This window comes from Actinoplanes sp. NPDC023801 (genome assembly GCF_040639655.1).
Lineage (GTDB): Bacteria > Actinomycetota > Actinomycetes > Mycobacteriales > Micromonosporaceae > Actinoplanes.
Map to the genome: position 1 here is coordinate 329,129 of NZ_JBFAAI010000004.1, position 56,651 is coordinate 385,779.

Genomic DNA, 56,651 nt, shown 5'->3' on the forward strand with positions numbered 1-56,651 from the left:
CGGCAGGCGGGCCAGGTCGTTGCGTTCCAGGTCGACGATCATGACGTGCTCGGCGCGTTCCTTGGCCGAGGCGAGCAGTTCGCGCCGCCCCTCGGCGGTGGCCGGCCGGGTGCCCTTGATCGGCCGGGTGACGACCCGCCCGTCACGGACCTCGACGAGGGTCTCGGGTGAGGCGGTGGCGACGGCCCAGCCCTCGCCGGTGAGAACGCCGCCGTAACGGGCACCGGACAGGGCGGCGATCCGCCGCAGAGCCGGGGCCGGGTCGCCGGTGTAGCCGGCCGACGCGTGCCCGACCATATTGACCTGGTACACGTCGCCGCGGCCGATGGCGGCGCGGACCTGTTCGACCGCGTGGGCGTGCTCGGCGCGGGTCCAGCTGTCGCGCCACGGGCCGAGGCTCCACGGCTGCACCGCACCACCGGAAATATCCTTGATGGGCATGACATCGGAGGCATGTCCGTAAAGGACAGCGTATACGTCGGGAATGCCGGGCACCGGAGAGCGCGCTCCAATGACACCGCCTGCCATCACGGAACCGGCATCGGCGGATACGTACAGTGCTGCTCCGCAAATGGTGCCATCGCCGATCGTCTGCTTTTTGTCACCCGTTCGGCCAAGGTTGCGCACCGGTAGTCCGTTGTCGTCCAGGAACCCGGACAGAAGCTCGGCAGGGTCACCGGGATCACCCCGATGCCATCGAAAGACGCTCAACACGAGGTGGCGGGCTTGACAGTCGGCCGGGGCGCCCGGCGGACGACCGATCGGAGGTAGCGGAGAGTGGTCGACGACCGCTCCGGCGTGGAGCATGGGAGCCGCGGATCCGCGGGCCGACGCCGTCACCGGGTTGAACCAGTGTCGTTCGATGTGAGGTAACGTTCGTCACCGCAAATGTGAACCTTCACACAGCCCCCAACCGGAGTACACCTGATGTGCCAGCACCTGATCACCTGCCCACCAGCCGACGCGACCGACCGTGAGGCTGCCCGCATCATCGCCACCTTCCAGGAGCAGGGCTGGAGCCTGCTCTGCAACGGTGTCATCGTCTTCGAGGACACCGGTGAGCTGCTCCCCGACGGCACCACAATCGAGCCGCACCGCGGCCCGGCCGTGCACGCCCTCGCTGCCTGAGCCAACACAGAACACGCGACGCAGCGTAATCAATCGAGGACCGGGAAAGCGGCGCAGGCCGCGATCAGAGACGACCGCGACCTGCGCGAGGAACCCCGAACGACTCAGTCCTCGAACGCCTCCGGCGACGGGCAGGAACACACCAGGTTCCGGTCCCCGAAGGCCCCGTCGATGCGGCGCACCGGCGGCCAGTACTTCGCCGTCCGGTCCACGCCCTCCGGGAATCCGGCAACCGAGCGTGAGTACGGGTGGTTCCACTCGTCCGCCGTCACCGCCGACGCCGTGTGCGGCGCGTTCGCGAGCGGGTTGTCCCCGGCCGGCCACTCCCCTGCCGCCACCTTGTCGATCTCGCCCTTGATGGCGATCATCGCGGCGATGAAACGGTCCAGCTCGGCCAGGTCCTCGCTCTCGGTCGGCTCCACCATGAGGGTGCCCGCGACCGGGAACGACATGGTCGGCGCGTGGAAGCCGTAGTCGATCAGCCGCTTCGCGACGTCGTCGACGCTCACGCCGGTGGCCTTGGTGATCGGCCGCAGGTCGAGGATGCACTCGTGGGCGACCAGGCCGTGCTCGCCCGCGTACAGCACCGGGTAGTGCTCGCGCAGCCGCGCAGCCACGTAGTTGGCCGTCAGCACCGCCGAGGCGGTCGCCGCCGCGAGACCGTCCGGGCCCATCATCCGGATGTACGCCCACGAGATCGGCAGGATGCCGGCCGACCCGTGCGCCGCCGCCGACACCGCGTGGTGGTCGCCCGGCTCCAGGGGGTTGCCGGGCAGGAACTCGGCCAGGTGCGCACCGACCGCGACCGGGCCCACACCGGGGCCACCACCGCCGTGCGGGATGCAGAACGTCTTGTGCAGGTTGAGGTGGGACACGTCCGCACCGAACTTGCCCGGCCGCGCGAAACCGACGAGCGCGTTCAGGTTCGCGCCGTCGACGTACACCTGGCCGCCGGCCTCGTGCACCCGGGCGCACAGGTCGGCGATCGCGGTCTCGTAGACGCCGTGCGTCGACGGGTAGGTCACCATGATCGCCGCCAGGGCGTCGCGGTGCTTCTCGACCTTCGCGTCCAGGTCGGCCATGTCGACGTTGCCGTCGGCGTCACAGGCCACCACCACGACCCGCATGCCGGCCATCACGGCGCTCGCCGCGTTGGTGCCGTGCGCGCTGGACGGGATCAGGCAGACATCGCGGTGGGCCTCACCGCGCGAGCGGTGGTAGCCGCGGATCGCCAGCAGGCCCGCCAGCTCACCCTGGGAGCCCGCGTTCGGCTGGACACTGACCGCGTCGTACCCGGTGATCTCGGCCAGCCACGCCTCCAGCTGGGCGACCAGGTCCTCGTACCCCCGGGTCTGCGACGCCGGGGCGAACGGGTGGATGTTCGCGAACTCCGGCCAGGTGACCGGTTCCATCTCGGTGGTGGCGTTCAGCTTCATCGTGCACGAGCCCAGCGGAATCATGCCGCGGTCCAGCGCGTAGTCGCGGTCCGACAGCTTGCGCAGGTAACGCAGCATGCTGGTCTCGGAGTGGTGGGTGTTGAACACCGGGTGCGTCAGGTAGTCCGAGGTCCGCTCGAGCCCGTCCGGGATCACCCGCGGGCCGGCCGTCTGCTCCGGCGCACCGAAGGCCCGCAGCACCGTCGCCACGTGCGCGTCGGTGGTGGTCTCGTCGGTCGACACCGAGACGTGGCCGGCGTCGACCAGGCGCAGGTCCACGCCGGCGGCGGCGGCCGCGTCGACGATCTCGGCGGCCCGGCCCGGGACGCGGGCGGTCACGGTGTCGAAGAACGCGTCCGCGGTGAGCTCCACCCCGGCCGCGGTGAGTCCGGCGGCGATGGCACGGGCCCTGTGGTGGGTCCGCACGGCGATGTCGCGCAGGCCGGCCGGGCCGTGGTAGACCGCGTACATGCTGGCCATCACGGCCAGCAGCACCTGCGCGGTGCAGATGTTGCTGGTCGCCTTCTCCCGGCGGATGTGCTGCTCCCGGGTCTGCAGGGCGAGCCGGTAGGCCTGGTCGCCGTCGGCGTCCTTGGACACGCCCACCAGGCGCCCGGGCAGCGAGCGCTCCAGACCGGCGCGGACCGCGAGGTAGCCGGCGTGCGGGCCGCCGAAGCCGAGCGGCACCCCGAAACGCTGGGTGGTGCCGGCCGCGATGTCGGCGCCGATCTCGCCCGGGGCGCGCAGCAGGGTCAGCGCGAGCAGGTCGGCGGCGACCGTGACCAGGGCACCCTTGCCGTGTGCGGCCTCGACCAGGGCAGCGTGGTCGCGGATCGCCCCGGACGCGCCCGGGTACTGCAGGTGCAGGCCGAAGTACTCCTCGGGCAGTTCGCCGCCGTCGAGGTCGACGACGCGGACGTCGATGCCGAGCGGTTCGGCACGGGTCCGCAGCACGGCGAGGGTCTGCGGGAACGTGTCGGCGTCGACCGCGTACACGTTGCTCTTGACCTTGGAGGAGCGGCGGGCCAGCGTCATCGCCTCGGCGACCGCCGTGGCCTCGTCGAGCATCGACGCGTTCGCCGTGGTCAGGCCGGTCAGGTCGGTGACCATGGTCTGGAAGTTGAGCAGCGCCTCGAGGCGCCCCTGGCTGATCTCCGGCTGGTACGGCGTGTAGGCCGTGTACCACGCCGGGTTCTCCAGCACGTTCCGCTTGATCACCGCGGGCGTGTGGGTGCCGTAGTAGCCGAGCCCGATCATCGGGGTGGCGAGCACGTTACGGCCGGCGATCGCGCGCAGCTCGGCGATCGTCTCCTCCTCGGAGATACCGGCCGGCAGATCGAGGGTCCCGCGCCAGCGGATCGACGACGGGATCGCGGCGTCCATCAGCTCGTCGACCGAGTGGTACCCGATGGCCTTGAGCATGTGCGACTGCTCGCCGGAATCCGGGCCGATGTGGCGGGAGACGAACGGCGACGACGTCATGGGCAACTCCAAGGCGTGAGAAGGTCGAGAAGCAACCTCCCCCTCTGTCATACCCAGCCGGGCACTTCAGAGTCGCCTGCCTGTGCGGTCCTTTTGCCTGAGAGGTTCCGGGGAGGATTTGCCCCTTCGGCGCCGTGGTGGTCTCTCCCGCACAGGAGTTGCCGGCCCCGCTAACCTACCAGCGCACACCCTTGATCCAGCGAGTCCTAGGGTGTGCGATGTGACGTACTTCCCTGCCGCCGACCGCTACGCCTCGATGATCTACCGGCGTGCCGGTCGCAGTGGCCTCAAGCTTCCCGCCATCAGCCTCGGCCTGTGGCACAACTTCGGTGACGCCCGCCCCGCCGACCGTCAGCGCGCCATCGTCCGCCGCGCCTTCGACCTCGGGGTGACCCACTTCGACCTGGCGAACAACTACGGTCCGCCGCCGGGCAGCGCCGAGACCAACTTCGGCACCATCCTGGCCGCCGACTTCCGGCAGCACCGCGACGAGATGATCATCTCGACGAAAGCCGGCTACACCATGTGGGACGGCCCGTACGGCGACTGGGGCTCCCGCAAGTACCTGGTGTCGTCGCTGGACCAGTCGCTGAAGCGGATGGGCCTGGACTACGTCGACGTCTTCTACCACCACCGGCCCGACCCGGAAACCCCGCTCGAGGAGACGATGACCGCGCTCGACGCGATCGTGCGCTCCGGCAAGGCCCTCTATGTCGGTATCAGCAACTACCGCAGCGAGGAGGCCGCCCGTGCGGCCGGCATCCTGCGCGACCTCGGCACGCCGCTGCTGATCCACCAGCCGTCGTACTCGATCCTGAACCGGTGGATCGAGCACGACCGGCTGCTGGACACCCTGGAGGCGGCCGGAGCCGGGTGCATCGCGTTCAGCCCGCTGCAGCAGGGCCTGCTCACCGACCGCTACCTCGGTGGCATCCCGGACGACTCCCGGATCCGCACCAGCGTGTTCCTCAACGAGAGCGCCCTGGACAACAAGACCCTGGGCCGGTTGCATGCGCTCAACGACATCGCCAAGCGGCGGGGGCAGTCGCTGGCCCAGATGGCCCTGGCCTGGGCACTGCGCGACGAGCGGATGACCAGCCTGATCATCGGCGCCTCAAGCGTCGAGCAGCTGGAGAACAACGTCGCCGCACTCGCCAATCCGGCACTGGACCGCAGCGAACTCGACGAAATCGACGCGACGGTGCTGGACCTGTAGCCGTAGCCTCAGGCGTCATGATCGAGTACGTCGAACGGCACACGGCCCTCGCGGTCGTGGTCGGTTCCCGCGCCTACGGCCTGGCCGGGCCGGGCTCCGACCACGACCGCCGGGGCGTGTTCGTGGCGCCGACCCGCGACTTCTGGAGTCTCGACAAGCCGCCCACCCACCTCGACGGGCCGGCCGAGGAACAGTTCTCCTGGGAGATCGAACGGTTCTGCACGCTCGCCCTGCAGGCCAACCCGACGGTCCTCGAGGTGCTGTGGTCGCCGATCGTCGAGTCGATCACACCGGACGGTTCGTCCCTGGTCGCGGTGCGGCGCGCGTTCCTGTCGCAGCGGGTCGCCGAGACCTACGGCAACTATGCCCGTGACCAGCTCACCAGGGTCGCGTCCCGGCGGGAGCGGACCGGCGAGGTCAACTTCAAGCAGGCGATGCACATGATCCGGCTGCTGATGGCCGGCGCGCACGTGCTGCGTACCGGCGAGGTGCTTGTCGACGTGTCGCACCTGCGTGACGAGCTGCTCGCCGTCAAGCGCGGCGAGACGCCCTGGGACGAGGTGTCCGCGTGGGCCGCCCGGCTCCAGGACGAACTCGCCGGGGCGGCCGCCTCGACCGCACTGCCCCCGCGCCCGGACCGGACCGCCGTGGACCGGGTGCTCGTAGCCGTACGGGAAAGGAATCTCGAGTGACCCTCGACGTGCCGGAGTGGGCCGCGGACGCCGCGACCGCACTGCCGTATCCCCTGATCTTCGCCACCGTGAGCGGCGCGCACCTGTACGGCTTCGCCTCCGTCGACTCGGACCTGGACCTGCGCGCCGCGCACATCCTGCCCGCGCACGAGGTGGTCGGCCTGCGCACCGGCCCGGAGACCATCGAGCGGTCCGGCGACCGCGACGGCGTCGAGCTGGACATCGTGAGCCACGACCTGCGCAAGTTCGCGAAGCTCTTCAACAGCCGCAACGGTTATGTCCTGGAGCAGCTGCTGTCACCGCTGGTGGTGGCGACGTCGCCGCTGCACGAGCGGCTCAAGGCGCTGGCCCCGCGAATGATCACTAGCGGTCACGCCCATCACTACCTCGGGTTCTCGCACGGCCAGGAGCGCCTCTACCAGAGCACCGGACGGATCAAGCCGGCTCTGTACACGCTGCGGGTGCTGCTCACCGGCATCCACCTGATGCGCACCGGTGCGCTGGAGTGCGACCTGAACGTTCTCGGCGAGCGGATCGCCTACGTGCCGGAGCTGATCGCCGCGAAACGCGAGGCCGAGAAGGGCCCGATGCCGGCGCGGGCGGCCGCCTGTCTGGCAGCCGACATCCCGGCGCTGCGCGCCGAACTCGAAGAGGCGAGGGACAACAGCCACCTTCCGGGGTACGCGGACGCGAGCGCCGTGGACGAGCTGCACGACCTGATCGTCCGCACCCGGCTCGGTCTCTCCCCGACGTGATGTCGCCGATCGCCCACAGCTCCCGTGTCACGGTGGCCAATGCCCGGACGGCCTGAAAGGATCGACGGATGGAGTACCGGTACGTCGGGGGCAGCGGACTTCGAGTCAGCGAACTGTGCCTCGGCACGATGACATTCGGCAACGAGGCGGACGAGACGGCGTCGCACGCCATCCTCGACCATTACGTGTCGGCGGGCGGTGATTTCATCGACACCGCCGACGTGTACGCCGGCGGCGTCTCCGAGGAGATCATCGGCCGGTGGCTGGCCGGGCAGCAGCGCGACGCCCTGGTCATCGCGACCAAGGGGTTCTGGGCCACCGGTGACGCCGGCAACGACCACGGCGCCGGCCGGAAGCACCTCATCTCGGCGGTGCACGCCAGCCTGCGGCGCCTCGGCACCGACTACATCGACCTCTATCAGCTGCACTGCTTCGACGAGACGACGCCGATCGAGGAGACCCTGTCGACGCTCGACAACCTGGTCCGCGCCGGCCTGGTCCGACACCTGGGAGTCAGCAACTACGCGGCCTGGCAGCTGCAGAAGTCCGTCGACATCGCCCGGTTCCGCGGCTGGGAGCCGTTCGTGGCCGCCCAGCCGCTCTACAACCTCATCGACCGGGAGATCGAGACCGAACTCGTGCCGGTCTGCCGCAACGAGGGTGTCGGCATCATCCCGTGGTCGCCGATGCGGGGTGGCTGGCTCACCGGCAAGTACCGGCGTGGCATGACCTCGGCGCCGGCCGGCAGCCGCTGGGACGGCGACAAGCAGCCGTGGCTCGGCAACTGGCAGGACAGCGTCGACGAGCGCGTCTGGAACGTCACGGACGCCCTGATCGACGTCGCCGCCACGATCGGGCGCAGCCCGGCCCAAGTGGCGTTGCGCTGGCTGGCGCAGCGGCCCGGGGTGACCGCCCCGATCGTCGGCGCCCGCACCGTCGAGCAGCTGGCCGACAACCTGGGCGCCACCGGCTGGAGCCTCGACGAGAAGCACATGGAGCAGCTGACCGCCGCCGGGGAGCAGCCGCTGCCGTACCCGCACGCCTACATCGCCAGGTCGCCCCGGCGGCGTACTCCGTGAAGACCCTCACCACCAGCGACTGGGACGCCGGAGCCGGCAAGGAACGCCGTCACGAGGGTGTCCAGTTCTCCGCGCTGGACCTGTGCGAGACCGACCTGGAGGGCGTCGAGTTCTCCGGGTGCGTCTTCCGCGACGCCCGGTTCAACTGCTCGCAGCAGGCCGACGTCGCCTACCTGAACTGCCGCTTCGTCAACTGCAACTTCTTCGACGCGACGCTGACCAACTGCAAGGCCGTCGGCAGCACGTTCGAGGGCTGCACCTTCGACCTGACCACGGTCGACGGCGGCGACTGGTCGTTCATCGGGCTGCAACGCGCCGACCTGGGCACCGCCACGTTCACCGGGGTCCGCATGCGCGAGGCCGACCTGACCGGGGTCCGCGCCCGCAACGGCACCCTGCGCGGACTGGACCTGTCGGCGGCGCAGCTGACCGGCGCCGACTTCACCGGCTGCGACCTGCGCGGCACCGACCTGCACGCCTTCGATCCGCGCACGCTCGAGCTGCGGGACACGGTCATCACCGCCGACCAGGCGGTGGTGCTGGCGATGGCGCTCGGCCTGCAGATCCGCGACGCATGAGCCGCACCACGCCCCCGCGACCGTTCGACGTCGCCGCCGTCTTCCCCGAACTGCGCGAGCACGCGGCGACGGTCACCCGCCTGCATCCGCGGCCCGGGGATCCGACCGCCGCGGACAGCTCGGTGGGCGGCCCGCTGCTGTGGCCCGCCGCCGAGCCGTGGCCGCACTGCTCCGACGGCGAGGAGCATCACGCCGACACTCTGCTGACACCCGGGGCGATCCGGCACAAACGGGGCAACCTGACGGCCGCGAGAGGACGCGACCTCACCGATGAGGAGCGCGCCGGGATCCCGGCGTGGGACTACTCCGAACCGGAGCGTCTCCTGCGGCAGCCCGTCCCGATGGTCCCGGTGCTGCAGCTGCACCGGCGGGACGTGCCGGGCTTCCCCGGCCCGGACGACTGCGACCTGCTGCAGGTGGTCTGGTGCCCGCTCGACCATCCGGAGGACGACTTCAACCCCCGGCCGCGGGTGTACTGGCGACGCGGTGCCGACATCACCGACCGGCTCCCCGCGCCGCCCGAACCGGCGGTGGTCGCCGACCGTTATCTGCCCCTGCCCTGCGTGCTGCACCCCGAGCAGGTCGTCGAATACCAGGACAAGGACCTGCTGCCCGAGGACCTGGCGGCCCGGATCAGCGACTGGGAGGAGGAGACCGGGGCCGACTACTTCTTCGATCTGGCGCTGGCACCCGGCTGGAAGGTCGGCGGGTTCCCCGACTGGTCGGTGTCCGGTCCGCAGGACGTCCGGTGCGGGGAGTGCGGCTCGGCGATGGTCCTGCTGCTCAGTGTCGCCAGTGGCGAGTGGGCGGCGGAGGGCGTGAGCTGGCGCCCGGTCGAGGACCCGCCCGATGCGCCGTGCGACCCGACCGAGGTGGTGGTCGGCCGGGCCTCGGATCTGCACATCTTCCGCTGCCCGGTCTCCTTCGGTCACCCGGTCGCCACCGCCTCGCAGTAACGCCGCGGCAGCAATCGGGAGGGCTCACGACAGTGGGGTGGCCTCCCCCGTGGGATGTGAGCGGAGCATGCCGTCGGTGGCGCACTCGTGGGCGAACACGGCCGCCGCGACACTCGCCGGGTCCAGAGTGACCACCACGTGCCCGCCGTCCTTGCCGGCACCGGTCCGCTGGATCTCCGCGCCGATCAGGGCCAGCGTGGCGGCGAACGACCGCACGTACTCCTGTTCGCCCGACTCGTCCCCCGGCGAGTCGGTCTCGTCGCGTTCCCAGGTGCGGACGGCGGCTTCGGCGGCCTCACGGGGCAGGCGGACGGTCAGCGGCGGAAGTTGCCCGGCCAGGTGAGCGCCGATGACGGCAAGAAGGCGGGCGTCGTCCCGGTATCGACGCTGTGCGGAGGTCTCGGCCATGATCGGCAGGATAGTCACTATCCGGCCACGAAGTCCCATACCGGCAGTCCCCTAACACCCGCTAGAGCATCCTAGGAATCTAGGTGTTTGCCTTCGGTACGGTGTGCCGGTTTACGCTGATGGCATGTCTGTGAGTGCCGCTCCCGTTACCCACCTCGCCCGGCCGCACCGGCCGGTGGTCGTGGCCGGCACCCTCAGCGAGTTGCGCGGCCCCACGACCGGCTTCGCCGAACTGCCGCTGCGCCTGTGGTGGCACCCGCAGCGGGCCTTCGACCTGAGCCAGCACACCATGCTCCTGTGGATGTATGAGAACGTCCTTCGCGAGGCCATCCGCATAGACGAGCTGCGCGACCACCTCGACGGCGCCACCCTGGTGCGCCTCTGGCCGGAACTCAACCTTCCCCGCGGCGTCCGTGCCGCCTGGGAGGCTCGCCATCCCCGGCTACGCACCCGCGCCGCCGCCTGACCTCGCAGCGCGTCGCTCGTGTGCGACGTGCGGGGAGTGTGCCAACCTGGGCGCGTGAGTGTCGACGACTTCTACCGGGACGTGGCCCGCATCGCCCTGGCCGTCGCCGACAAGCACGGCTTCGTGCTCGGGGGCGGTGTGGCGTGGCTGGTCAACGGGCTGGTCGCGCGGCCCACCGAGGACATCGACCTGTTCACCGACACGGCCGGTGGGGTGGCCGCCGCCGCCGGGGAGGTCACGTCGGCCCTGTCCGCGGCCGGCTACCGGGTGGTACGGGAGGACGCCGACGAACTGTTCGCCGGCATGGACGCCGACATCCAGGAGTTCCTGGTCGCGGGCGAGCACCGGGCGCTGCGCCTCACGCTGTGCCGCCTGGACCGGCATCGCACTCCGGTCGTCATGGACGTGGGACCTGTCATGCATCTCGACGACCTGGTCGCCACGAAGGTGGCCGCCCTGGTCAACCGCCGGGAGGTTCGCGACTACATCGACGTGGCGGCGGCTCTGGAACGCTATCCCCTCGACCGGATCCTCGATCTGGCACACGCGGCCGACCCGGCGCTCGACCCGGAGGACATCGCCGACGCGGGCCGCTACCTGGATCGGCTCGACGACGCACGGTTCGCGCTCTACGGTCTGGACCGGGAGGCGATCGCCACCCTTCGCGCGCGGCTGCGGGACTGGCCGCGCTCCTGAGCACCGGTCCCGTCGTCCGCGAGCCGGGACGGCGGCTGGCGCGGGGCCGCCGGCGCGGTCTGGTGAACCGGTTAATCGAGCCGTTCGCCGATCCGGCAGGATGATGGTCATGGCGACGATTCTGATAACCGGCTCGAGCGACGGCATCGGGCGGCACACCGCGGAGATCCTGGCGGCTGACGGGCATCGGGTGACGTTGCACGCCCGCACCGAGCGCCGTGCCGAGGACGCGCGCACGGCTGTGCCACAGGCGCACGACGTGATCGTCGGAGACCTGGCCTCCCTGGCCCACACCCGTGAGCTGGCCGCCCAGGCGATCGAGGCCGGCCCGTTCGACGTGGTGATCCACAACGCCGGCATCGGTGGCGGGCAATCCGCTCCGGAGATCACCGAGGACGGACTGGAGCGGATCTTCCAGGTCAACACGCTCGCCCCGTACCTGTTGACCGCGCTGATGCCGACGCCGGCCCGCCTGATCTACCTGACCTCCGGGCTGGAGGCGAACGGGCGGGCACGCCTCGACGACGCGCAATGGCGGACCCGGCAGTGGGACGGCATGCAGGCCTACAGCGACTCCAAGCTGTACGACGTGATGCTGGCCTTCGCGGTGGCCCGGCTCCGGCCCGGCACCCTGAGCAACGCGGTCGACCCGGGCTGGATCCGCACCCGGCTGGGAGGCCCGGACGCCACCGACGACCTGCCGGAGGGTGCGGAGACCCAGGTCTGGCTCGCCACCTCGGACGAGCCGGCGGCCACGGTGACCGGCCACTACTTCAAGCGCCGCACGTCCCTGCCGGCGAACCCGCAGGCGTACGACGAGAGCCTGCAGGAGCAGCTGCTCACCCTCTGCGCGGACCTCACCGGCGTCAAGCTCCCGGCCTGATCACCGGCCGGCGGCTCAGCGCTCCCCTGCCTCGGCTGGTACGTACGGCTTGCACCCGGTTTGTAGATTGCCCGCCATGATCATGGAGGTGCGCCGCCGATGCCGCCCATGCAGATTCGCGCCCGGCGCCGACCGGTTGACAGCACGCGAGCCGGCGGTTCTCTCGTCGCAAGGCCGAGGGCTGTGACGCGAACGTGGCCGACGGTCAGCCGGCGGGCGGTGCTCGGGGCTGCGGCATTCCTACTGGCCGGGTGCACCCAGGAGGGCGAGAAGGCGACCACCTCGGCGCGCCCGTCCGTCAGCCCTCCGGACGCCGCCCCCAGGCCTCCCTCGGCCACCGTGTCCGGGGCGACGGAACGTCACGGCCGGCTCGTTGAACTGGAGCGCAGGTTCGGCGCACGGCTGGGGGTGTATGCGGTGGACACCGGTACCGGTGTCACCGTTGCGCACCGGGCGGACGAGCGATTTCCGTTCTGCTCGGCCTTCAAGGGGCTGGCGGCCGCCGCGGTCTTGAACAGCACCCCCATGGCGAGGTTGAACCAGCGGATCCGGTTCACCCGGGCTGACGTGGAGCCGAACTTGCGGAACTCCGTCAAGACCCGGGAAAGGGTGGCCACCGGGATGACGCTGGGCGAGTTGTGTGACGCCGCGATTCGTTTCAGCGACGGCACGGCCGGCAATCTCCTCGTCCGTCAGCTCGGTGGTCCGGCTGCGCTGACGGCCTACCTGCGGACGCTCGACGACACCGTGACTCTTGCCGAGCGGACGGAGCCGGCGCTCTGGCGCGACTGGACGCCCGGAGACCAGCGCGACACGACTTCCGCGCGTGCCATCGGTACGGACTATCACCGGATCGTCGCCGGCGACGCTCTTCCCGGCGACGCCCGGGCCTACCTTCGTGACCTGCTGGAACGTGCCGACGAGACGCCCAGCAGCCGGAATCGGATCCGGGCCGCCGTGCCGCCGGGATGGATCGTGGCCAACAAGACCGGCACCGGAGGCAATTACGGTCCCGCCAACGACATCGCCGTCGTGTGGCGGCCGAAGCCGGCCGAACCCCTGATCATCTCCGTCATGTCGCACCGGACCGGCCGCGACGCGGAGCCCGACAACACTCTCGTCACCGAAGCCGCGAAGTACGCACTGGACAGGATCACCTGAGTATGGCCGCGGGCCGTACATCGATCGCCGCTCTCGGTGTCCTCATGGTCGTCGAGGTCATTCACCTGTTCCTGGCCATCGGCTATTACGAGGACCGGATAACCGTCGTCACCCATGGCCTGCCGGATGTGTGGCCGGCCGCGTTCGCGTATGCGTTGTCCGACCATGTCGTGGACGAGCTCGGGCACGTGTCCGGGCTTGCCGTCGAGGCGAACACGGTCAGCGGACTCATCTGGCTGACCTCGATGACCGTTGCCGTGACCGCCGTGGCGATGTGGCTGCGCCGGGTCCCGGTGAGACCGCGATGGGACAAGGCGACCCTCGGCTGGCTCACCGGTGCGGTGGTGTTGAAGGTGGTGTCGGCCGTCTACAACACCGTCGCGGCACCTCCCGGGCCATCCGTCGGCGGAGTGCTGGCCACCCGGCCGGTCGCGTACTCACTGTGGATGGTGTCCACCGTCGTCCTCGTGGTCGCCGCCTGGCGCCTGATGCGTACGATCCAGCGCACCACGCGTTGAGTGGGTCGCACCTTCCGTAGCGGCATGTGGTCAAGTGGACCTGCTCCCTTGAGGGAAGGTCCCTGCTGGTGCATTCGTCTGTCATGCCGCCCCGCCGAGTCAGGATCGGTGACGCGGCGGCCTTCGCCGGCAGCACGCCGCGGGCGATCCGCCATTATCACGAGATCGGCCTGCTCCCCGAGCCTGAGCGGGGCGGTGACGACCGTCGCCGCTACGGGTACGAGGACATGATCCGCCTGCTGTGGATTCGCAGGATGGCCGACGCCGGGATCGCTCTGGACGACATCCGTGACGCCTTCAGCAGCGGCACGGCGTCCGCCGGTGCGGACAGCGGAGACGTCATCGAGGGCATCCTCGAGCGGTTGGAGGAGACCCTCGCCGACCAGGAGGCCGAATTGCGGCGGCAACGGCGATTTCTCCCCCGCCCGCCGGCGCTGCATGGAACTGGCCGAGGAGGTGTCGGCCCGGGCCCGGCTCCGGGAGGTCAGTCCCAGAAACATTCCAGGTGGCCGGACGTCTCGATGATGTCCGCGTCGGCGCAGAACTCGAGGTCGGCGCGCAACGAGTCGTCCATCCGCGGCGCCCAGACGGTCTCCAGCGACACCCGGTAGTCGTCCCGGTCGGGGGTGACCGCGTAACCCTGCGCGTAGGTGCCCGGGTGGTCGCAGACGAACTGGAAGATGTCCCAGGCGGACGGGGCAGCGTTCTGCCGGTCGTCCGGATCGAGCCACTTCCCGTCGAGCAGCGCGGCCAGCCCGGCGGCGTCCAGCGGGCCGAAGAATCCGGCGCTACCGGTGAAGGTCTCGCCATTGCTCCAGTCCGCAGGCGACCGCGACGGCGGCGGAGACGGCGAGACTCATCGATCGGCGCACCGGGAGAGTATGCCGGGTTTCGACCTGCCCGCTCGGGAGGCCTTCACGCGGCCCACCGGCCGGTCAGACCGGGACGGCAGACCGGGACGGCAGGAAAGGGAACGCCGGTACGTCACTCAATACCGGTAGTGGATATCGGCGTGTCCACTTGCGCCCAGGAAGTTGCTCACCGGCACGCCGATGCTCTCCTGTTGCCCTGGCGTCCACACGACGTTCTCGTCGGAGCCACCGGCGCTGGAATTGGCACCATCGTTGCCGGAGGTGCCGTCAGCGCACTGGAACAGCACGGTGTTGTAATCGAGTCGAACCGTGAAGAAGAGCGGATAGGAACCATTGCCGTCTCTGGTTCCGAGACTGACGGTGCCCGTAGCGTTTGCAAACGGCGGGGCGGAAGCTGTGCCCTTGCAGCCGAAGGTGTCGCTGTATTCCATGGAGACCGTTGCGTCCTGCGGGACGTGGTAGCCACAAGGGCCGTCGGGGGAACATGGCCCCTGCTTGGTCGCAGCGAAGCTCACCCTGTCGATACGAGTCTCGTCCTTGTGGAGCTCAAGCGTGAAGCTGATTCTCATCTGCTGAGGAAAAGGGTCTTCGTCGTGCGGTGCGACAGCTGAATGAATGCCCCTGCCGGGATGCGAGTCAGATGTTCCGGCGGGCTGAGCCGCGGCCCGGTTCGGCTCCATCGTCATCACCGGCGAAAGCGAGCTCAGGAGAAGGAACATCGCCGTTGCTCCAGCACTGCGGCCTGAACGATTGTTCGCCAGCATGCCGCCGAGTGTAAGGGAGATGAGAAACCTAATATGTCCAAAACAGGAGAAACCGCTCGCGGGGCCTGCTCTGATGGCGCCGCCACCGTACTCGCCGGGCGGTGTTGCGACGACCGCCTGGATCGGTCCCCGGTGCGATACGGCTCCGGCCCGGCACTGACGTAGGGTCCGATCATGGACGTGGTCGTGGTGGGTGCCGGGATCGCCGGCCTGTCGTGTGCGCGGGCACTGGCCGAGGGCGGCGCCCGGGTCCGGGTCGTGGAGCGTGGCCGGGTGGTCGGCGGCCGGCTCGCCAGCAAGCGTTACGACGGCCGGTACGCCGACATCGGCGCCGCCTACCTGGTCGCCGACGACCCCGATTTCACGGCTCAGGTCGCGTCGTGGCAATCGCGAGGGCTGGCCCGCCCGTGGACGGACACGTTCCGGGTGCATCCCGGGACCACGACGACCGGGCCGGTACGCTGGGCGGCTCCCGGCGGACTGCGAACGCTCGCCGCCGATCTCGCCGAGGGCCTCGACGTGCGGCTGTCGGCGCCGGTGGACGAGGTGCCCCGCGACGCGGACGCCGTGGTTCTCGCGATGCCGGGCCCGCAGGCGCTGCGACTGGCACCGCCGCCGGGGATCGTCGCGGCGGCGTCCGCGCAGGTGTGGCGGCCGGTGATCGCCGCGGTCCTGACCTACCCGTCCCGGGAGTGGGAGGCGTTCCCCGGCGCATTCGTCAACGACCACCCCGTGCTGGCGACCGTCTGCGACGACGGCGACCGCCGCGGCGACGGCGCCCCGGTCCTGGTCGCCCACTCCACCGCGGAGCTGGCCGCCCGGCACCTGGACGATCCGGAGGCGGCCGGACCGCTCCTGGCGGAGGCGGCCGGTGAGCTGCTCGGCATCTCCGCGGTGCCGCGGGTGGACGTACATCGGTGGAGTTTCGCCCAACCCGAGGCGACGGACGGCACCTTCGCCGTGGACGGCCGGGTGTGGCTCTGCGGCGACGCGTTCGGCCGTCCCCGTGTACAGACCGCGTGGATGTCCGGCCGGGCCGTCGCCCATGCCCTGCTCAGCTGATCAGGCCGCGGACGGCGCGTCCGGGACGTCGGCCTGGTAACCGGCCGCCTGCATGGTGAACAGCTGGGCGTACAGGCCGCCGGCCGCCAACAGTTCGCGGTGCGTTCCGGACTCGGTGAGCGCGCCCTGGTCGAGCACGAAGATCTGGTCGGCGTGGGTGATGTTGGCGAGCCGGTGGGTGATCAGGATGGTGGTGTGCTTGCCCTGGCGGCCGCGCAGGGCTCGGAACAGCGCGTCCTCGGCTCGGGGGTCGAGGGCCGACGACGGCTCGTCCATGATCAGCAGCGGGGCGTCGCGGAGGAACGCGCGCGCCGCGGTGATCCGCTGCCACTGACCGCCGGAGAGGTCCTGGCCGTCCTTGAACGTACGGTCGAGCAGGGTGTCGTAGCCGTGCGGCAGTTCCTCGATCATGTCGTGAGCGGCGGCCAGGGCGGCGGCGGCCTCGATGCGCCCGGCGTCGGCCGGTGCGTCGACGTCACCCATGGCGATGTTCGTGGCGGCGCTGAACGGCCACTTGTTGTGTTCCTGGAGGGCGACCGCGATGTGGGCCAGCAGACCGGCGGTGTCCCATGCGGCGTACGGCCGGTCGTTCCAGGAGACCGTGCCGGCGGTCGGGGTGCGCAGCCCGGCGATGATCGCGGCGAGGGTGGACTTGCCGGAGCCGTTCTCGCCGACGAACGCGACCGTCTCGCCGGCGCGGACGGTGAGGCTCACATCGTCGACGGCGGGCCGGTCACGGTCCGGGAACCGTAACGTCACGCCGGAGACCGCCAGCACGCGCAGCGTCTCCGGGGCCGGACCGGTCGCATCGGGTTCCGGCGGCAGGTGGCGGCCGGCGGCGGTGAGGAACCGCACGTACTCGTTGAAGAACTGTCCGCTGGCGTAGACCCGGTCGATCTGGAAGGTCACCTGCGCCAGCGACCGCTGGGCGGCCTGGACGGCGATCACGCAGGTCGCGGCCGCGGCGAGCGGGATCCGGCCGTTCAGCAGCAGCACCCCGAGCAGCACGTACACGCCGGTCAGGGCCATCCCGCCGACGGCCGCGCCGATGCTGGTGGTCGTGGTGACCCGCTGGGCGACCCGCAGTTCGACGGCGATCTGCGCACCCATCACCCGGTCGTAGAGACCGAGCAGAAAACCACGGAGGCCGTACGTCCGGAGTTCGGCGGCCGAGTCGCGTTCGGCCATCAGGCGCTGCAGCACCCACTGGCGGCGCCGCCGGGTGGAGCTGGCCAGATAGCTCTGGAAACGGACGTGCCCGGCGCGCAGGGCCGCGTAGCCGGTGGGGACCGTGGCCACCAGCAGGGCGAGCAGCAGCGGGTGGACGGTGAGCACGGCGACCGTGACGGCGATCAGGCTGACCAGGCCGGCGAACAGGTTCATGGTGTCCTGCACCAGCTCGATCGCCGCCTCGGTGCCGCGGGTGCCCCGTTCCATGCCCTCGGCGAACGCGTCGTCGTCGAAGGCCTTCAGCTCCACGGCGGTGGTGTGCTCGAACAGTTCCCGTTCGACCAGGACGTGCACGCGCGGGGTCAGCCCGTTCAGCGCGTACCCGACGGCCATGCCGAGCGTGCCGCGGATCGCCGTCGCGGCAGCCAGCATGACCAGCGCGGGCATCGCGGCCCGCACCCGGTCGGGGGTCGGGCCGCCGGCGAACAGTTCGATCAGGACTCGCTGGGTGGCGATCAGGCCGAAGGCCGCCATCGACCCGGCGCCGATCGTCGCGACGGTGACCAGCAGGGTTCGGGTCCGGTCGGCGCGCCACGCGATGCGGACGGCTTTGCGGATCAGGCCGGGGAGTTCGGCGAACAGGCCCAGCATGCCGGCGTCGGCGCGGGCCCGGACGCCGGTCTCCCACCAGCTGGGCCGTAGTTCGGGGAGGACTGCGGGGCTCGCGTCGGCACGGAGGCCGGGGATCCGGGTCACCCCTCAAGCGGTACCCGACCGGGGCGTCGCGTTCTGTCGGGCGCACGACCCCGGGCCCGGATCCGGGCCCGGCACGGACCGGTTGTCCGGCGCCGGCCGGATCGATGCCCGGGACATCAGTCAGCGACGCCGGTGAAGCCGTGCACCTTCTCCAGCCGCAGCCGGACCAGCAGCTCGCCCTCGACGGCGTTGCGGGCGCCGTAGCCGGGGGCCAGTTCGCCGCCCATGTAACGCTCGGCGATCCGGGTGGCCCAGACCAGCATCTCGTCGAGGTCGGTACTGATGGTGACCGGGCCGCGGACGGTGACGTAGGCGTAGGGCGCAGACTCCTCGTCGACGCAGACGGCGGCCCGGCCGGTACGGATCAGCGCGCGACCCTTGACGGTGTCGGCGCCGGTGTTGAACACCAGGTCGTCACCGTCGAGGACGAACCAGATCGGCACGACGTGCGGGGTGCCGTCGGCCCGTACCGTCGCCAGTTTCCCGGTCCGCGTGCCGGCCGTGAGGAAGTCGCGGAGCTCGGCCGTCGTCATCGCTTTCGCCATGGTGGCATTCTGCCGCCGTCAGGGCCCGCGCTGGATCTTTTGTCGTACCCGGCAGGTAGGTTCCGCCGCGTGAACAACACGGGGGTGCGGGACCTGATGGCGTCGGAGGACGTGTTCGTCATGCCGGAGGAGTGGCTGGATCGGCTGCATCCCCGGCGCGGTGGTGCCGGCGTGCGGCCGTACACGGCCGATCCGTGGTCGCGCGACCAGGTGGAGCAGCTCACCACCGGGGCACGCGACGAGCTGGACCGCATCCTCGCCGCTCCCTCCACGTCGCCGGCCGTCCGGGAGGCTGCGGTGCGGTGGCTGGCCGGTACCGCCGACCCGGCCGGGGCCGCCGCCGTCGCCGCGATGGCGACCCGCCACCGGGAGGGCATGACGGCGTTCGCGGACGTGTGGATCGCCGACCACGGGCTCCTGTTCTCCGCCCTCGCCGCCATCGGGAGGGCATCGCTGCTGATCATCGATGACGCTCGGCCCCGGCCACGACACGACCCGTCAGCGAATCCGGGCATCAGGCATCGGCTGACGTCCGACCCGGGCTACCGCTCACCGGCGGCGCTGGCGGCGCTGCTGAGAGTGCGGGCTGCGCTCGCATCCGCACCACCGGACGAGTTCGACCGGGTGGCCGAAGCGGTGACGGCCCACCGCTCAGGTGTGCCGTACGTGCGGGCCGCCTGTTCGGTGCTGATCCCGAGCCCGGAGCTGGTGGCGCAGGATGTCGCCGACGCGCTGGCCGCCGGCGACGTCCCCCGGTGCCTGATGCTGCTTCATGCCGCGGGCACACCGTCGCAGGCGCTCGCGCTGGCCCAGGCGGTCGAGCCCGATGTGCTCGGCGACAGCGACGAGCTGCCGATCACGCTCGTGGACGGTGCCGGCCCCGGGGCCGCGACGGCGCTGTTCCACTGGCTCGACCGGCGCTTGCGGTACTACCCCGGGCAGGTCACCGCCGAAGGCCTCCTGCCGGTGCTCGCCGCACTGCCCGGCGACGACGTCATGCGCGGCCTGCTGGCCCGGTCCGGGCAGCGCAGTGTCCGGATGGCACTGCTGAGGGCGGCCGAGCGTTACCCGGCACGCGCCTTACGGATCCTCGCCGAGGAGGATGACGACCTGCTGCGGGTGCATGTGGCCAGGCACCCCGGCCTTGTCGAGCAGGTCATGCCGCTGCTGAGCCCGGTGGCCGGCGGGCGGGTGCGGGCCATGGTGGGCGCCCGGGACGAGGTGGCGGCCGCTCCCCGGTCCGCGGTGCCGCCGGTCCTGACCGACCCACCGTGGCAAACCCGGGGCAAGGGTGCCAGGCCGCCGGTGGTCACCGGCCTGACCTGCCCCGATCCGGCAACGGCGAACTGGTCCACCGGCGAGCGGCAGGAGTGGGCACAGAGCGCGACCCTGCCTCCGGACGAGCACGCCACGGACTGGGCCGCCCTGGCGGAGAAGATCCTCAGCGGCAAGGGCCGGTGGAACGACCCGAGCAGGCTCTTCACCGCGGGGCCGGAGGAGGTGGCCCGGCCGGCGCTGGCGCGATGGCAGCCGCGCACCGACTGGGACTCCCCCTACTGGCTGCGGGTCACGGCCGGCCGGTTCGAGACGGATGCCCTGCCCGCACTGCTGACGCTCGCCCGCTCGGCACCGGCCGACTACGGACCGCTGCTGATGCCGTTCGTGTCGACCGAGTTGGCGACCCTGATGGCCGACTGGTCGGCGCGCCTCAAGTCGGTGCGCCGCCTGGCCCGGCAGTGGCTGCTGCGGCATCCCGCGGCCGCCGCCCGCGCCCTGATCCCGGCGGCGCTGGGCAGGGCCGGCACGGCCCGGCGGCAGGCCGGACGCGCCCTGCAGTTGCTGCACGAGCACGGCCACAGCGGGGACATCCGGACAGCCGCCGCGGGGTACGGCCCGGCCGCGGCCACCGGTGTGCAGGCGCTGCTGGCCGCCGATCCGCTGGCCGCTCTGCCGGCCCGGATGCCGGTGCCACCGGAGTGGGCGGCACCCGCCGTGCTGCCGCCGGTACTACTGCGTGACGGATCCGGAGCGCTACCGGCCGAGGCCGTCACCAACCTGGTCCGGATGCTGATGATCTCGCGGTTCGACGAGCCGTACGCCGGCCTGGAACCCGTGCGGCGGGCCGTCGATCCGGCCGGGCTCGCCGCGTTCGGCTGGGCCCTGTTCGAGATGTGGCAGGCCACCGGTGGCCTCGCCCGCGACGGCTGGGTGCTGGACGCGGTCGCGCTGACCGGTGACGACGCAACCGCCCGGCGGATCACTCCGCTGATCATGTCGTGGCCCACCGAGGGCTGGACGGCCAAGGCGGTCACCGCCCTGTCCGTGCTGGTCGGCATCGGCACCGACGAGGCATTCCTGCACCTGCACCGGATCTCGCAGCGCGCCAAGTCCGGGCCGCTGCGCAAGGCTGCCGCCGCGCGGCTGACCGAGGTCGCGGAGGGACTCGGGCTCACCGCCGACCAACTCGCCGACCGGCTGGTTCCCGACTTCGGCCTCGACACCGACGGCCGTCTGCAGCTCGACTTCGGGACACGGCAGTTCGTGGTGGCCTTCGACGAGCAGTTGCGGCCGTACGTCACCGACGGCGACGGGCGGCGGCTCAAGGCGCTGCCCCAGCCGGGCGCCCGAGACGACGCCGAACGGGGTGAGGCGGCCCATCAGCGGTTCTCCGCGCTGAAGCGCGGTGTCCGCAAGGTCTCGGCCGAACAGATCCGGCGGCTCGAGCAGGCCATGGTCGCGGGCCGGCGGTGGTCGGGGGCGGAGTTCCGGCGCCTGTTCGCCGACCATCCGCTGATGTGGCAGCTCGGGCGGCGGCTCGTCTGGGCGCGCTTCGACGACGGCGGAGCGGTGGTGGGAACGCTGCGGATCGCCGAGGACCGCACCTTCGCGAACGTCGACGACGAGCCGGTCGTGGTCGGTTCCGGCGATGTGCTCGGTGTGGCGCACCCGCTGCACCTCGGTGCGGATCTGGCCGGGTGGTCCCGGTTGTTCGCCGACTACGAACTCCTGCAGCCGTTCCCGCAGCTCGGACGGCCGGTGTTCGCCCTCTCCGACGCGGAGCGGACAGCCGGGCGGATCGAGCGGTTCGAAGGCACCACCGTCGCCACGACCCGGGTCCTCACGCTGGACCGGCGCGGCTGGCGCAGGCAGGACGCGGTGAACGCCGGGATCCAGCCGGGCTTCGACCGGGTGATCGGCCCGGAGCAGGTCCTCACCGTCCACCTCGATCCGGGCATCGTCGGACAGGTGGGTTTCGAGCCCGAGCAGAAGCTGGCCGCTGTCTACCTGCACGACGGCACCGTGGACCCGTGGAGCGTCACCGGTGGGAACGTCCTTGCGCTCGGCGGCCTCGACCCGATCGTGGCGTCGGAGATCCTGCGCGACCTGACCGACGTCACGGGCTGACGGCCCCGGTCAGCCGGTCAGGCTTTCGGACAGCTCCCACAGCCGGCGGCCGATCGCCGGGTCGGTGGCGGCCGCCGACAGCCGGACCGGGACCGGATGGCCACGCAGTTCGCCGGGTCCGTCCGGGCCGTAGAGGACGCCCGCCTCGGCGGCCGGGGCGGCGGCGGCGAACAGCTGCGGCCAGGCGCCCCGGTCGGCGGGCTGGGCGATCAGCGGATTGCCGAGGCGGTCGAGCAGGAACCGCCACATCGGGGTGGTGGCCGCGGACTGGAGTCCGGTGCGGGTGTACCCCGGGTGGGCCAGGATGCTGCGCACCGGGCTGCCGGCCGCGGTGAGCCGCCGGTGCAGTTCCACGCCGAAGACCGCGTTGGCCAGTTTGGACCGGTTGTAGGCACCCATCGGCGAATACCGGCCACCGCCGTCGAGTGGGGTGCGCGCCTGCCGGTGGTTGACCGAGGTGACCGTGACGACCCGCGGGTCCCGGCCCGCGGCCAGCAGGTCCAGCAGGCGGTGGGTGAGCGCGAAGTGCCCGAGGTGGTTGGTGGCGAACTGCAGCTCGTGACCGTCCGGGGTGAGCGTGTGCGGCGGGGCCATCACCGCGGCGTTGTTGATCAGGACGTCGAGGTGCCGGTACCGGTGGTGGAGAGCGTCGCTGAAGGCCTGTACCGACGTGCGGTCGGCCAGGTCGAGGTGGTGGGCCTCCGCGCCGGCGGGAGCCCGGCCGGGGTCGCGGACGCCCGCGATCACGTGGGCTCCCCGGGCCAGCAGGGCCGTCGTGGTGGCCCGGCCGAGTCCGCCGGCGGCGCCGGTGACGACGAAGGTGCGGCCGGTCAGATCGGGGAGGTGTTCCGCTGTCCAGCGAGAAGTCATGAGACCCAAGGTGCCATTCGTGACACTGAGTGTCAAGCCAGGCATGGCGTAGCATCAACGGATGGCATCCCGTTCCGACGGCACCCTCGCCGAACGCAAACGCCAGCTCGTCGCCGACGAACTTCGCGACGCTGCCCTCATGCTGCTGGCCACCAAGGGCTTCGACACGGTCACCGTCGATGACATCGCGGCCGCCGCCGGCGTCTCCCGGCGGACCTTCTTCCGGTACTTCGCCTCCAAGGAGGACGTGGTCGTACGCTGGCTCGCCGACATGAGCCAGGTCATCGTCGGCGTACTGGCCACCCGACCGCCCGCCGAGCCACCGTCACGGGCACTTCGGCACGCCGTCTGGGCGCCGCTCGCCCTCTGCACCGACCACCCCGACCACACCGAACGATCCCGGGTGGTCGCCCGGCTGATCCTGGACACACCCGCCCTCGAGGCCCGGTGGATGGAGTACCAGGTGCGGGTGCGCGCCGACCTGGCCGCCGAACTGGCCGCGCGGCACGGTCTCGACCCGCAGGCCGACGCCTGGCCGCGGCTGGCCGCCGGGATGGCGCTGCTCGCCCTCGACCAGGTGCTCCAGCAGTGGCGGCCGGACGACGACGAACACCGCCTCGCCCTGCTCACCGACGCGGCGTTCGCCGTACTTGCCCCGGCCTTCGACGCGCCGCTCCGGAGCGGGTGAGCACTCGCCCTCCAGGCGCCGCTCCGGAGCGGGTGAGCACCCGCCTTCGACGCACCACTCATGGGGGGGTGGACATCCGTCGCGCATTGACATATGTCGATTGCAGCGCTTACCGTCACGTCAGGAAAGCGCTTACCTGCAGCGTGCGGCCGGACCCACCGTTCCGGGCGCGCGCCGGACCGCCATTCCCCAGGGCCAGGTTCGCGGCGTCCCGCCCCATGCCGCCAACCCGGGCGGCACCCGTCCCCCACGGAGGATCCCCATGTCCACACGGAGAACCGTCCTCTCCGCCCTCTCCGCCGGCGTCATCGCCGCCAGCGGCCTCGTCGTCGCCACCCCGGCGCCGGTATGGGCCGCCGAGACCAGCCCGGTCGGCTTCGCCAGCTTGAACGGCGGCACCCCGGGCGGTTCGGCGTCGACAGTCGTCACCGTCACCACCGCGGCGGCGCTCAAGTCGGCGCTGAGCTCCGGCACGTCGCAGACCGTCCGGGTGTCCGGCCTGATCAGCATCTCGGGCATGTACAGCGTCGCCTCCAACAAGACGGTCATCGGCGTCGGCTCGGGCAGCGGCATCACCGGCGGCGGGCTCAACCTGTCCGGCGTCCGGAACGTGCGGATCCGCAACCTGGTGTTCCGCAACGCCGCGGACGACTCGATCAACGTCCAGAGCGGCAGCACCAACATCTGGATCGACCACAACGACCTGTCCAGCGGCTACGACGGGCTGATCGACATCAAACGCGGCTCGGACTACATCACGGTCTCGTGGAACCGGCTGCACAACCACGACAAGTCGATGCTGCTCGGACACAGCGACGACAACGGGTCGCAGGACATCGGCAAGTTGCGGGTGACGTACAAGCACAACTGGTTCGAAGGCACCGGGCAGCGCCACCCGCGGGTCCGCTTCGCCAACCCGGTCCACGTGCTCAACAACTACTACAGCAACATCGGCTCGTACGGGGTGGCGAGCACCGAGAACGCCGGTGTCCTCGTCGAGCGCAACTACTTCGAGAACGTCGGCAGCCCGACGATCACCCAGACCGGCGACTCGGCCCAGGGCAACCTGAGGGTGCTCAACAACTACCGGGTCAACTCGGGCACCGAGCAGGTCCGCAACGGCGCCAGTGTCGCGGCGATCCCCTACTCGTACACCCCGCAGGCCAACAACACGGTCAAGGCCACGGTGGTCGCCGGAGCCGGTACCGGCAAGATCTGATCCGTTCCCCGTCCGGCGGCGTCCGCTCCCTGAGTGGGCGCCGCCGCACGTCCAGCAGCGTCCACTTCCCGAGCGGCGCCCCTGCCCGTCCACCAGCGTCCACTTCCCCGAGCCGACGCCGCCGCCCGTCCAGATGACCCCCGCGAACCGGTCGCCGGCTGTCTTTTTTCACGGACCGCGCCTGCTCGGGTGACGCTCCGCAGCTCGAACCTGTGAATTCCCTAAGGACCAGGCGAAAGACCCGTACGACGTCTCGACGGCCACCTCCGCAGGACCTAGCGTTAACGACCCGGGAACAGCCGGGTGACTGGAGGTTTCCGTCATGGCCGCCAGCACGCTCGAGGTCATCACCGTCCCCGACGGCACGCTCGTCCTCCAGCCGCACGCCCTCCTCGCGGACGACGACGCCTCCCAGTTGCGCCGCGTTCTGATCCACGCCGTCCGGCACGTCCGGCCCCAGCGCCTGGTCCTCGACCTCGGTGCGGTGCTCGAACTCGGCCCGCTCAGCCTCGGAGCCCTGGCCGCCGCCTGTCACGTCGGCGACGCCCGCCACGTGACGGTCCTGTTCGACAACTGCGCCCCCGAGGTGGCGGCCCTCCTAACCGCCGCCGGCGTACCCACCCACCGCATCCGCCTCAAGTAACAACCCCCCGGCTGTGCACCACCGCCGTCTCAGCCCGCTCGAGACAGCGCGACACGCCAGCCGCCTCCGCACCACCGCCGTCTCAGCCCGGTCAATCCAGCAGCGAGCGCCAGCCAGGTCAACAGCTGGACGCCACCGCTGACTCAGCACGGCCAAGACAACGGTGATGCCCAGCCGACTTCGGACGGCTGGACGCCACCCCCGGCCTCGGGGCGGCCGAGACAGCTGGGCTAAGACGGCTGGACGCCACCGATGGCTCGGGGCGGCACGCCGGGCTTGGGCGGGTGGGCGTCGCTGCTGGCTCGGGTGGTTGAGGCGGCGGCGCGGCTGCGCCGGGGAGGGCGGGGAGGTATGGCGCCGGCCCGCATCGGGCGACTCGATGCGGGCCGGCGCGGTGCCGTACGGTCAGGGGTTGGTGTAGCCGAGGGCGTAGCCGCCGGAACCGCTGTAGGCGTGCACCCGCCAGCGGTAGTAGCCGCTCGTCCCGGAGTAGGTCACGGACTCGTCGGCGGTGGGCGTGGTGCCGCTCGCGACCGCGGTCCAGGCGCCGCCGCTCCACTTCTGCAGGTACAGGTCGAAGTCGGTGCCGGCCGGGCCGTCCAGGCAGGCACGGTGGCTGCCGGCGGCCGACGAGTAGTAGTAGCTGTTGTTCGGCTGGTAGGCGTTGCCGCCGCTGGCAAGCGAGCCGTTCACCGAGAACTCGTATCCGGTGCAGCCGGTCGGCGGGGTGGTCGGCGGGGTCGTGCCGCCGCCGCCGCTGGTGGTCAGCGTCCGGCCGTACGCGCTGAGGATCTCGTTGACCGGCTGGAAGTAGGTCGTGCCGCCGGAGGTGCAGTTGCCGGATCCGCCGGAGGTGACGCCCTGCGCCTGCTGGCCGCTGAGCCAGGATCCACCGGAGTCGCCGGGTTCGGCGCAGGCGTTGGTACGGGTCAGCCCCGAGACCGAGCCCTCGGCGTAGTTGACGGTCTGGTTGTAGGCCTGGACGGTGCCGCAGCGCCAGCCGGTGGTGGAGCCGGACCGGCAGATGGCCGCGCCGACGGCGGCGACCGTGGAACCGGCGACGATCACGTTGCCGCCGGAGTAGTTGTTGACCCAGGGCTGCGGGGTCCAGTTGGCGTTGACCGACACCCAGGCGTAGTCGTTGCCGGGGAACGAGGAGCCCTGGAAGGTGCCCTGCGCGACCCGGTTGAAGCCGGTCGTGCTGCTGCCGGTGCTGCCGCAGTGCCCGGCGGTGACGAACCCGCCGTTGACCGAGAAGCCCACGGAGCAGCGTCCGCCGCCGATGTAGTAGGCGTCGCCACCGCGTACGTCGTACAGCAGCCGGGGTTGTTCGTTCGTCGTTTCGATCCGGACCTGTTTCGCGTCGACGCCGCCGGCCTTGATGAAGGCTTTCGCGGCGGTGGTGCCGCCGCGCGCCTGGACGGTGACGGTGTTGTTCTTGACGTCGACGTACCAGCCGGGCACCGAGGTTGCGGGCGCTTTCGCGGCGGCGGCGTCGAGGCGTGCCTTGATCGTGTCGAGCTGACCGGCGCTGCGGCTGACCAGGACGGGCGTGGCACCGGCGGCGGCGACCTCGGCGGATCTGCCGCTGTCGGTGACGGCCACGATCAGCGACTTGGCGTCGGCGGTGAGCCATGCGCCGCCGAAGGCCGAGCCGAGCTGTTTGCGCAGCGCCAGTTCGGTGCGGCTGGCGTGCGCGTCGGACGCGATGCGGGTGCGGGCGGCGGAGGCGGTGAGGCCGAGGTCGCGCTGCATGGCGGCGAGCATCTCGGCGGAGGCGGCCTCGCCGGCGGGGGCGACGGGTGTCGGCCCGGAGGGTGCGGCACCTGCGGGCATGGCTATCAGGGCGGTGGTCAGTCCGGCCGGCAGCAGGATCGCTGCCGCCGCACCGGCGAGGACTCGGTTCATGATCCGGGACTCCCTCGGGTGGGCGGAGCTTTGTCACATCAGGTGGCCGTACCGTAGACCTGCATGAATTCAAGCCGGTAGATAGCTTCTGGCTCATATCGCGGCAACAATCGACACACGAGGCCCGTTGACAGGCGCGAATCTGTTAAGTCAACTTACTAAATGTCGTTCCTTCGCCCGCTGTTGTGCGGCGCCGCGGCCGCCTGACAGCGTCCGGCGACCACTATCGGTCCACGAACCTGAACTGGAACGGCACGATCGCGCCCGGCGCGACCACCGGCTTCGGCTTCAACGTCGTGAACGGCGGACTGCCACTGAACGGAGGTCCGCGACATCGGCGACGAGGGTGTGCACTTCCGCCGCTCGTCGTCCGGCGGCGTGCTGCGCAACTCCCGGATCGTCAACACCGGCCTGACCCAAACCGGCGTACGGCGAGGGCGTCTACCTGGGCTCGGCCAACTCGAACTGGCCCTGTTACGGCATCTCCGGCGGCGTCGATGCCTCGGACCGGATCGGCGTGCTCGACAACCGGATCGGGCCGGGTGTCGCGGCGGAGCACGTCGACATCAAAGAGGGCACGACCGGTGGCCTGCTGCGCGGCAACACCTTCGACGCCCGTAACCCTTTACTAATTGGAAAGTTTACTTAATATTAGGCGGCAGTTACGAACATCACTCCTCCGACCTAGGAGAAGTTCCTTGCTGGTTCGTCGAACCCTGACCAGATCCTCGGTGATCGCCGCCGCGCTCGTCGCGACCGCGGCGGCGATCGTCGGCCTTCCTTTGACCTCCGACGCCGCCGCCACCGACCACAGCGCCTGCCGGCCCGACGGCATGACACCGACCGCCGGTGTCGACACGCCCTACTGCCTGGCGTACGACACCGAAGGCCGGGAGACACTCGGCGCCGACCACGGCCGCCGCATCATCGGCTACTTCACCGGCTGGCGCACCGGCGCCGGCGGCCAGCCGTCGTACCTGGCCAAGGACATCCCGTGGCAGAAGGTCACGCACATCAACTACGCGTTCGCGCACATCGACGCCCAGAACCGGATCTCCGTCGGGGACGCGGGCGCCAAGAACGCCGCCACCGGCATGACCTGGCCCGGCGTGGCCGGTGCCGAGATGGACTCGGCAGTGCCCTACCAGGGGCACTTCAACCAGCTCACCAAGTTCAAGAAGCAGCACCCGGACGTCCGGACGCTGATCTCGGTCGGCGGCTGGGCCGAGACCGGCGGCTACTTCGACGCCTCCGGCGCCCGCGTCGGCAGCGGCGGCTTCTACACGATGACCACCAACGCGGACGGCTCGGTCAACCAGGCCGGCATCAACACGTTCGCCGATTCCGCGGTGTCCTTCATCCGCACGTACGGCTTCAACGGCGTCGACATCGACTACGAGTACCCCAGCTCGATGAAGGACGCCGGGCACCCCGACGACTTCGCGATCAGCAACGCCCGCCGGGCCGGCCTGAACCGCAGCTACCACGCGCTCATGAAGACACTGCGCGAGAAGCTCGACGCCGCCTCGGCCAAGGACAGCAAGTACTACCTGCTGACCATCGCGTCGCCGTCCTCCGGTTACCTGCTGCGCGGCATGGAGAACTTCAGCTCGCTGCAGTATCTGGACTACGTCAACGTCATGTCGTACGACCTGCACGGCGCCTGGAACGAGTACGTCGGACCCAACGCCGCGCTGTTCGACGACGGCAAGGACGCCGAACTTGCCGGGGCGAGCGTCTACTCGGCACAGCAGTACGGCGGCATCGGTTACCTCAACACCGACTGGGCGGCCAAGTACATGCGCGGCGCGATGGCGTCCGGGCGGATCAACATCGGTGTGCCGTACTACACCCGCGGCCACAAGAACGTGACCGGCGGCACCAACGGCCTGTGGGGCCGGGCCCGCGCCACCGGCACCTGCCCACGGGGTACGACGGCGTGTGGAGACGGCGCCCGCGGCATCGACAACCTGTGGCACGACCAGGAGGACGGCAAAGAGGTCGGCGCCGGCTCCAACCCGATGTGGCACGCCAAGAACCTGCAGAACGGGATCACCGGCAGCTACCTCGGCGCGTACGGGCTGACCCCGGCCACCGACGCCGAGGACAAACTGACCGGCACCTACACCCGGCACTACGACTCCACGCTGGTCGCGCCGTGGCTGTGGAACGCCGAGAAAAAGGTCTTCCTCTCCACCGAGGACGAACAGTCCCTGGCGGCCAAGGCGGACTACGTGATCGACCGTGGCCTCGGCGGTGTGATGATCTGGGAACTGGCCGGCGACTACCGCCTGGACAGCGCCAAGGGCGAGTACGTCATGGGCGACACCCTCACCACCACGCTGTACGACAAGTTCCGCAACGCGGCGAAGTCCGACGTCGTCAAGGCCACCCGGGCCATGCCGGCCCAGCGCCTCGACGTCCGGATCGAGCTGGTCGAGTACGCCCTGGGTGACAACAACTACCCGATCAACCCGAAGATGCGGATCCGGAACAACTCGGCGGTCACCATCCCGGGCGGGGCCGAGTTCCAGTTCGACTACCCGGTCGCCGCGCCGGCCAACCTGAGCGACCAGTCCGGCGGCAACACCCGGATCGTCAGCAGCGACCACACCGGGCCGAACATCGGCGGGCTCAAGGGCACCTTCCACCGGGCGTCGTTCACCCTGCCGGGGTACCAGAGCATCCCGGCCGGCGGCAGCATCGACATGGCGATCGTCTACCAGCTGCCGATCTCCGGGCCGTCGAACTACACCGTGACGTTCGGCGGCACGTCGTACTCCCTGACCACCGACAACCCGCGCGGCGCCGGGGCGACGCCCACCGGCTCACCGTCGGTCCCGGTCTCCCCCAGCGTCCCGGCCTGCGCCGTGGCCGCCTGGAACCGGGCCTCGGTGTACACCGGCAACCAGCAGGCCGCACACAACGGCCGCAAGTGGACCGCCAAGTGGTGGACCCAGGGCGACGAGCCGGGCGTGGCCGCCGTCTGGGCCGACGCGGGCGCCTGCGGCGGGGGCTCACCGAGCGCCTCACCGTCGGCGTCGGCGAGCACCTCACCGAGCGCGAGCACGTCCCCGAGCGTCGGAGTCTCGCCGAGTCTTCCCGGGACCTGCTCGGCCGCCGCCTGGAACCGGGCCTCGGTGTACACCGGCAACCAGCAGGCCGCACACAACGGCCGCAAGTGGACCGCCAAGTGGTGGACCCAGGGCGAGGAACCCGGCGTGGCCGCCGTCTGGGCCGACGCCGGAGCCTGCTGACCGTCACGCCGCACAATCGGCTGGGCGCGGGACACCGCGCCCAGCCTGCCCTTCTACGAACAGAGACCCGGAGCCCCTGCCGGTTGCACCTGGACCAGCTCGCGTTGCTGAGCAACTGGATCGACGACCAGCACCGGGTCTGGACCGATCGCCTCGACGCTCTGGAGAGCCACCTGACCGATGGCACGGACCGATGATCGGGGTGGAGCTCGACGGCGACGAACTCATCGCGCGCCGCCGCCTCCCGGCCACGCCGGAGAGGGTCTGGACCGCGTTCACCACGCCGTCGGGCATCGCGGCGTTCTGGGGCGGATCACACGCCACGGTGCCACCGGAGTCGGTGGCCGTCGCCCTGCGGCCCGGCGGGGAGTTCGCCCTCGACACCCGCGCGCCGGGCGGCGCCGCCCGCCGGCTGCGGTTCGTGTACGTGAGCGTTGCCGCACCGGGTGAACTCGTGTTCGACGAACCTCTGACCGGCCTGCGCACGACCGTGACCATCCGCGCCGCCGGCAACGGCAGCGAGCTGACGGTCCACCTACCCAGCGCTACCTGGTCGAGGAGTATTTCGCGGGGTTCCGGTCCAGTGACCACCCGCGCATCCTCGCGACCCTGACCGACGACGTGGAGTGGGTCATCCACGGCCATCGGACGGGCCGGTCGTCGTCACGACCGGTGAGGGGCGCGGCGTCAGTGTCGCGCACGGGCCGTTCGCGTTCGCCTTCGCCGACCTGTTCACCTTCCGGGACGGGTTAATCGCAAGGTCGACTCGTATGTCGTACCCCTGCCATAGGCTGCTCGGCAGGCGCGGTCCCGCCGCCCACGAAGAAGACATGCGCCGAAGGGAGACCATGCGCGTCCGCCGGATCGTCGATCTGTCCGTGCCGGTCGGTCCCGGGACGCAGGTCTACCCGGGCGACCCCGAACCCCGGCTGACCGCGCACGCGACCGTGCCGAGGGACGGTTTCAACCTGCTGCACGTCGAGATGGGTTCGCAGACCGGTACGCACGTCGACGCGCCCTACCACTTCCGCGACGACGCGCCCCGCCTGCACGAACTCGATCTGGCGCTGTTCACCGGAACCGGCGTGATCGTCGACGTGCAGGGGCTGCCACCGCGTACGCCGATCACCTGGGACCTGATCGACCCGGCCGGGCTCGGCCCCGGTGTGATCGCGCTGATCCGCACCGGCTGGTCCCGGTGCTACGGCACCGGCGCGTATTTCGATCACCCCTACCTCGATGCGGACGCCTGCAAGCGGATGCTCGGCCTGGGTGTCCGCACCTTCTGCGTCGACGCCGCGAGCATCGACGAGACGCCCTCCCCGATCGGCTGTCCGGTGCACCACCTGATTGCCCGGGCGGGTGGCGTGATCGGCGAGAACTTCCGCAACCTGGAACTGATCGACTTCCCGGATCCGCTGATCTGCTGCCTTCCGATCGCCCTGGACGACGCGGACGGGGCGCCGGTACGGGCGGTGGCGATGCAACTGGAGGCCTGAACCGGCGGGCCGGATCAGCCCTCGGCGGCGACCCGCTCGAGACGCTCGAGCAGCTGACTCGCTCCGGCCGCCGCCTGGAAGTCCTCGAGATGACGCCGGCGATCGGCCGGTGACCCGTAGAACGACCGCAGGGTCACGCGGGTCCGCGGCACCGCGCCGGCCACCTCCTCGAGGACCACGACCGAGCGCGACGGACCGAGCCCGTGCTCCGGCGATCCCTGGTGGACGTAGGCGATCCGGCTGCCCGCCTCCGTCTCGCCGAAGACGTACACGTTGGCGTACTCGGCGCCGTCCGGCCCGCGCATCACCACGTCGAATCGCCCTCCGGCGCGGAGATCGAGTTCGCGTACCGTGCTGGTGAACCCGTCGGGTCCCCACCATCGGGCGATCGCGGCCGGATCGGTCCAGGCCGACCAGATCCGGGTGGGCGACGCGGCCATCACCCTGGTCACCTCGAGATCGGGCGCAACGGGATCGTTCGTCATCCGCGAATCGTACGGCGGGTCAGTGCGACTCGCGGGACACCTGGTCGCCGCTGGAGCCGAGCAGGAAGTCGCAGTCGGCGCCGGTGTTGGCCTGCCCGACGGTGTCGACGTAGAGCCGTTCCCAGCCACGCAGCGGTGCCGCGTAGGCCTTCGCCGCCTCCGGTGAGGGTTCGCGGGCCGCCCACTCGGCGGCGGGCACGTCGGCGTCCAGGCGCCGGCTCGCGATGTCGAGCACGATCATGTCGCCGGTGCGGACCTTGGCGAGCGGCCCGCCAGCTGCCGCCTCGGGGGCCACGTGCAGGACCACGGTGCCGTACGCCGTACCCGACATCCGCCCGTCGCAGATCCGGACCATGTCGCGGACGCCCTGTTCCAGCAGCTTCGCCGGCAGCGGCATGTTGGACACCTCGGGCATGCCCGGATAGCCCTTGGGCCCGCAGCCGCGCAGCACCAGCACCGAGTCGGCGGTGACGTCGAGGTCCGGGTCGTCGAGGCGGGCGTGCAGGTCCTCGACGGAGTCGAAGACGACGGCCGGTCCCCGGTGCCGCAGCAGGTGCGGGGAGGCGGCGGCCGGTTTGACGACCGCGCCGTCCGGGGCCAGGTTGCCGTAGAGGACCGCGATCCCGGCGTGCGGCCGCAGCGGCTCGGCGCGGGCCCGGATCACCTCGCGGTCGTAGACGCGGGCGGTGTCCAGACAGTCGGCCAGCGGGCGCCCGGTGACCGTGATCGCGGCCGGGTCCAGCAGGTCACGGACCTCGGCGAGCACGCCGTGCAGACCGCCGGCGCGATGCAGGTCGTCCATCAGGAAGCGGCCGGCCGGCAGCAGGTCGGCAAGCAACGGCACCCCGGCGCCGGCGGAGTCGAAGTCGTCCTGGGTGAGCGGCACGCCGAGCCGGCCGGCGATGGCGAGCAGGTGCACGACCGCGTTGGTGGAGCCGCCCAGAGCAGCGAGTGCCACGATCGCGTTGAGGAACGATCCGCGGGTCATCACCTGGCTGGGGCGCCGGTCCTCATCGACGAGTTCGACGGCGAGCACGCCGGTCGCGTGGGCGGCCTCGAGCAGGCGGCTGTCCGGGGCCGGGGTGCCCGCCACGCCGGGCAGGGTCATGCCGAGCACCTCGGCGAGCAGGCCCATGGTCGACGCCGTACCCATCGTGTTGCAGTGGCCCTTGCTCCTGATCATCGACGATTCGGAGCGCTGGAACTCGGCGTTGCTCAGCGTGCCGGCCCGGACCTCCTCGGACAGTTTCCACACGTCGGTGCCGCAGCCGAGCGGGACGCCTCGGAAGGTGCCGGTGAGCATCGGGCCACCGGGCACCACGACGGCCGGCAGGTCGACCGAGGCGGCGCCCATCAGCAGCGCGGGAATCGTCTTGTCGCATCCGCCGAGCAGCACCACGCCGTCGATCGGGTTGGCGCGCAACATCTCCTCGATCGCCATCGCGGCCATGTTGCGCCACAGCATCGCGGTCGGCCGGACCTGTGTCTCGCCGATCGACACGACCGGCAGGTTGAGCGGGATGCCACCGGCTCGCTGGATGCCGGCGGCGACGCTGCGCCCGACCTCGTCGAGGTGGGCGTTGCAGGGGGTCAGGTCGGAGGCGGTGTTGGCGATGGCGATGTGCGGACGCCCGTCGAACGCGTCGGCCGGCAGACCGCGGCGCATCCAGGCGCGGTGGATGTAACTGTTCCGGTCGTCGCCGGCGTACCACTGCGCGCTGCGTCGCGGATGCATCGCCAACCTCCGAGATTTCGACAGTTGGAACAGTGGTCATACAGCCGAAATCACGATGGCATTGATCGATGTGAGTTGGCAACGGTTTCCTCCGCCGGACCATCGGTCTACGATCCGGAACCGTGACGGAGCAGGACGACGCGACGCCGGATCGCCTGGTCGGCGCCGAACGGGTCCTGGCGGTGCTGGCCGAGCTCGCCCGGCGCCCCGACGGGATCGCCCTGGAGGAGATGGCCCGGGCGGTCGCCAGCGCGAAACCCACGGTGCACCGGGCGCTCGCGTCGCTGCGCCGGGCCGGTTTCGCCAGCCGGGACGGCTACGGAAGGTACGTGCTCGGCGACGAGTTCCTGCGGCTGGCCTTCGCCCATCACGAGCAGCGTCCCGACCACGTCCGGGTGATGCCGGTCCTGCGGGCGCTGTGCGAGAGGTACGGCGAGACGGTGCACTACGCCACGCTCGACGGCCGTTCGGTCGTCTACCGGTCGAAGCTGGATCCGCCGGTCGGAGCGGTCCGGCTCAACTCGGTCATCGGCGGCCGCAACCCGGCGCACTGCACGGCGGTCGGCAAGATGCTGCTGGCCGGGCTGCTCCACGACGAGCAGGCGGTCCGGGACTGGGTCGGCGACCGGCCGCTGGACCGGCCGACCGAACGGTCGGCGGGCACCCCCGAGGAGCTGCACGCCGCGCTCGAACGGGTCCGCGCCGCCGGGTACGCCGTCGATGACCAGGAGAACGAGCCCGCCGTCAACTGCCTCGCCGTCCCGGCCTACCTCACTTCCCCGACCGTGCCGAGCGGCGCGATAAGTATCAGCGGCCTCGTCTACCGGATGCCGGTACGCGAGCTCGCCGACGACCTGCCGGCGATCCGTGCCATCGTCGCCGGCGCAACGGAGACCCGATGATCACGCGACACGATGCCCGGGTGGCGACCGGAACGGGCTACTTCCTCGGCGAGGGGCCGGTGTGGGATCCGGCCCGGCAACGCCTGCTGTGGGTGGACATCATGGCGGGCCACCTTCACGAGGGCCGGCTCGACGACGGCCGTGTCGAGCCGGTCCGGACCTGGTCGTTCGACGGGAGTGTCGGTGCCGTGGCGGTGGCGGCGGACGGCGATCTGCTGGTCGCCGAACGCGAGACCCTCACCCGGGTGCACACCGGCGGCAGCCGTACGCACGTGGCGCGGGTCCTGGCGGAGGGTGCGCCGAACCGGTTGAACGACGGCGCGGTCGACCCGGCCGGCCGGTTCCTGGTCGGCAGTCTCGGCGGTGACCGGGAGTTGCTGGTCCGTCTCGAGGGCGGCGCCTGCACGACGATCGACGACGACCTGACCCTCTCCAACGGACTGGCCTGGAGCCCCTCCGGCGACCGTTTCTACAGTGTCGACACCCTCACCCGCACGGTGTACGTCCGCGACTACCCCGACGGCCAACGGAGCACCCTGTTCACCGTCACCGACGGGTTCCCGGACGGCCTGTGCGTGGACGCCGAGGGCAACCTGTGGCTGGCCGTGTGGGGCGGGGGGCGGGTCGAGTGCCGATCGCCGGTCGGTGACCTGCTCGCGGTCGTCGAGGTGGACGCCCCGCACACGTCGAGCGTCGCCTTCGCCGGCCCGGGCCTCGACGTCCTGGTGATCACCACGGCCACCCAGGACCTCTCCCCCGGCGAGCTGGCGGCACATCCGCTGTCCGGCCGGCTGTTCACCGCCCGGGCCGGCGTCCGGGGCCTGCCGGTGCCCTACTGGGATCCCGCCCGTTAGACCGTGCCGCTGTCGTAACTTTCGGAAAAAGTCCGTCTTCGGTATCCCCGGTGATCAACATGTTCGCCGGGCTTTTATGCTGCCCCGAACCCTTGACCACCCGACCCGAACGCGCATAGATTCCTGTCGTTGCTTCCGGAAGCGTTACGAAAGTTTTGAACCCGCTTCGCAAGGAGTCCCCCGTGCGTCGTCCCTGGTTTCTTCTCTCCGTCGCCGGCACCGCGGCGCTGCTCGGTGGACAGCTCGCGTTCACCGGTTCGGCCACCGCGGTCGCCGCCCCGCCCGCCGCACGGCCGTCGGCGGCACCGGCCTATCCGGCCGACTCGTTACGAGCGCTCGCCGCGAAAACCGGCCTGCGCATCGGCACCGCGGTGAACGCCGACGAGCTCGGCACCAACGAGAAATACACGCGGATCACCGCGGAACAGTTCTCCAGCGTCACCGCGGAGAACGTCATGAAGTGGTCCGAGGTCGAAGCCGTCCGCGGCACCTACACCTGGGAGAAGGCCGACCAGCTCGTCGCGTTCGCCAAGAAGAACCGCCAGCTGGTGCGCGGCCACACCCTTCTCTGGCACAACCAGCTGCCGGCCTGGCTGTCCACCGACGGCTACACCACCACCCTGTCGGACGACGAGGTGAAGGCGGTGCTGAAGAAGCACGTCTTCGCTCAGATGCGCCACTTCAAGGGCGACATCTGGCAGTGGGACGTGGTCAACGAGGCGTTCGACGACAACGGCCAGCCCCGGCAGACCATCTGGTACAAGGCGTGGGGCGGCACCGGCTACATCGCCGACGTGTTCCGCTGGGCGCACCAGGCCGACCCGAAGGCCCTGTTGTTCTACAACGACTACAACCTCGAGTTCACCGGCCCCAAGAGCAACGCGGTGTACGAGCTGGTGAAGACGCTGAAGGCCCAGCGCGTGCCGATCCACGGTGTCGGGTTCCAGGGCCACCTGTCCACCCAGTACGGCTACCCCGACCTGCAAAACAACCTGGAGCGGTTCGCCGCACTGGGCCAGAAGGTCGCGCTGACCGAGGTGGACGTCCGCACCTTCACCAAGCCCGACGCCGTCAACACTCCGGTGAACGAGCTGGCCTCGTACGCCCAGGAAAGCTATTGGTCCCGGTCGTTGAAGGCCTGCCTGGCGGTCCGCGCCTGCATCTCGTTCACACCGTGGGGCTTCGGCGACACCTACTCATGGGTGCCGGGCTGGTTCGACGACCCGCAGGAGGGCGCCGCCCTGATCTACGACGAGCAGCTGGAGCCGAAGAGCCAGTACTTCGTGCTGCAGCAGGATCTGGCGCTCGCCGCCGGCGCGCCGCGCCGCTGAGACCGGCGACCGGGCCGGCACCCCCGTCCGGGTGCCGGCCCGATCGCCCCCTCGCTCAGCCCTTCACCGCACCGGCGGTGAGCCCCTCGGTCAGGAAGCGCTGACCGACCGCATACATGACCACCACGGGAATGCTGACCAGCAGTGACGCCGCGGCGAGCTGGCCCTGCGGCACGACGTCGCCGGCGATCATCGACTGCATCCCGACGGGGAGCGTCTTGAACTCGTCCTTGGTGATGAACACGAAGGCGAAGAGGAACTCGTTCCACGCGTTGGTCAGCGTGAACAGCGCCACCGCGAGCAGTCCCGGCTTCGCCAGCGGCAGCACCACCCGCCCGAACGCCTGGATCCGGGTGCAGCCGTCGACCAGCGCGGCCTCCTCGAGGTCGATCGGGATCGACGCGAAGTACCCGGTCAGCAGCCACATGGCGAACGGCAGCGTGAACGTCGGGTACGTCACCACCAGCGACCACAGCGAGTCGGTGAGCCGGACCCCGATGAGCAACTGGTACAGCGGGATGAACAGCAGCGCGCCGGGCATGACGTACGTGAGTAGCACCGTGACGGTGAACCCCTGTGCCCCGCGGAACCGCAGCCGGGCCAGCGCGTACCCGCCCAGGGCGGCGCAGAGCAGCGCCACCGTGGTGGACGCCGCCGACACCATCAGGGTGTTGAGGTACCAGCGGCCGAACGGCTGGTTGGTGAACAGGGCCCCGAACTGCTCCAGCGTCCACGGCGACGGCCACAGGTCGTTGTCGCGCATGACGACCTGGCTCTCCGACTTGAACGCCGTCACGAAGATCCAGTACATCGGGGCGAGTACGAACGCGAGGAGCCCGGCCAGCGCGAATCCGGCTCCCGCTCGTGACACGACGGCCGCGATCAGCAGGATCACCGCCAGGACCACCGCCGCCTTCCAGAAGATCTCCGGCGAGGCCCAGGCCAGCAGGCCGGTGACCAGCGCCGCGATGACCCACGGTGCGGCTCTGCGGGACGGGCCGGTCCACCGTGGTGGCCGGCTGCCGGCGTCCTCGCGCAACAGCCGGACGAGGACGAACACCAGTCCGGCGATGACCGGCAGCATGACGAGCGTGACGGCGGCCCCCGCGCCGTATTGCAGCTGCAGGATCGCCTTCGAGTAGGCGACCAGCACGTACGGGGCGGTCACGTCACCGGGGCCGCCCTGGGTGAGCAGCCAGATCAGGTCGAAGTTGTTGAAGGTCCAGATCGACGAGAGGGTCACCGTCACGGTGATCACGTGCCGTAGTCCGGGCAGGGTCACGTGCGCGAACTGCTGCCATGTGGAGGCGCCGTCGATGGTCGCGGCCTCGTACTGGTCGGCCGGAATGGCCTTCAGCCCGGCCAGGAAACAGACCGTGAAGAACGGCACCCCCTTCCACACGTTGACCAGGATCACCGACGGCATGGCCAGCGACGGGTCGGACAGCCAGCCGGCGGGCCAGCTGTCCACCAGGTGCAGACTCGCCAGCAGCGGACCGATGCCCGACGCGGTGAGCAGCGTGTTGACGCTGCCGAAGATCGGGTCGAGCAGGGCACGCCAGCTGAAGGCGGTCACCACCGTCGGGACCACCCACGGCACCAGCAGCAGCCCGGTCAGCAGGGCCCGCCCGCGACGGAGGCGGTGCAGCAGCAGGGCCGCGGCCAGGCCGAGGACGACCTTGTACACCTCGGCGTACGCGGTGAAGACGAACGAGTTGACCACGCCGGTACGGAACTGCTGGTCCCCGGCGAGCCCGGTGTAGTTGTCCAGGCCGACGAACACGCTGTCCGCGCCGTGCCGCTCGGTGGTGCTGGTGATCATCGACTGGACGATGGGCACCAGTACCAGCGCGCCGACCAGCACGGCGGTCGGCGTCAGGAACAGTGCGGCGAGCCGCCAGTCCCGGCCCAGCCGCCGCTGGGCCGGTGTGAGCGATCCGGGCCCCGGTGGCGACGCCGCCTTCGCCACCGGGGCCGGCGCGGTGCGCAGCGACCTCACTGCGGCAGCCCCTGCTGAGCGAAGATCTGCACCATCTTCGCGTGCGCGGTGGTGACCGCCTGCGCGGGCGCGGCACCCTGCAGGACCTGCTGCATCATGTCGGTGAGCACGTAGGCCGCGACGACGGCCTGCTGCCCGGCGCTGGCCTTCTGCGGGAAGGACAGGCCGTTCTTCGTGGGCAGCGGCAACGGCTGCTGAGACATGGTGCGCAGCATCGGGAACGCCGGGTCGCCGCCGCTGAAGAACGGGTCGGCGTCCCAGACCTTCTCCCAGGCGGGCATCGCCAGGCCGGGTGCCTCCTTGGCCACGCCGACCAGGGCGGGCGCGCTGACCAGGTACTGCGCCAGGACCTTGGCGAGGGCACCGTTCTTCGCCCCCTTGAACACCACGAAGCCCTGGGACTGCCCGAGCAGCAGCGATTTGTCGGTGGCCGGGCCGATGCAGTCGGAGAAGACGTGCGTGTTGCCGTACACCGGATTCCTCTTGGTCTTGGAGTCCGCGTAGACGCTGAAGCTGTTGCGGGTATAGCCGAGCACGCCGGCCAGCCAGTTCTCGTTGTTGCTGGTGTCGGTCCAGCTATCGGCTCCCGGCGGGTGCATCGGCTGGTACTTCGGGTTGGTGTAGAGGTCGCCCAGGAACGTGACCGCCTGGACCGTCTCGGGGGTGTCGAAGGTGACCTTCCGGCCGTCGTTGGAGGCGATCGCCCCGCCGTAGGAGTTGATCAGCGCCTCGATCATGCCGTTGCCGTCACCGGACCGGTTCACCGTCATGCCCCATCCGAACCGGCGCTTGCCCGGGTCGGAGATCTCCAGGCACACGTCGCGCAGCTCCTCCCAGCTGTAGACGTCCCTCGGTGTGATCCCCTTCTCCCCCATCCAGTCCTTGCGCAGGAACGACCCGATGCCGATGAAGTGGTACGGGATCGCGAACCACTTGCCGTCGAAGACGCAGAAGTTCTTGGCCTCGGCGCAGGGCTCGCCGTACCTGGCGGTCAGCGCCGTGACGATGTCCGTCACGTCCTCCAGGTCGCCGAGCGCATGGAACTGCGCGACGAACCGTGAGTCGGTCATGAACGCGAGGTCCCGGGCGACGCCACCCTCGACCTCGGCGTGGATCTTGGCGACGACGTCACCGGCGTCGGCCTGGACCAGGCTGTTCTCGATCTTCGTACCGGTGGCGTCGGCGAACTTGCGGATCGAGCCGTCGAGTGCCTCGTTCGCCGCGGTCGAGTACAGCTTCTGCGACAGCATGCCCATCGCGGAGCCTTTCAGGGGTGCCGCGGCGTCGATCAGCTCCTGTGGGACCTCGGCCAGCGCCTTGGGCGGCGATGCGGTGCCGCCGCCGCACGCGGCCAGACCCGCCCCGCCGAGAACCCCCACCCCCATCCCCAGAAAGCCGCGCCGGGACCACACCGGGTTCTGCTCCATCGCGCTCTCCCTTTGTTCGAGATTTCGAACGTGGTTCGATATACCGAACCGAGTGGACGCGACGCTAGGACAGAAACGTGAAGGGTGTCAATGTCTCGATTCGCGCTATCGGCGCCGAGCCTGATGTCCCATCCGGGCGGAGAGCCTGGCCGCGCCGTCGCGCACCAGCTCGGACCACTGCGGATGCGCCTGCTCGGTCCAGCGGATGATCGGCGCGGAGACGCTCATCGCGGCAACGGTCGCGCCGGAATGATCCCGGATGGCGGCGGCGACGCAGCGCATGGCGCTGTCCGACTCACCCATGTCCACCGCAAGGCCCTCGGCCCGGACCACGTCCAGATGGGCCCGCAGGCGGTCCGGGTCGGTGATGCTGTCCGGCGTCATACCCGGCAGCGGATCCTTCGTCAGCACGGCGTCGAGCTCGGCCCGGCGCAGACCGGCCAGCAGGATCTTGCCGACCGCCGTGCAGTGGGCCGGCAGCCGCCGCCCCACCGCCGAGACCATCCGGACCGGGTGCGTGCTGTCCACCTTGACCAGGTAGATGACGTCGGCGCCGTCGAGGACGGCCACATGCACCGCCTCGTCACAGGCGGCGGCCACGTCCCGCGCGACACCCTGCGCCTCACGGACCAGGTCGAGCCGGCCGGCGAACGCCGCGCCGAGCTGGAACACCGGCAGGCCGAGGCGGTACCGCACCGGCTGGCCCGGCACGGGAACCAGGTACGCGCGCTCGACGAGCGTGACCAGCAGTTCGTGCACCGTGGTCCGGGGCAGGTCGAGTCGCTCGATCACCTCGCGGGCCGACATCTCCGGCCGGTCCAGGAACAGTTCGAGGATGTCGAGCGCGCGGATGACCGCCGGTACCACACGGGCCACGTCGATAGTTCCTTTCGATCTCCACGACAGGGTAACGGAGGGTCACATGCCGATCTCTCTACACCATCTGCGGGCCGGCGACCGGTCCCGCTGGGCAGTGTGCCAGGACGGCCGATGGACCGAACTCGATCACACTCTCGCCGACCTGCTCGCGTGGCCGTCCGACCGGGCCAGGGCGGTGGTCGAGGCCGCCGCCCGCACGGCCCGCGGCGCAATGCCCGGCGGCGGGACGCTGCCGCCTGTCGACCGGCAGGAGGTGTGGGCGGCCGGGGTGACCTACCGGCGCAGCCGGGACGGGCGCAAGGAGGAGTCCCTGCACGGTTCCCTCTACGACCACGTCTACGACAGCGAACGCCCCGAGATCTTCCTCAAGGCAAGTCCGTGGCGGGTCGTCGGCGACCGCGACGCCGTCGGGATCCGCGCCGACTCCGGCTGGGACGTGCCCGAGGCCGAGGTCGGCCTGGTGCTCAACGCCGCCGGTGAGGTGTTCGGCTACACCCTCGGCAACGACATGAGCAGCCGGTCGATCGAGGGCGAGAACCCGCTGTACCTGCCGCAGGCGAAGATCTACGACCGCTCCTGCGCGCTGGGCCCGGCGATCGTGCCGAGCTGGGCGGCCGGCCCGGGCCCGTTCGGGATCGGGTTGCGGGTGCTCCGCGCCGGGTGTGAGGTCTACGCCGCGTCGACGTCGACGTCGGCCATGGCCCGGGACTTCGAGGACCTGGCCGGCTGGCTGTTCCGGGCGCTGACCTTCCCGTTCGGGGCGATCCTGCTGACCGGTACCGGCCTCGTGCCGGACGCCGGCTTCACCGTGTGCCCCGGCGACACCGTCGAGATCACGTCGCCCGCACTCGGAACACTGACCAACGTCGTCGTCGCGGTCGGCGGCGGCGTCAGGCGATCCGGACGGTGGCCAGCCCCGCGGTGATCAGCAGGCCGAGGCCGTTGGTGGCCCAGTGCAGAGCCGCGGCGGCGAGCAGGCTGCCGCTGCGGCGCCGCAGCTCGCACAGCAGCAGCCCGGCCAACGCGGTGAAGGCCACCGCGCCGGCCACCGCGAGGACCTGGCCGGTCCAGTCGGTGCCGAAGGCCGAGCCGACGGCCTCGTTGGCCCGGTTCAGCCGCAGCGACGGCAGGATGTGCCAGAGCCCGAACAGCACCGACGAGGTGATGCTGGCCCAGACCGCCCCGCGATGCCGGTTGACCAGGCCCATCAGCACACCCCGGAACGCGACCTCCTCCAGCAGGACGGTGCCGAGCGGCACCACCACGAACGCGGTCACCAGCGCGGTACTCAGGTGCAGGTGGTACCGGACGTCCTGGAAGGCGGGGCGGGTCGCCGGGATCGCGGCCCCGATCGCGTAGACGACGGCCACCGCCGCGACGGCCGCGACCGAGTACTTCAGGCCCGGCAGCAGGGTGCTGCGGGACAGGCCGAGGTCGTGCCAGCTCAGCCCGGCGCGCCGCCCGAGCACCACCAGGATCACCGCGACCAGCGGGCCGGCGACGAGGCCGGTGCCCGAGGGGCCGTACTTGTTGGCGACGTTGACGACCGCCAGGATCGCCACGACGGCACCGAGGACGAGGAGCAGACGGCGGTGGGTCACGAGGACCAGACCCTACCCGGCGGCCGTCCGCAAATCCGGATCATCGTGACGGCGTGTGAGGTTCAACTCGCTACTGAAAGAAACGAGCGAATCGCTCGGCGCTCACGCGACGGAGTCCGGGCAGGTCAACTGTGGTCAGTCGGCCGTCGCGCTTGACGACCCGGCCGTTGACGATCACGGTGTGTACGTCGCGTACACCCGCGGTGGTGACCACCGCACCGGTGACATCGGCATCGTCGGCGAGATGGGCGAAGCCGTCGAGCAGCACGAGGTCGGCGGCGAGGCCGGGTTCGATCGCGCCGGTCACGCCGCCGAGACCGATGGCACGCGCACTGCCGGACGTCACCGTCGCCAGCAGGTCGCCGGCCGGGTGCATGGTGCCGGTGTCCATCCGGTGCGTCCGGAGCGTGTCGCGCAGCGGCTCGAACAGGTCCGCCGGGGCGTTGACCATGACGTCGGTGCCGAGCCCGGCGCGCCCACCGGCGGCCGCGAACGTGCTCCACGGCGACCGGCCGTGTCCCATGGTCGCCTCGACCACCGGCGTGACGGTCACCGTCGTCCCCGTCCCGGCCAGCAGTTCCGCCTCTTCGGGTGTCATCCCGTTGACGTGCACGAGGTGCAGGTGCGGCCCGAGAAGCCCGGCGGCGTGCAGGCCACGCACCTGGCCGCCACCGCCGCCCGCGTGCATGGTGGCGATGACTCCCCGGTCACGGGCGAGGCGGATCTGCCGGAGCGGGTCGGCGTGGACGGCGACGGCCGGGGTGACGAGCCCCGAGGTCGCCGGCACCGTGTCGTGGCCGAGGACCGCGCGGACACCGGCCGTGGCGTAGGCGTCGAGGACCGCGTCACCGTGTTCGGCCGACCGGATCACGTTGCTGAAGTCGAAGACCGTGGTGATCCCGGCGTCCAGGGCTTCGGCCGCGCCGAGCAGGGTGGCGAGCCGGGCCTCCCCGGCATCCAGGGACGGCGCGATGCGGCCGAGCACCTCGTCGAGGTACGCGGGCAGCGTCATGTCCGGGCCGAGGCCGCGAAGCGCCGCCTGCCAGACGTGGCGATGACCGTCGACCAGGCCGGGCATGACGACGAGGCCGCTCGCGTCGATCACTCCGGCGGCCCCGGCGTGCGGGACCGAGCCGACGGCGGCGATCCGCCCGGTCTCGATCAGGATGTCGCGACGGGCGCCGTCCACGAGGCGGCCACCGGTGATCAGCAGATCCATTTCACTCCCCAGAAAGCTTTTTTGAAAGCTAACTCGAAAGCTTTATGGACGCAAGTACGATGACACGGTGGCCAGGGACGTGGTGGACGAGATCGCCGGAGCATGGGGCACCGAGCTGCCGGGCGTGGTCGGTGACGAGCTCGCCGTCAGCAAACGGGCCGCGCGGGTGTCTGCCCTGCTCAACGCCCCGGTGGAGACACGGCTGGCCCGGTTGGGGCTGACCAGGGCGGAGTACGAGATCCTCGCCGTCCTCCGGTCCGCCGGCGACCCCTACCGGCTGCGGCCGTCGGTGCTCAGCCAGCGGCTCGCCCTGACCTCCGGTGGGACCAGCAACGTGCTGCGCCGGCTCACCCTCGCCGGACTGGTCGAGCGCGACCCCGACCCGGCCGACGCGCGAAGCTCCTGGGTGCGCCTCTCCCCCACCGGCATCGGCAAGGCCGAGGAGGCGGTCCGCGCCGCCAGCGCCGCCCAGTCCGCGCTGCTGCGCGACGTGCCACCCGAGGTGACGCGGGCCGCCATCGACAGCCTTCGTGACCTGCTGATCGCACTCGGCGACACGGCCGGCTGACCCGGGAACGGGCCACAGTTGCCACGCTGGGTCAGTGATTCATCGCGCAGCTGAACCTTCCACGCTCCGTGTCCGTACCCTCCACGGGGAATCACGACGAGGGGTAACCGGGAGACTGGTGTGGAGCGGAACGGCGCCGGAGACGGCCAGCGCCCGAGACTGCGGATAGCCGGGTACGTACCGGGCCACGCGGAACCGGTCGCCGGCGAGGAACCCGCCCCGATCGTCGATCCGGGTCCCGCACCGCGCCCGCTGCCGGTGCGGCTGCCCGACATCTCCGACTACTGGCCGGACGCCCCGCACCGGCGGGACCGCACACCGCGCCCGCCGGCGGCCGGCGCACCGCAACGCCGCCGCCGTCGTCCCGTCCTGCTGGCCGGGTTGCTCGCCGGACTGGTCATCATCGGCACGCTGCTGCTGACCCGTCAGCAGACCGGGCAGCCCCGCAACGACATCGCCGCCCCCGCGCCGGCCACCGTCACCACGGTCCCGCCGGCCCCGGCTTCCGCGGCACCGGCGAGTGTCGCGCCCCGCGAGACGACCCCTTCGAAGAAGCCGGCGACGACCGCACCGCCGGCGCCACCGGCGCCGCCCAGACCACCGGCGATCACCGAGGCTCGGTTCGAACTGATCACCGGCGTCACCGAACTGTCGGTCCGGATCGCCGACCTGGACGACGACGGGTTCCGGGTGAGCACCCCCAGGGGCTCCGGCCTCGATGTCGACGCCGGGTTCGCCGACGGCACGCTGACGGTCAGTGCCGAACCCGACGGCTCCGGCAGGGGCAGCGGCCGGGTCGACGTGGCGCTCAGCAGAAACATCGTCTGGCGGCTCAAGATGGGCGCCGGCGTGCACACCGCCTCGTTCGATCTGACCGGCGGCACGGTCCGCGACCTCGATCTGGTCGGCGGGGCGCAGACCATCGACATCGAGCTCGGCCGCCTCGCGAACACCCTGCCGATCCTGATGGCCGGGGGCGTGCACACCTGGCGGATCGACACGTCCGGCAGGGTTCCGGTACGGATCGCGCTGGCCGGCGGTGCGGGCGGGATCAGCCTGTACGGCGACCACAAGGGGGGCGTGAGCGGCGGCAGCACCATCCGCCGGGGTGACTTCGGCGACGAGCCGGGCCTCGACATCGACGCGGAGGCCGGCATCGGTTTCCTGGACATCTCCCGCGACTCAGAACCGGTAGGGCCCTCCCGCGGCGGAGAACCGGTAGCGTCCGGACGGTGACCACTGTCCTGGACGGCCTGTTGGTGGCCGACTTCAGCCGTGTCCTCGCCGGCCCGCTCGCCACCATGACCCTCGCCGACCTGGGCGCCACGGTCGTCAAGGTGGAACGCCCCGGCAGCGGCGACGACACCCGCAGCTGGGGTCCACCGTGGACGGCGGGCTCGTCGGCATACTTCGACGGCCTGAACCGTGGCAAGTACAGTCTCGCCCTCGACCTGGCCCTCGACGACGACCGGGCCGCAGCGCGGGAACTCGCGGCCCGCGCCGACGTGCTCGTGCACAACCTGCGCCCGGCCGGGATGCGGGGCTTCGGCCTCGACTACGAGACCGTCGCCGAGATCAACCCGGCGGTCGTCTACTGCACGGTTACCGGCTTCGGACCCGGCACCGACCTGCCCGGATACGACTTCCTGGTGCAGGCGGTCGGCGGCCTCATGAGCATCACCGGCGCCCCCGGCGGTGAACCGACCAAGGCCGGGGTGGCGCTGGTCGACGTGCTCACCGCCAAGGACGCGACGATCGGCATCCTGGCCGCGCTGCACCGGCGCTCCCGTACCGGCCAGGGCGACCACGTGCAGGTCGACCTGCTCTCCAGCCTGCTCGGCAGTCTCGTCAACCAGGCGTCGGGCTACCTGGCGACCGGGACGCCACCGGGCCGGATGGGCAACCGGCATCCGTCGATCGCCCCCTACGAGACGCTGCACTGCGCGGACGGCCCGATCGCGGTCGCGTGCGGCAACGACCGCCAGTTCGCCCGGCTCTGCGCCGAGCTCGGCGTCGCGGAGCTCGCCGGCGACCCGCGGTTCGCTGACAACCCGTCCCGCGTCGCCCATCGCGAAGCCCTGGTCACCGAGCTGGAACGGGTGCTCGCCGGCGACACGGCGGAATGCTGGGAGCAGCGTCTGACCGGCGCCGGCGTGCCCGCCGGGCTGGTCGGCGACATCGGCGACGCCATCGGCCGGGCCGGCGCGTACGGGTTGAAACCACTGATCACGCTGCCGTCCGGGAGCACCCAGATCCGGCACCCGATCACCTGGACCCGCGCGCCCCTGGCCGCACCGGCCTCGCCGCCGGGGCTCGGCGAACACACCGCGGCACTGCGTGCCTGGCTCTCCGACCCGTCCGGCACACCGTTGCCGCCCCCTTAGATCCTTCTTCCGGTACGGCCACCGGCGGCACGTCCCGTCGATGGGCATCGATCGCCACCTGGACCGGGACGGCTGCCTCAACGTCCGGGACCTCGCGTCCGTCCGTTCCCGGTTCGTGGAGGATTCGGATCCGGATTACCGGGTATTGGCATAGGCGTACATCCGTGATCTGGAGGTGTCCCGATGTCGTTCGACGACAAGGTAGACAACAAGGCCGAAGAGGTTGGCGGCAAGGTCAAGGAGGGTGTCGGTAAGGCCACCGACGACGAGCGTCTGGAGGCCGAGGGCAAGGCCGATCAGAAGGCCTCGAACCTCAAGCAGGCGGGCGAGAAGATCAAGGACGTCTTCAAGTCCTGACGGACTCTGTTCCGGCCCGGTCGCGGCATCCCGCCGCGGCCGGGCCGTTTCATTAGGCTGTCCGGCATGCCGCTCCCCGCCGAACTGCACAAACGCCTGGACACCCCGGAGTTCTGGCGCGCCTACCTGTTCCAGGCCGACGTCGTCGACGACGAGGACGATTGGGACGACGACGACCTCGACGAGGACGAGGCCGAGGCCGGCTCGATCGTCGTGGAGATCCCGGTGGGCCGGGGCTACGCCCTGGTGCTGGACATCGACGGCGAGCTCGACATGGTGGACCTGGGGATGCGCACCCCCGGCTCGGCCGAGATCCTGGAGATCGGCTGGGACGATCAGGCGCACTGGCATCCGGACACGCTGCGCTGGGCGGAGCTGGACCTGATCGCGCGCGCCGCCGCCGTCGCCGACCCCACCCTGCGGCATCCGGGCCCGGTTCTGGCTCTGGCCGGCCGGTTCGTGATCCTCGGCCCCGGCGACGACCTGGACGCGATCACCCCGCTGATGGACGCCGCGTTCGGCCCGCCACCGCCGGGCGCCGGATTCTGGCCACGGACCCGGGACTGGCTGCACCGCGCCGACGGCCGCCCGCACGGCATCGTCTGGCGACCGGACGCGGCCGGCGACTGGGCGGTCGACCAGGCCGAGACCGCGAACGTCACCCGCGACCTGTACAGCGTGCGCCGGCCCGGCAGCGCGTTCCCGTTCGCTGCTTGGCGTGAACTGCTGACCGCCGCCGAGGAGACCCTGGCGGCCGGCCCGCTGCCCACCCCGGAGAACGACACCGAACGTGCCTGGGTCGACGAGACCACCACCGGCGCGCCGCGTGGCTCGCTGATCGCGGCTCGCTTCGGCCCCAGCCCGCTACGCGCCTCGCGCCGTTTCGACCTCGCTCTGGACCTGCCCGATACCGGGCGCCGCCACTCGTACGCCGCCGAGGTCTGCGCCGACCTGAACCGCACCCTGCGCGAGGCGGACCGCGGCACGGCGATGGTGACCGGCGGCACCTCGGGCGGCAGGCAGACCTCCACCCTCATCGACATCGGCGTGGTGGACGACCTGGACGCCGGCATCGCGCTGGTCCGGGAGGTCCTGAGCCGGCACGCCCCGGACCCGGCCACCCGCCTCACCGACCGCCGTCACGGACCGATTCCCCTGCTCTGATCTCACCACTCCTGTTCCACCGCCCTGATCTGACGGCCCGTTACCATCGCCCGGTAACCTTCGCCCCCGGAAGCTGGTGGCGGGATCATCGGCGTCCGGAAGCGAAGGGAGCGACCGCACCGATGACCGATCAGGATCACTCACGCCCGTCGGGCACCGTCTACGGGCGCGGCGGCGCCGACATCCGTGGCGGCGGGCCGGGCGGGCTCCCCAGAGCCTTCACCGCCGGCGTGGGCGCGGGCGTCGTGGCGGTCCTCGGTCTCGGCTGGGCGGCATGGAGCAGCACCGCCGGCGGCGACTCCCCACCGGCCGCGGCGGCCGCCGCCGGGCCGCCGACGGGCGCGCCCGAACCGGATCCCACCACCCCGGACCCGGCGAAGGTGCAGCTCACCACGGGGTCGTGGCTGCTGTCGCCGCTCGGCGACCCGGACACCTACCTGACGGTCAACGGCGACGACGCCAAGATGTCACCGGCCGATCCCGCCACCCTGACCGTGGTGGCCGGGCTCGCGGACGACAGCTGCTTCTCGTTCCGTGTGGCGGACGGCCGCTACCTGCGTCACTTCGACTACCGGTTGCGCTTCGACGCCTCCGACGACTCCGATCTGTTCCGCGCCGACGCCACGTTCTGCCAGGAGGCCGGCACCGACGTGGGTACGGTCCGCCTCCGTTCCGAGAACTACCCCGAACACCTGGTGCACCGCCGCGACGACGGCTCGCTGTACATCGACAAGCCCGAGGGCTCCGGATTCACTGCGGAGAGCTCCTTCATGGTGCAGGCCCCGTCCTGAGCACCCCGGAATGGCTGCCCGACCGGGTGGTGGCGGCCGAACGCACGGCCGGTGGCGGCTTCGACCTGACCGCGTGCGTGCGGGAGCCGATCCATCTGCTCGGCGGCGTCCAGTCGTACGGCGCACTGATCGCCGTCCGGGCCGGTGTGATCGTCGTGACCAGCGACAACGCGGAGCGGATGCTCGGTGTTCCGGGCCTGGCCGGCACCCCGGTGACCCGCCTGATCGACGTGACCCAGGTGGCCACGCTGGAGAGCCTGGCCGACGCGGACACCGGGCAGACCGCGATGATGCCGGTGGAGACGACCGGGGCGCGGCGATTCGACGTGACCGTCCACCGGTCCGGCGGCATGCTGGTGCTGGAGTTCGAACCGGGCGGGTCGGCCGCTGACTTCCCGGCGGTCTGGACACCGATCCGGCAGTCGCTGACCCGGCTGCAGTCGGCCGGCACGGTGGTCGAGGCGTGCCGCGCCGCGGTACGCGAGATCCGGGCGATCACCGGGTACGACCGGGTCGTCGCCTACCGGTTCGAGAGCCAGGACGGGCCGGGCGAGGTGATCGCCGAGGACGTGGCGGACGGCTGGGAGCCGTGGCTGGGCCTGTGGTTCCCCGCGACCGACATCCCGCCGCAGGCCCGCCGCCTGTACGAACGCAACTGGATCCGGGTGATAGCCGACGTCGCCGACACGACCGCCGGCCTGCTGCCCCCGGTGCTGCCGGAGACCGGTCAGCCCCTCGACCTGTCGATGTCGGTGCTGCGGACGGTGTCGCCGTTCCACCTGGAGTATCTGCGCAACATCGGGGTCCGGTCGTCGATGTCGGTGTCGTTGCTGTCCGGCGGGCGGCTGTGGGGGCTGATCGCCTGCCACGGCCGGGACGTGACCGCCCTGCGGCCGCAGGTCCGGGCCGCCTGTGAGCTGTTCGGGGTGGCCCTGTCGCTGCACCTGGCCGCATTGGGGGAACGGGACGGGGCCGCGGCTCGGGACGGGTCGCGAAGGGTCATCGCCCGGCTGCTGGAGGATGCCTCCGCCGGGGTGTCCGGGCCGTGGCCGGTCGAACCGGCCGGGCTGGCCACGCTGATCGCCTGTGACGCGGTGCTGGTGAACGCCGGCGGCGAGGTCGCCGTGCACGGTGCCGACCCGGGTCCGGAGGCGGTGGCGGCGCTGCTCGCGGCCCTGCCGGAGCTCCCGCCCGGCGAGCTGTGGCACAGCGACCGGCTCGGCGAGGATTTGCCGGCCCTGGCGGGGCTGTCACCGGCGGTGGCCGGGGCCCTGGTCCTGCCGTCGGTGCCGGACGGTGACCGGATCGTCTGGCTGCGCGGCGAACGCACCGTGCCCCGGCGCTGGGCGGCCGACCCGTCCGAACCGGTGTCGCTGGGTCCCCACGGCCGGCGGCTGACCCCACGCGGGTCGGCGGCGGTGTTCCTGGCCTCGGTCCGGGGCCGCGGCGCGGCGTGGTCGGCGAACGACCTGGCGATGGCGGTCGAGCTGGGCCGCGCCGTGATCGGGATCGCGGTGGCCAACGCCCGGCGGATGTCGGCCCTGAACGTGGAGCTGACCCGCAGCAACGTGGACCTGGACTCGTTCGCGCACGCGGCCGCGCACGACCTGAAGGAGCCGCTGCGGGGCATCGCGAACACGGCCACGTTCATCGCCGAGGACGCCGAGGGCCTCGACCCGGTGACGGTTCGCCGGCTGGCGTCGATCCAGCGTCTGGCGGCACGAATGGACGAACTGCTCAACGCACTTCTGTACTACTCCCGGCTGGGGCGTACCGATCCGCTGCGGGAACCGCTGGATCTGCGGGAGGCGGTCACCCGGGCCCTCGACGTCGCCGGACCGCGGCTGCGCGACGCGCGGGTCACGGTGGACCTGCCCGAGCCGGGGACGATCGTGTCCGCGGATCCGGTGATGTTCGAGCAGGTGCTGGTGAACCTGCTGGTGAACGCCGCCAAGTACGCCCGTCCGGACGGCCCGCGCCGGGTGTCGGTCAGCGGCGGACCGGACCTGACCGTGCGGGACAACGGCATCGGCATGCCGGCGCACCTGCGGGAGCAGGCGTTCCAGCTGTTCCGGCGCCTGCACCCGGCTGCCGCGGGGCACGACGGCTCGGGTGCGGGACTGGCGATCGTGCGCCGGATCGTGGAGCGGCACGGCGGTCAGGTGTGGGCCGAGGACTCCCCCGGCGGCGGCACGACCGTCCGGGCCACGTTCCCGGACCGGGGCCGGCCTCTCCAGTAGTCCAGGGTCCGGCTCAGGACGCTCTGGAAGAGCGCGAAGTTGAGCGGCTTGAAGATGTAGCTGTCCGCTCCGGCGGCATGGCAGGCATCGGTCTCGGCCTCGTCCTCCGACGAGCTGAACACCACGATCGTCAGGTCGTCGAGCCCGGAGTCGCCGCGCAGGCGCCGGATCACCTCGAGCCCGTCCTCGCCGGGCATGTTCAGGTCGAGCAGCATCAGCCACGGCCGCCGGCCACCCGGCTCCGCCAGGCGGGCGAGCACCTCGGTCCCGGAGCGGAAGAACTCCGGGTGCAGGTGCGGATGGGACCGGCTGATCGCCCGCTCGATCGCCTCGACGTCCTCGTCGGTGTCCTCCACCACGAAGATCAGGTCATTCATCGCCGTTCACCTCGTTCGCCAGTCCTGCCCGGATCGCCAGGACGGCGATGTCATCGGTGTGTGCTCCGCCGAAGGAGGCGGAGGCGGCGGCCAGTTCGTGCACCAGTTCCCCGATCGGCCGGTCACGGAGCCGGTCGATGGTCCGGCCGAGGGCATCGTCCTCGAACATGACACCGTCCGGGCCGCGGCTCTCGGTCAGTCCGTCGGTGAAGATGATCAGCGTGTCGCCGGTCTCCAGGAACAGTCGTGACGCGGCGATCCGCGGTACGGCGAGCACGCCGAGCGGCGCGCCGCCGCCGTCACCGCGGACCGGGTCCCCCTTCTGCCGCAGCACGACCGGCGCGGGATGCCCGGCCGACACCCAGTCGACGGCGACGCCACCGGCCGCGGGCCGCAGCGAGGCCACCCCCGCCGTGACGAAGCGCCACGAGCCGTCCAGGCGCAGCCGGGCGTTGAGCCCGGTCATGGCGCGGGCCGGGGTGACGCCCTCCTGAAGCAGGGCGGCGAGGGTGTGCCGGGCCATGCCGGTGAGGGCGGCGGCCTCGACACCACGGCCGCAGACGTCACCGATCAGCGCCGCCGTCGTACCGTCGGCGGCGGTCACCACGTCGTAGAAGTCACCGCCCACTTCGATGACCCGGTCGCCGACCAGGTAGGCCGCGGCCGCCGACAGCCCTTCGATCTCCGGCAGCCGGGTCGGCAGCAGGTGCTGCTGCATCGTCAGGACGTCCCGGCGGCGGCGTTCGTAGCGGCTGCCGTTGTCGATGGCGAGCGCGGCCCGGGCGGCCAGGTCACGCAGGAACCCGGCCGGTGGGATCGCCGCGTCGTCGCGGTCGAAGAGGAAGACCATGGCGCCGACGACCTGCCCCCGGGCCAGGAGCGGCTGCAGATCGGCGGCCCGGGTGGCCAGCAGCGCGGTGTCGGCCGGCGGCGCCGCGCCCTGCAAGGCCCGGCTCACCAGATGTTCCAGGTGGGCGGTCACCGCCGGGTCGCCGAGCAGGGCGGCCAGCCGGCGCATGTCGACGTGCACCGAACCGCGCAGCACGGGGCGACCGTCCTCGGCGACGTAGACGAGGCAGCCCTCGGCGATGGCCGGGACCGCCATCCGCGGGATCCGCCGTATCGTCTGCGTGGTGTCGAGTACCGCGTCCATCTGCAGCGACGCCTCGGCCAGCAGCGCGTCGCGGGTCTGCTGGGCCAGTTCGGCGCGGCGCAGGGCGAGGCGCCGGATCGCCTCCCGGGTCACCTCGATCACCTGACCGAGGCAGGTGCGGATCATCGGCACGTCCGCGGTGTCGTCGACGGCCACGAGGATCGTCCCGGCCGGCTCACCGGCGAGGTCGAAACGGTCCCGGACGATCCCGGCGAAGCCCAGCTCGGGCAGACCGGGCGGGATCAGGCCGGCCGCGGCGGCGCGGGCCAGGTCACGGCGATCGCCTTCCAGCGGCACGCCGGTCCAGCGGTACTCCAGGACACCGTCGCCGGGGGCGTGCCGCAGCCCCCACACGGCGACGACGCCGGGCAACGCCTGCAGCGGCGGCAGGATCAGCCGGGCCAGCTCGTCGCGGTCGGTGATCCGGACGACCGAGGTCCACATCCGGTGCAGGGACGCGGCCCATCCGGCATCGGCTTCCCGCACCGTCCCCTCCGTTCCACGGCGCCCTCCCCGGCCCGCGGGTCTTCCTGTTCCCCCGGCGAGCGGCGGCGAACCGGCGTCGTGATCACGTTACGGGCGCCGCCGCCTCACCTCGGGCGCGGGTGGGCTCCGCCGGGCGCTGCCGGGCCCGTCCGCGCGCCGGTGATGGGCGCCTCGCCGACGGCCCCGCCGGCGTCCGGCCGCGAGCAGCACCGCCACGAAACCGACGGCCACGGCCGGGATGGTGACGAGGACGACGGGTGACAACCCCGCGGTGGCCGAGGCGGGTGTGCGCGGCGCGGCCTCTCCGGTCGCCTCCGGCGCGGCGGTCGTACGCCCGGAGCCCTTGCGTGCCTTCGACGGCGACGGCGCAGCCGCCACATCGTCCTTGATCACCGACCGGATCCACGGGGCGATGGCGTCCACCCGGGTGGCGATGTCCGGCCCGGTGTGCGGGCAGTCCGGTCCGCGGCTCACCACACCGATCAGGGTCGCCGCGGAGCCGCTCTCGGTGAAGTAGGGCCCACCGGAGTCGCGTTCGCACGGGCTGGTGTTGCTGCGCGGCGCGATCCCGGACAGCCCCATCTCGGTTCCGGCCACCGAGGTGACCTCGAACCGTCCGGTACGCAGCCGGTCCGGGGTCCTCTTCGCACCAGCGCTGGTGAACCCGTACCCGACGAGTCTGGCCTTCTGCCCGGTCGAGGGCTTCGACCGGTTCAGCCGCAGCGGGGCGATCGCGGTGACGGCCCGGTCGAGGCGCACCAGCGCCACGTCGGCGGAGCCGTGCTGCACCACCTCGGCCACGTCGGCGGTGTATCCGGCCCTGCCTTTCAGGTCGGCACGCCCGACGGTGACGATGTTCCGGGCCGCGACGGTGCGGGACACCCGGTTGCCGCCGAGGTCGCGGAAGCAGTGCGCCGCGGTGATCACCCAGTGCGGCGAGATGAGCCCGCCCGAGCAGGAGCTGTCCCTGGTCCCGCCGTCCGCCGTGGGGATGTCGAGCGTCGTGATCTTGACGGCGAACGGGTAGCGCCCGTCCGGTACGGCCTCACCGTTGGCGATGGCCCGCGCAGGCGCCGCCACCCCGCCCACTCCTGCGATCAGGGCGGCCAGGGCAACGAGGATGTTGCATATCCGTCTCAACGGGTCCGGAGCGTAGACGATCACCGCAACCCCGCGCATCAACCGGTCTCCCTCCCGTGGCCTACCCGACATGACGGCTCCGGCGTGCGGGCGGTTGCGTCGCCGGCCGGCACGGCATGATGGTGGTGACGACGGGAGATCGCATGAGCGACTGGAACGACAAGGTCATCGCGGAGTTCCGGGCCAACGCCGGACAGGCCGGCGGCCCGTTCGCCGGTGCGCCGATGGTGCTGGTCCACCACCGTGGCCGGCGCTCCGGCCGGGAGATGGTGAGCCCGATGATGTACCTGCCGCACGACACCGACGATGACGTGGTCTACGTGATCGCCTCCAAGGGCGGCGCGCCGGACAACCCCGGCTGGTATCACAACCTCACGTCGGCCGGCACCGGGACCGTCGAACGCGGCACCGAGACCTACCCGGTGACCGTTCGTGAACTCACCGGGGAGGAACGGGACCGGATCTTCGCCGAGCAGGCCCGCCGCTACCCCAGCTTCGCCGGCTACGCGGAGAAGACCGCCGGGATCCGGACCATCCCGGTCCTCGAGTTGAGCCGCGCGTGATCGAACCGGATATTTTGCCCGCATGGTGATCACCGATGACGACCTGACCCACCTGCGGCGGTGCGTCGACCTGGCCCGGGAGGCGCTCGCCGACGGTGACGAGCCGTTCGGTTCGGTGCTGGTCGGTCCGGACGGCAAGGTGCTGGTCGCCTGGCTCACCGAATGGGGTGTGCCGGCCGGGCCGGTGGCGCCGCTGCCGATCACCGCGGTCGTGCCGGGCGCGGTGGCCGAGGGGCCGGTGCCGGTGTTCGAGGCCGAGCTGCGCGACCTGCACAGTAGCCGTTTTCGCAGGTGAACACGCCGAGCCCCCGGTTGCGGTCATGATGACTGCAGGGGGTGTGCACCATGAGGATCACGAGATGCCTGGTGGCTGCGGTGCTGGCGTCGGCCGGCACCGTGGCACCGACCGGGTCGCCCGCGTGGGCGGACAATTCGTGCAGCAAGCCGCAGGAGATCGAGTTCGAGACACCCGGCTTCAACACCGATCTGCGGGTACGGATCTGCCTGTACCACGGATCGCCGACGCGCGGCGCGTACGCGAACGTGTCGTGGAGCAACGGCGGCGACTCGACGGCCGACGGGCGGCGCAAGTTCGACGAGCTGGTCATCCACTACGAGCTGCGGCAGCACACCGGGGTGATGGCGCACGGCGCATGTGACCTGGCGACCCGGGTGAACAGCGACGAGGGTGACGTGTTCACGTGCGAGAGTGCCTACCGCGAGTCGTCGACGAGGGGCGGCTGGCACGCCACCGGCTACATCCACTACAACGTGGACCGGGACGGGGCCGGCCGCAAGCGGATGGATCTGGCCGGCTCCCCCACCGTCGCCGACTGAGCTTGTCGTTCAACCAGTCCGGCGGGGCTTGGTGCCCTTCTGGTGAT

54 protein-coding genes and 1 riboswitch (1 of these 55 cut by a window edge) are annotated in these 56,651 nt (G+C 71.2%); of the genes, 36 read left to right on the plus strand and 18 right to left on the minus strand.

The annotated features are described in order from the left end of the window. Positions 1-807: the 5' portion of a chorismate-binding protein gene (locus tag AB0G04_RS11495; protein WP_360980445.1), read on the minus strand. 408 nt of this gene lie to the left of the window's left edge; 807 of the gene's 1,215 nt are visible here — the first part of the coding sequence; it begins with the start codon at positions 805-807; the stop codon falls past the left edge of the window. A 120-nt stretch (positions 808-927) separates the two neighbouring features. Between AB0G04_RS11495 and AB0G04_RS11500 the strand changes: the two genes are divergently transcribed. After that, positions 928-1,128: a DUF5999 family protein gene (locus AB0G04_RS11500; protein WP_093621362.1), complete on the plus strand. Its 201-nt coding sequence runs from the start codon at positions 928-930 to the stop codon at positions 1,126-1,128. A 104-nt stretch (positions 1,129-1,232) separates the two neighbouring features. Here the strand turns inward: AB0G04_RS11500 and gcvP are convergent, their stop codons facing one another. Next, on the minus strand, positions 1,233-4,046 hold the full coding sequence (gcvP, locus tag AB0G04_RS11505) for an aminomethyl-transferring glycine dehydrogenase (protein WP_360980449.1): 2,814 nt from the start codon (positions 4,044-4,046) through the stop codon (positions 1,233-1,235). Positions 4,047-4,121: 75 nt separating this feature from the next. Then, a riboswitch (glycine riboswitch) is annotated at positions 4,122-4,206 on the minus strand. Between the two features lie 60 nt (positions 4,207-4,266). Here gcvP and mgrA point away from each other — a divergent pair. The 6 genes from mgrA (at position 4,267) to AB0G04_RS11535 (ending at position 9,322) form a co-directional block, all read left to right on the plus strand. After that, positions 4,267-5,262 (plus strand): L-glyceraldehyde 3-phosphate reductase, encoded by a 996-nt coding sequence (gene mgrA, locus AB0G04_RS11510; RefSeq protein WP_360980452.1) that lies wholly within the window; start codon positions 4,267-4,269, stop codon positions 5,260-5,262. Between the two features lie 17 nt (positions 5,263-5,279). Beyond that, complete coding sequence (locus tag AB0G04_RS11515; RefSeq protein ID WP_360980455.1) at positions 5,280-5,954, plus strand: nucleotidyltransferase domain-containing protein; 675 nt, start codon at positions 5,280-5,282, stop codon at positions 5,952-5,954. Beyond that, positions 5,951-6,709 (plus strand): nucleotidyltransferase domain-containing protein, encoded by a 759-nt coding sequence (locus AB0G04_RS11520; RefSeq protein WP_360980458.1) that lies wholly within the window; start codon positions 5,951-5,953, stop codon positions 6,707-6,709. The genes AB0G04_RS11515 and AB0G04_RS11520 overlap by 4 nt, the downstream gene beginning before the upstream one ends. Positions 6,710-6,777: 68 nt before the next feature. Then, positions 6,778-7,788, plus strand: coding sequence for an aldo/keto reductase (locus AB0G04_RS11525; protein ID WP_360980461.1), 1,011 nt, complete (start codon positions 6,778-6,780; stop codon positions 7,786-7,788). Next, positions 7,785-8,366 carry a pentapeptide repeat-containing protein gene (locus tag AB0G04_RS11530; protein WP_360980464.1) on the plus strand — a complete coding sequence of 194 codons (582 nt, stop codon included), beginning with the start codon at positions 7,785-7,787 and terminating at the stop codon, positions 8,364-8,366. Before AB0G04_RS11525 ends, AB0G04_RS11530 begins: the two co-directional genes overlap by 4 nt. After that, positions 8,363-9,322, plus strand: coding sequence for a hypothetical protein (locus tag AB0G04_RS11535; RefSeq protein WP_360980467.1), 960 nt, complete (start codon positions 8,363-8,365; stop codon positions 9,320-9,322). Before AB0G04_RS11530 ends, AB0G04_RS11535 begins: the two co-directional genes overlap by 4 nt. 24 nt (positions 9,323-9,346) lie before the next feature. Here the strand turns inward: AB0G04_RS11535 and AB0G04_RS11540 are convergent, their stop codons facing one another. Beyond that, the gene (locus tag AB0G04_RS11540) at positions 9,347-9,730 is read right to left on the minus strand and encodes a hypothetical protein (protein ID WP_360980470.1); all 384 of its coding nucleotides are present in this window, start codon (positions 9,728-9,730) and stop codon (positions 9,347-9,349) included. Between the two features lie 124 nt (positions 9,731-9,854). On the opposite strand from AB0G04_RS11540, the gene AB0G04_RS11545 reads away from it, so the two are divergent. The 6 genes from AB0G04_RS11545 (at position 9,855) to AB0G04_RS11570 (ending at position 14,065) form a co-directional block, all read left to right on the plus strand. Next, entirely contained in the window at positions 9,855-10,196 is a 342-nt protein-coding gene (locus AB0G04_RS11545; protein ID WP_360980473.1) for a hypothetical protein, read from the plus strand. Between the two features lie 54 nt (positions 10,197-10,250). Next, positions 10,251-10,892, plus strand: a complete 642-nt coding sequence (locus tag AB0G04_RS11550; protein ID WP_360980476.1) for a nucleotidyl transferase AbiEii/AbiGii toxin family protein — start codon at positions 10,251-10,253, stop codon at positions 10,890-10,892. A 109-nt stretch (positions 10,893-11,001) separates the two neighbouring features. Further along, a complete protein-coding gene (locus AB0G04_RS11555; protein ID WP_360980479.1) occupies positions 11,002-11,775 on the plus strand; it encodes an SDR family NAD(P)-dependent oxidoreductase in 774 nt (257 codons plus the stop codon). Between the two features lie 183 nt (positions 11,776-11,958). Further along, positions 11,959-12,936 carry a class A beta-lactamase gene (gene bla, locus AB0G04_RS11560; RefSeq protein WP_360980482.1) on the plus strand — a complete coding sequence of 326 codons (978 nt, stop codon included), beginning with the start codon at positions 11,959-11,961 and terminating at the stop codon, positions 12,934-12,936. Positions 12,937-12,938: 2 nt separating this feature from the next. After that, positions 12,939-13,454, plus strand: a complete 516-nt coding sequence (locus AB0G04_RS11565) for a hypothetical protein (RefSeq protein ID WP_360980485.1) — start codon at positions 12,939-12,941, stop codon at positions 13,452-13,454. A 68-nt stretch (positions 13,455-13,522) separates the two neighbouring features. After that, entirely contained in the window at positions 13,523-14,065 is a 543-nt protein-coding gene (locus tag AB0G04_RS11570; protein WP_360980488.1) for a MerR family transcriptional regulator, read from the plus strand. A 377-nt stretch (positions 14,066-14,442) separates the two neighbouring features. Here AB0G04_RS11570 and AB0G04_RS11575 read toward each other — a convergent pair whose 3' ends face one another. Continuing rightward, entirely contained in the window at positions 14,443-15,090 is a 648-nt protein-coding gene (locus tag AB0G04_RS11575) for a hypothetical protein (RefSeq protein WP_360980491.1), read from the minus strand. Positions 15,091-15,264: 174 nt separating this feature from the next. On the opposite strand from AB0G04_RS11575, the gene AB0G04_RS11580 reads away from it, so the two are divergent. After that, on the plus strand, positions 15,265-16,152 hold the full coding sequence (locus AB0G04_RS11580; RefSeq protein ID WP_360980493.1) for an FAD-dependent oxidoreductase: 888 nt from the start codon (positions 15,265-15,267) through the stop codon (positions 16,150-16,152). Here AB0G04_RS11580 and AB0G04_RS11585 read toward each other — a convergent pair whose 3' ends face one another. Continuing rightward, complete coding sequence (locus AB0G04_RS11585) at positions 16,153-17,973, minus strand: ABC transporter ATP-binding protein (RefSeq protein WP_360980772.1); 1,821 nt, start codon at positions 17,971-17,973, stop codon at positions 16,153-16,155. Positions 17,974-18,194: 221 nt separating this feature from the next. Then, positions 18,195-18,623, minus strand: a complete 429-nt coding sequence (locus AB0G04_RS11590; RefSeq protein WP_360980496.1) for a PPOX class F420-dependent oxidoreductase — start codon at positions 18,621-18,623, stop codon at positions 18,195-18,197. A gap of 69 nt (positions 18,624-18,692) precedes the next feature. Between AB0G04_RS11590 and AB0G04_RS11595 the strand changes: the two genes are divergently transcribed. Continuing rightward, entirely contained in the window at positions 18,693-22,028 is a 3,336-nt protein-coding gene (locus AB0G04_RS11595) for a DUF4132 domain-containing protein (protein WP_360980499.1), read from the plus strand. 9 nt (positions 22,029-22,037) lie between these two features. Here AB0G04_RS11595 and AB0G04_RS11600 read toward each other — a convergent pair whose 3' ends face one another. After that, positions 22,038-22,898 carry an SDR family NAD(P)-dependent oxidoreductase gene (locus AB0G04_RS11600; protein WP_360980502.1) on the minus strand — a complete coding sequence of 287 codons (861 nt, stop codon included), beginning with the start codon at positions 22,896-22,898 and terminating at the stop codon, positions 22,038-22,040. 61 nt (positions 22,899-22,959) lie between these two features. On the opposite strand from AB0G04_RS11600, the gene AB0G04_RS11605 reads away from it, so the two are divergent. The 3 genes from AB0G04_RS11605 (at position 22,960) to AB0G04_RS11615 (ending at position 25,448) form a co-directional block, all read left to right on the plus strand. Further along, positions 22,960-23,586: a TetR family transcriptional regulator gene (locus AB0G04_RS11605; protein ID WP_360980505.1), complete on the plus strand. Its 627-nt coding sequence runs from the start codon at positions 22,960-22,962 to the stop codon at positions 23,584-23,586. Between the two features lie 262 nt (positions 23,587-23,848). Further along, on the plus strand, positions 23,849-24,805 hold the full coding sequence (locus AB0G04_RS11610) for a pectate lyase (RefSeq protein WP_360980508.1): 957 nt from the start codon (positions 23,849-23,851) through the stop codon (positions 24,803-24,805). Positions 24,806-25,127: 322 nt separating this feature from the next. Further along, on the plus strand, positions 25,128-25,448 hold the full coding sequence (locus AB0G04_RS11615) for an STAS domain-containing protein (RefSeq protein WP_360980511.1): 321 nt from the start codon (positions 25,128-25,130) through the stop codon (positions 25,446-25,448). A 405-nt stretch (positions 25,449-25,853) separates the two neighbouring features. Here the strand turns inward: AB0G04_RS11615 and AB0G04_RS11620 are convergent, their stop codons facing one another. Beyond that, positions 25,854-27,356, minus strand: a complete 1,503-nt coding sequence (locus tag AB0G04_RS11620; RefSeq protein ID WP_360980514.1) for a S1 family peptidase — start codon at positions 27,354-27,356, stop codon at positions 25,854-25,856. Between the two features lie 185 nt (positions 27,357-27,541). Between AB0G04_RS11620 and AB0G04_RS11625 the strand changes: the two genes are divergently transcribed. From AB0G04_RS11625 to AB0G04_RS11640, 4 genes are all read left to right on the plus strand, one after another. Then, positions 27,542-27,988, plus strand: coding sequence for a cellulose binding domain-containing protein (locus AB0G04_RS11625; RefSeq protein WP_360980517.1), 447 nt, complete (start codon positions 27,542-27,544; stop codon positions 27,986-27,988). A gap of 66 nt (positions 27,989-28,054) precedes the next feature. After that, positions 28,055-30,613, plus strand: a complete 2,559-nt coding sequence (locus AB0G04_RS11630) for a glycosyl hydrolase family 18 protein (RefSeq protein WP_360980520.1) — start codon at positions 28,055-28,057, stop codon at positions 30,611-30,613. 193 nt (positions 30,614-30,806) lie between these two features. Further along, positions 30,807-31,226: an SRPBCC domain-containing protein gene (locus AB0G04_RS11635; RefSeq protein ID WP_360980523.1), complete on the plus strand. Its 420-nt coding sequence runs from the start codon at positions 30,807-30,809 to the stop codon at positions 31,224-31,226. Between the two features lie 217 nt (positions 31,227-31,443). Next, a complete protein-coding gene (locus tag AB0G04_RS11640; RefSeq protein WP_360980526.1) occupies positions 31,444-32,112 on the plus strand; it encodes a cyclase family protein in 669 nt (222 codons plus the stop codon). Positions 32,113-32,126: 14 nt separating this feature from the next. Here AB0G04_RS11640 and AB0G04_RS11645 read toward each other — a convergent pair whose 3' ends face one another. Next, complete coding sequence (locus tag AB0G04_RS11645) at positions 32,127-32,597, minus strand: SRPBCC domain-containing protein (RefSeq protein ID WP_360980529.1); 471 nt, start codon at positions 32,595-32,597, stop codon at positions 32,127-32,129. A 19-nt stretch (positions 32,598-32,616) separates the two neighbouring features. After that, a complete protein-coding gene (locus AB0G04_RS11650; RefSeq protein ID WP_360980532.1) occupies positions 32,617-34,332 on the minus strand; it encodes an IlvD/Edd family dehydratase in 1,716 nt (571 codons plus the stop codon). 122 nt (positions 34,333-34,454) lie between these two features. Between AB0G04_RS11650 and AB0G04_RS11655 the strand changes: the two genes are divergently transcribed. From AB0G04_RS11655 to AB0G04_RS11665, 3 genes are all read left to right on the plus strand, one after another. Continuing rightward, positions 34,455-35,234: an IclR family transcriptional regulator gene (locus AB0G04_RS11655; protein WP_360980535.1), complete on the plus strand. Its 780-nt coding sequence runs from the start codon at positions 34,455-34,457 to the stop codon at positions 35,232-35,234. Next, complete coding sequence (locus AB0G04_RS11660) at positions 35,231-36,088, plus strand: SMP-30/gluconolactonase/LRE family protein (RefSeq protein ID WP_360980538.1); 858 nt, start codon at positions 35,231-35,233, stop codon at positions 36,086-36,088. Before AB0G04_RS11655 ends, AB0G04_RS11660 begins: the two co-directional genes overlap by 4 nt. A gap of 182 nt (positions 36,089-36,270) precedes the next feature. Beyond that, positions 36,271-37,419: an endo-1,4-beta-xylanase gene (locus tag AB0G04_RS11665; protein WP_360980541.1), complete on the plus strand. Its 1,149-nt coding sequence runs from the start codon at positions 36,271-36,273 to the stop codon at positions 37,417-37,419. Positions 37,420-37,474: 55 nt separating this feature from the next. Here the strand turns inward: AB0G04_RS11665 and AB0G04_RS11670 are convergent, their stop codons facing one another. The 3 genes from AB0G04_RS11670 to AB0G04_RS11680 form a co-directional block, all read right to left on the minus strand. Continuing rightward, complete coding sequence (locus AB0G04_RS11670) at positions 37,475-39,418, minus strand: ABC transporter permease subunit (RefSeq protein ID WP_360980544.1); 1,944 nt, start codon at positions 39,416-39,418, stop codon at positions 37,475-37,477. Next, positions 39,415-40,845, minus strand: coding sequence for an extracellular solute-binding protein (locus tag AB0G04_RS11675; protein WP_360980547.1), 1,431 nt, complete (start codon positions 40,843-40,845; stop codon positions 39,415-39,417). The genes AB0G04_RS11670 and AB0G04_RS11675 overlap by 4 nt, the downstream gene beginning before the upstream one ends. Before the next feature lie 105 nt (positions 40,846-40,950). Continuing rightward, positions 40,951-41,721, minus strand: a complete 771-nt coding sequence (locus tag AB0G04_RS11680; RefSeq protein WP_360980550.1) for an IclR family transcriptional regulator — start codon at positions 41,719-41,721, stop codon at positions 40,951-40,953. A 46-nt stretch (positions 41,722-41,767) separates the two neighbouring features. Between AB0G04_RS11680 and AB0G04_RS11685 the strand changes: the two genes are divergently transcribed. Beyond that, complete coding sequence (locus AB0G04_RS11685) at positions 41,768-42,649, plus strand: fumarylacetoacetate hydrolase family protein (protein WP_360980553.1); 882 nt, start codon at positions 41,768-41,770, stop codon at positions 42,647-42,649. Here AB0G04_RS11685 and AB0G04_RS11690 read toward each other — a convergent pair. Continuing rightward, positions 42,615-43,325, minus strand: coding sequence for a CPBP family intramembrane glutamic endopeptidase (locus tag AB0G04_RS11690; RefSeq protein ID WP_360980556.1), 711 nt, complete (start codon positions 43,323-43,325; stop codon positions 42,615-42,617). The genes AB0G04_RS11685 and AB0G04_RS11690 overlap by 35 nt on opposite strands. A gap of 70 nt (positions 43,326-43,395) precedes the next feature. Then, on the minus strand, positions 43,396-44,544 hold the full coding sequence (locus AB0G04_RS11695) for an amidohydrolase family protein (RefSeq protein WP_360980560.1): 1,149 nt from the start codon (positions 44,542-44,544) through the stop codon (positions 43,396-43,398). A 67-nt stretch (positions 44,545-44,611) separates the two neighbouring features. Between AB0G04_RS11695 and AB0G04_RS11700 the strand changes: the two genes are divergently transcribed. The 7 genes from AB0G04_RS11700 (at position 44,612) to AB0G04_RS11730 (ending at position 52,048) form a co-directional block, all read left to right on the plus strand. Next, positions 44,612-45,112, plus strand: a complete 501-nt coding sequence (locus tag AB0G04_RS11700; protein ID WP_360980563.1) for a MarR family transcriptional regulator — start codon at positions 44,612-44,614, stop codon at positions 45,110-45,112. Positions 45,113-45,232: 120 nt separating this feature from the next. Further along, positions 45,233-46,348: a hypothetical protein gene (locus AB0G04_RS11705; protein ID WP_360980566.1), complete on the plus strand. Its 1,116-nt coding sequence runs from the start codon at positions 45,233-45,235 to the stop codon at positions 46,346-46,348. Beyond that, positions 46,345-47,496: a CoA transferase gene (locus AB0G04_RS11710; protein WP_360980569.1), complete on the plus strand. Its 1,152-nt coding sequence runs from the start codon at positions 46,345-46,347 to the stop codon at positions 47,494-47,496. The genes AB0G04_RS11705 and AB0G04_RS11710 overlap by 4 nt, the downstream gene beginning before the upstream one ends. A 183-nt stretch (positions 47,497-47,679) precedes the next feature. Continuing rightward, complete coding sequence (locus tag AB0G04_RS11715) at positions 47,680-47,853, plus strand: CsbD family protein (protein ID WP_360980572.1); 174 nt, start codon at positions 47,680-47,682, stop codon at positions 47,851-47,853. 66 nt (positions 47,854-47,919) lie between these two features. Further along, on the plus strand, positions 47,920-49,017 hold the full coding sequence (locus AB0G04_RS11720; protein ID WP_360980575.1) for a hypothetical protein: 1,098 nt from the start codon (positions 47,920-47,922) through the stop codon (positions 49,015-49,017). Positions 49,018-49,139: 122 nt separating this feature from the next. After that, complete coding sequence (locus tag AB0G04_RS11725; protein WP_360980578.1) at positions 49,140-49,808, plus strand: AbfB domain-containing protein; 669 nt, start codon at positions 49,140-49,142, stop codon at positions 49,806-49,808. 29 nt (positions 49,809-49,837) lie between these two features. Continuing rightward, complete coding sequence (locus AB0G04_RS11730; protein WP_360980581.1) at positions 49,838-52,048, plus strand: ATP-binding protein; 2,211 nt, start codon at positions 49,838-49,840, stop codon at positions 52,046-52,048. On the opposite strand, the gene AB0G04_RS11735 is transcribed toward AB0G04_RS11730, so the two are convergent. The 3 genes from AB0G04_RS11735 to AB0G04_RS11745 form a co-directional block, all read right to left on the minus strand. After that, positions 51,967-52,425, minus strand: coding sequence for a response regulator (locus AB0G04_RS11735; protein WP_360980584.1), 459 nt, complete (start codon positions 52,423-52,425; stop codon positions 51,967-51,969). The two genes, AB0G04_RS11730 and AB0G04_RS11735, sit on opposite strands and share 82 nt — an antisense overlap. Continuing rightward, entirely contained in the window at positions 52,418-54,064 is a 1,647-nt protein-coding gene (locus AB0G04_RS11740; protein WP_360980587.1) for a PP2C family protein-serine/threonine phosphatase, read from the minus strand. Before AB0G04_RS11740 ends, AB0G04_RS11735 begins: the two co-directional genes overlap by 8 nt. An 87-nt stretch (positions 54,065-54,151) precedes the next feature. Then, positions 54,152-55,243, minus strand: coding sequence for a trypsin-like serine protease (locus tag AB0G04_RS11745; RefSeq protein WP_360980590.1), 1,092 nt, complete (start codon positions 55,241-55,243; stop codon positions 54,152-54,154). 104 nt (positions 55,244-55,347) lie between these two features. Between AB0G04_RS11745 and AB0G04_RS11750 the strand changes: the two genes are divergently transcribed. The 3 genes from AB0G04_RS11750 to AB0G04_RS11760 are packed head-to-tail and all read left to right on the plus strand — an operon-like array spanning position 55,348 to position 56,604. Next, complete coding sequence (locus AB0G04_RS11750; protein ID WP_360980593.1) at positions 55,348-55,767, plus strand: nitroreductase family deazaflavin-dependent oxidoreductase; 420 nt, start codon at positions 55,348-55,350, stop codon at positions 55,765-55,767. A gap of 22 nt (positions 55,768-55,789) precedes the next feature. Next, on the plus strand, positions 55,790-56,062 hold the full coding sequence (locus AB0G04_RS11755; protein WP_360980596.1) for a hypothetical protein: 273 nt from the start codon (positions 55,790-55,792) through the stop codon (positions 56,060-56,062). A gap of 50 nt (positions 56,063-56,112) precedes the next feature. After that, positions 56,113-56,604, plus strand: a complete 492-nt coding sequence (locus tag AB0G04_RS11760; protein WP_360980599.1) for a hypothetical protein — start codon at positions 56,113-56,115, stop codon at positions 56,602-56,604. The last annotated feature ends 47 nt before the right edge of the window (positions 56,605-56,651 follow it).

Excerpts from the sequence above, each read along its gene's own strand:
- AB0G04_RS11500 (WP_093621362.1), top strand. The coding sequence starts at position 928 with ATGTGCCAGCACCTGATCACCTGCCCACCAGCCGACGCGACCGACCGT.
- gcvP (WP_360980449.1), bottom strand. The coding sequence starts at position 4,046 with ATGACGTCGTCGCCGTTCGTCTCCCGCCACATCGGCCCGGATTCCGGC.
- AB0G04_RS11515 (WP_360980455.1), top strand. The coding sequence starts at position 5,280 with ATGATCGAGTACGTCGAACGGCACACGGCCCTCGCGGTCGTGGTCGGT.
- AB0G04_RS11525 (WP_360980461.1), top strand. The coding sequence starts at position 6,778 with ATGGAGTACCGGTACGTCGGGGGCAGCGGACTTCGAGTCAGCGAACTG.
- AB0G04_RS11535 (WP_360980467.1), top strand. The coding sequence starts at position 8,363 with ATGAGCCGCACCACGCCCCCGCGACCGTTCGACGTCGCCGCCGTCTTC.
- AB0G04_RS11540 (WP_360980470.1), bottom strand. The coding sequence starts at position 9,730 with ATGGCCGAGACCTCCGCACAGCGTCGATACCGGGACGACGCCCGCCTT.
- AB0G04_RS11545 (WP_360980473.1), top strand. The coding sequence starts at position 9,855 with ATGTCTGTGAGTGCCGCTCCCGTTACCCACCTCGCCCGGCCGCACCGG.
- AB0G04_RS11555 (WP_360980479.1), top strand. The coding sequence starts at position 11,002 with ATGGCGACGATTCTGATAACCGGCTCGAGCGACGGCATCGGGCGGCAC.
- AB0G04_RS11565 (WP_360980485.1), top strand. The coding sequence starts at position 12,939 with ATGGCCGCGGGCCGTACATCGATCGCCGCTCTCGGTGTCCTCATGGTC.
- AB0G04_RS11575 (WP_360980491.1), bottom strand. The coding sequence starts at position 15,090 with ATGCTGGCGAACAATCGTTCAGGCCGCAGTGCTGGAGCAACGGCGATG.
- AB0G04_RS11580 (WP_360980493.1), top strand. The coding sequence starts at position 15,265 with ATGGACGTGGTCGTGGTGGGTGCCGGGATCGCCGGCCTGTCGTGTGCG.
- AB0G04_RS11585 (WP_360980772.1), bottom strand. The coding sequence starts at position 17,973 with ATGCTGGGCCTGTTCGCCGAACTCCCCGGCCTGATCCGCAAAGCCGTC.
- AB0G04_RS11590 (WP_360980496.1), bottom strand. The coding sequence starts at position 18,623 with ATGGCGAAAGCGATGACGACGGCCGAGCTCCGCGACTTCCTCACGGCC.
- AB0G04_RS11600 (WP_360980502.1), bottom strand. The coding sequence starts at position 22,898 with ATGACTTCTCGCTGGACAGCGGAACACCTCCCCGATCTGACCGGCCGC.
- AB0G04_RS11605 (WP_360980505.1), top strand. The coding sequence starts at position 22,960 with ATGGCATCCCGTTCCGACGGCACCCTCGCCGAACGCAAACGCCAGCTC.
- AB0G04_RS11610 (WP_360980508.1), top strand. The coding sequence starts at position 23,849 with ATGTCCACACGGAGAACCGTCCTCTCCGCCCTCTCCGCCGGCGTCATC.
- AB0G04_RS11615 (WP_360980511.1), top strand. The coding sequence starts at position 25,128 with ATGGCCGCCAGCACGCTCGAGGTCATCACCGTCCCCGACGGCACGCTC.
- AB0G04_RS11620 (WP_360980514.1), bottom strand. The coding sequence starts at position 27,356 with ATGAACCGAGTCCTCGCCGGTGCGGCGGCAGCGATCCTGCTGCCGGCC.
- AB0G04_RS11635 (WP_360980523.1), top strand. The coding sequence starts at position 30,807 with ATGATCGGGGTGGAGCTCGACGGCGACGAACTCATCGCGCGCCGCCGC.
- AB0G04_RS11640 (WP_360980526.1), top strand. The coding sequence starts at position 31,444 with ATGCGCCGAAGGGAGACCATGCGCGTCCGCCGGATCGTCGATCTGTCC.
- AB0G04_RS11645 (WP_360980529.1), bottom strand. The coding sequence starts at position 32,597 with ATGACGAACGATCCCGTTGCGCCCGATCTCGAGGTGACCAGGGTGATG.
- AB0G04_RS11650 (WP_360980532.1), bottom strand. The coding sequence starts at position 34,332 with ATGCATCCGCGACGCAGCGCGCAGTGGTACGCCGGCGACGACCGGAAC.
- AB0G04_RS11660 (WP_360980538.1), top strand. The coding sequence starts at position 35,231 with ATGATCACGCGACACGATGCCCGGGTGGCGACCGGAACGGGCTACTTC.
- AB0G04_RS11675 (WP_360980547.1), bottom strand. The coding sequence starts at position 40,845 with ATGGAGCAGAACCCGGTGTGGTCCCGGCGCGGCTTTCTGGGGATGGGG.
- AB0G04_RS11685 (WP_360980553.1), top strand. The coding sequence starts at position 41,768 with ATGCCGATCTCTCTACACCATCTGCGGGCCGGCGACCGGTCCCGCTGG.
- AB0G04_RS11695 (WP_360980560.1), bottom strand. The coding sequence starts at position 44,544 with ATGGATCTGCTGATCACCGGTGGCCGCCTCGTGGACGGCGCCCGTCGC.
- AB0G04_RS11715 (WP_360980572.1), top strand. The coding sequence starts at position 47,680 with ATGTCGTTCGACGACAAGGTAGACAACAAGGCCGAAGAGGTTGGCGGC.
- AB0G04_RS11720 (WP_360980575.1), top strand. The coding sequence starts at position 47,920 with ATGCCGCTCCCCGCCGAACTGCACAAACGCCTGGACACCCCGGAGTTC.
- AB0G04_RS11725 (WP_360980578.1), top strand. The coding sequence starts at position 49,140 with ATGACCGATCAGGATCACTCACGCCCGTCGGGCACCGTCTACGGGCGC.
- AB0G04_RS11735 (WP_360980584.1), bottom strand. The coding sequence starts at position 52,425 with ATGAATGACCTGATCTTCGTGGTGGAGGACACCGACGAGGACGTCGAG.
- AB0G04_RS11745 (WP_360980590.1), bottom strand. The coding sequence starts at position 55,243 with ATGCGCGGGGTTGCGGTGATCGTCTACGCTCCGGACCCGTTGAGACGG.
- AB0G04_RS11750 (WP_360980593.1), top strand. The coding sequence starts at position 55,348 with ATGAGCGACTGGAACGACAAGGTCATCGCGGAGTTCCGGGCCAACGCC.
- AB0G04_RS11755 (WP_360980596.1), top strand. The coding sequence starts at position 55,790 with ATGGTGATCACCGATGACGACCTGACCCACCTGCGGCGGTGCGTCGAC.
- AB0G04_RS11760 (WP_360980599.1), top strand. The coding sequence starts at position 56,113 with ATGAGGATCACGAGATGCCTGGTGGCTGCGGTGCTGGCGTCGGCCGGC.